General features: G+C 71.3%; 51 protein-coding genes. 23 read left to right on the plus strand and 28 right to left on the minus strand.

Annotation, left to right across the window (positions count from 1 at the left end; translation table 11 throughout):
* Positions 1 to 125: 125 nt before the first annotated feature.
* A complete protein-coding gene (locus JAO81_RS14135) occupies positions 126 to 956 on the minus strand; it encodes a DeoR/GlpR family DNA-binding transcription regulator (RefSeq protein ID WP_199548183.1) in 831 nt (276 codons plus the stop codon).
* A gap of 299 nt (positions 957 to 1,255) precedes the next feature.
* Here JAO81_RS14135 and JAO81_RS14140 point away from each other — a divergent pair, with 299 nt between their 5' ends.
* Entirely contained in the window at positions 1,256 to 3,538 is a 2,283-nt protein-coding gene (locus JAO81_RS14140) for a hypothetical protein (RefSeq protein WP_233415353.1), read from the plus strand.
* Here the strand turns inward: JAO81_RS14140 and JAO81_RS14145 are convergent.
* The 3 genes from JAO81_RS14145 to JAO81_RS14155 all read right to left on the minus strand — a co-directional run bounded on the left by JAO81_RS14145 (position 3,508) and on the right by JAO81_RS14155 (position 7,786).
* A complete protein-coding gene (locus JAO81_RS14145; RefSeq protein ID WP_199548185.1) occupies positions 3,508 to 5,901 on the minus strand; it encodes a right-handed parallel beta-helix repeat-containing protein in 2,394 nt (797 codons plus the stop codon). The two genes, JAO81_RS14140 and JAO81_RS14145, sit on opposite strands and share 31 nt — an antisense overlap.
* A gap of 138 nt (positions 5,902 to 6,039) precedes the next feature.
* Positions 6,040 to 6,639, minus strand: a complete 600-nt coding sequence (locus JAO81_RS14150) for a hypothetical protein (protein WP_199548186.1) — start codon at positions 6,637 to 6,639, stop codon at positions 6,040 to 6,042.
* Positions 6,640 to 6,829: 190 nt separating this feature from the next.
* The gene (locus JAO81_RS14155; RefSeq protein WP_199548187.1) at positions 6,830 to 7,786 is read right to left on the minus strand and encodes a LysR family transcriptional regulator; all 957 of its coding nucleotides are present in this window, start codon (positions 7,784 to 7,786) and stop codon (positions 6,830 to 6,832) included.
* 72 nt (positions 7,787 to 7,858) lie between these two features.
* Between JAO81_RS14155 and JAO81_RS14160 the strand changes: the two genes are divergently transcribed.
* Positions 7,859 to 8,248: a RidA family protein gene (locus tag JAO81_RS14160; RefSeq protein WP_199548188.1), complete on the plus strand. Its 390-nt coding sequence runs from the start codon at positions 7,859 to 7,861 to the stop codon at positions 8,246 to 8,248.
* A gap of 333 nt (positions 8,249 to 8,581) precedes the next feature.
* Here JAO81_RS14160 and JAO81_RS14165 read toward each other — a convergent pair whose 3' ends face one another.
* From JAO81_RS14165 to JAO81_RS14175, 3 genes are all read right to left on the minus strand, one after another.
* Positions 8,582 to 9,418, minus strand: a complete 837-nt coding sequence (locus JAO81_RS14165; RefSeq protein WP_199548189.1) for an MOSC domain-containing protein — start codon at positions 9,416 to 9,418, stop codon at positions 8,582 to 8,584.
* A gap of 46 nt (positions 9,419 to 9,464) precedes the next feature.
* Entirely contained in the window at positions 9,465 to 9,923 is a 459-nt protein-coding gene (locus tag JAO81_RS14170) for a DUF6643 family protein (protein ID WP_199548190.1), read from the minus strand.
* Between the two features lie 453 nt (positions 9,924 to 10,376).
* Complete coding sequence (locus JAO81_RS14175) at positions 10,377 to 11,375, minus strand: class I SAM-dependent methyltransferase (RefSeq protein WP_199548191.1); 999 nt, start codon at positions 11,373 to 11,375, stop codon at positions 10,377 to 10,379.
* A gap of 351 nt (positions 11,376 to 11,726) precedes the next feature.
* Here JAO81_RS14175 and JAO81_RS14180 point away from each other — a divergent pair, with 351 nt between their 5' ends.
* Positions 11,727 to 13,016 (plus strand): TerD family protein, encoded by a 1,290-nt coding sequence (locus JAO81_RS14180; RefSeq protein WP_233415354.1) that lies wholly within the window; start codon positions 11,727 to 11,729, stop codon positions 13,014 to 13,016.
* A gap of 10 nt (positions 13,017 to 13,026) precedes the next feature.
* Here the strand turns inward: JAO81_RS14180 and JAO81_RS14185 are convergent, their stop codons facing one another.
* Entirely contained in the window at positions 13,027 to 14,211 is a 1,185-nt protein-coding gene (locus tag JAO81_RS14185; protein WP_199548193.1) for a glycosyltransferase, read from the minus strand.
* A gap of 58 nt (positions 14,212 to 14,269) precedes the next feature.
* Here JAO81_RS14185 and JAO81_RS14190 point away from each other — a divergent pair, with 58 nt between their 5' ends.
* From JAO81_RS14190 to lnt, 3 genes are all read left to right on the plus strand, one after another.
* Positions 14,270 to 15,055, plus strand: a complete 786-nt coding sequence (locus JAO81_RS14190; RefSeq protein ID WP_199548194.1) for a glutamate racemase — start codon at positions 14,270 to 14,272, stop codon at positions 15,053 to 15,055.
* A gap of 140 nt (positions 15,056 to 15,195) precedes the next feature.
* Entirely contained in the window at positions 15,196 to 15,750 is a 555-nt protein-coding gene (locus tag JAO81_RS14195) for a hypothetical protein (protein ID WP_199548195.1), read from the plus strand.
* Positions 15,751 to 15,842: 92 nt separating this feature from the next.
* Positions 15,843 to 17,447, plus strand: coding sequence for an apolipoprotein N-acyltransferase (gene lnt, locus JAO81_RS14200; RefSeq protein ID WP_199548196.1), 1,605 nt, complete (start codon positions 15,843 to 15,845; stop codon positions 17,445 to 17,447).
* Here lnt and JAO81_RS14205 read toward each other — a convergent pair.
* Positions 17,404 to 18,660 carry an MFS transporter gene (locus JAO81_RS14205; RefSeq protein ID WP_374194289.1) on the minus strand — a complete coding sequence of 419 codons (1,257 nt, stop codon included), beginning with the start codon at positions 18,658 to 18,660 and terminating at the stop codon, positions 17,404 to 17,406. The genes lnt and JAO81_RS14205 overlap by 44 nt on opposite strands.
* On the minus strand, positions 18,654 to 20,006 hold the full coding sequence (locus JAO81_RS14210; protein WP_199548198.1) for an NAD(P)-binding domain-containing protein: 1,353 nt from the start codon (positions 20,004 to 20,006) through the stop codon (positions 18,654 to 18,656). The genes JAO81_RS14205 and JAO81_RS14210 overlap by 7 nt, the downstream gene beginning before the upstream one ends.
* 112 nt (positions 20,007 to 20,118) lie before the next feature.
* On the opposite strand from JAO81_RS14210, the gene JAO81_RS14215 reads away from it, so the two are divergent.
* A complete protein-coding gene (locus JAO81_RS14215) occupies positions 20,119 to 20,490 on the plus strand; it encodes a helix-turn-helix transcriptional regulator (RefSeq protein ID WP_199548199.1) in 372 nt (123 codons plus the stop codon).
* Positions 20,491 to 20,496: 6 nt separating this feature from the next.
* Here the strand turns inward: JAO81_RS14215 and JAO81_RS14220 are convergent, their stop codons facing one another.
* The 3 genes from JAO81_RS14220 to JAO81_RS14230 are packed head-to-tail and all read right to left on the minus strand — an operon-like array spanning position 20,497 to position 22,969.
* Positions 20,497 to 21,555, minus strand: coding sequence for an ArsO family NAD(P)H-dependent flavin-containing monooxygenase (locus tag JAO81_RS14220; protein ID WP_199548200.1), 1,059 nt, complete (start codon positions 21,553 to 21,555; stop codon positions 20,497 to 20,499).
* Entirely contained in the window at positions 21,552 to 22,658 is a 1,107-nt protein-coding gene (gene arsB, locus JAO81_RS14225) for an ACR3 family arsenite efflux transporter (RefSeq protein WP_199548201.1), read from the minus strand. The genes JAO81_RS14220 and arsB overlap by 4 nt, the downstream gene beginning before the upstream one ends.
* Positions 22,658 to 22,969 carry a helix-turn-helix transcriptional regulator gene (locus tag JAO81_RS14230; RefSeq protein ID WP_199548202.1) on the minus strand — a complete coding sequence of 104 codons (312 nt, stop codon included), beginning with the start codon at positions 22,967 to 22,969 and terminating at the stop codon, positions 22,658 to 22,660. Before JAO81_RS14230 ends, arsB begins: the two co-directional genes overlap by 1 nt.
* A gap of 184 nt (positions 22,970 to 23,153) precedes the next feature.
* Here JAO81_RS14230 and JAO81_RS14235 point away from each other — a divergent pair, with 184 nt between their 5' ends.
* Complete coding sequence (locus JAO81_RS14235; protein WP_199548203.1) at positions 23,154 to 23,567, plus strand: arsenate reductase ArsC; 414 nt, start codon at positions 23,154 to 23,156, stop codon at positions 23,565 to 23,567.
* Positions 23,564 to 24,559 (plus strand): thioredoxin-disulfide reductase, encoded by a 996-nt coding sequence (gene trxB, locus JAO81_RS14240; RefSeq protein WP_199548204.1) that lies wholly within the window; start codon positions 23,564 to 23,566, stop codon positions 24,557 to 24,559. Before JAO81_RS14235 ends, trxB begins: the two co-directional genes overlap by 4 nt.
* Before the next feature lie 154 nt (positions 24,560 to 24,713).
* Here the strand turns inward: trxB and arsM are convergent, their stop codons facing one another.
* Positions 24,714 to 25,523, minus strand: coding sequence for an arsenite methyltransferase (arsM, locus tag JAO81_RS14245; RefSeq protein ID WP_374194290.1), 810 nt, complete (start codon positions 25,521 to 25,523; stop codon positions 24,714 to 24,716).
* 141 nt (positions 25,524 to 25,664) lie between these two features.
* On the opposite strand from arsM, the gene JAO81_RS14250 reads away from it, so the two are divergent.
* From JAO81_RS14250 to JAO81_RS14260, 3 genes are all read left to right on the plus strand, one after another.
* Entirely contained in the window at positions 25,665 to 25,985 is a 321-nt protein-coding gene (locus JAO81_RS14250) for a helix-turn-helix transcriptional regulator (protein ID WP_199548206.1), read from the plus strand.
* Positions 25,982 to 26,473: a GNAT family N-acetyltransferase gene (locus JAO81_RS14255; protein WP_199548207.1), complete on the plus strand. Its 492-nt coding sequence runs from the start codon at positions 25,982 to 25,984 to the stop codon at positions 26,471 to 26,473. The genes JAO81_RS14250 and JAO81_RS14255 overlap by 4 nt, the downstream gene beginning before the upstream one ends.
* Positions 26,474 to 26,542: 69 nt before the next feature.
* Positions 26,543 to 27,016, plus strand: a complete 474-nt coding sequence (locus JAO81_RS14260; protein WP_199548208.1) for an NUDIX domain-containing protein — start codon at positions 26,543 to 26,545, stop codon at positions 27,014 to 27,016.
* 7 nt (positions 27,017 to 27,023) lie between these two features.
* On the opposite strand, the gene JAO81_RS14265 is transcribed toward JAO81_RS14260, so the two are convergent.
* The gene (locus JAO81_RS14265; protein WP_199548209.1) at positions 27,024 to 27,389 is read right to left on the minus strand and encodes a DoxX family protein; all 366 of its coding nucleotides are present in this window, start codon (positions 27,387 to 27,389) and stop codon (positions 27,024 to 27,026) included.
* A gap of 108 nt (positions 27,390 to 27,497) precedes the next feature.
* Between JAO81_RS14265 and JAO81_RS14270 the strand changes: the two genes are divergently transcribed.
* A complete protein-coding gene (locus tag JAO81_RS14270) occupies positions 27,498 to 27,914 on the plus strand; it encodes a helix-turn-helix domain-containing protein (protein WP_199548210.1) in 417 nt (138 codons plus the stop codon).
* A gap of 98 nt (positions 27,915 to 28,012) precedes the next feature.
* Positions 28,013 to 28,723 (plus strand): GNAT family N-acetyltransferase, encoded by a 711-nt coding sequence (locus JAO81_RS14275; protein WP_199548211.1) that lies wholly within the window; start codon positions 28,013 to 28,015, stop codon positions 28,721 to 28,723.
* A gap of 9 nt (positions 28,724 to 28,732) precedes the next feature.
* On the opposite strand, the gene JAO81_RS14280 is transcribed toward JAO81_RS14275, so the two are convergent.
* The 4 genes from JAO81_RS14280 to JAO81_RS14295 form a co-directional block, all read right to left on the minus strand.
* A complete protein-coding gene (locus tag JAO81_RS14280) occupies positions 28,733 to 29,143 on the minus strand; it encodes a PTS-dependent dihydroxyacetone kinase phosphotransferase subunit DhaM (protein ID WP_199548212.1) in 411 nt (136 codons plus the stop codon).
* Entirely contained in the window at positions 29,140 to 29,754 is a 615-nt protein-coding gene (gene dhaL, locus JAO81_RS14285; RefSeq protein ID WP_199548213.1) for a dihydroxyacetone kinase subunit DhaL, read from the minus strand. Before dhaL ends, JAO81_RS14280 begins: the two co-directional genes overlap by 4 nt.
* 49 nt (positions 29,755 to 29,803) lie before the next feature.
* Positions 29,804 to 30,796, minus strand: a complete 993-nt coding sequence (dhaK, locus tag JAO81_RS14290) for a dihydroxyacetone kinase subunit DhaK (protein ID WP_199548214.1) — start codon at positions 30,794 to 30,796, stop codon at positions 29,804 to 29,806.
* 173 nt (positions 30,797 to 30,969) lie between these two features.
* Entirely contained in the window at positions 30,970 to 31,200 is a 231-nt protein-coding gene (locus tag JAO81_RS14295) for a hypothetical protein (protein WP_187816383.1), read from the minus strand.
* A gap of 225 nt (positions 31,201 to 31,425) precedes the next feature.
* Here JAO81_RS14295 and JAO81_RS14300 point away from each other — a divergent pair, with 225 nt between their 5' ends.
* The 4 genes from JAO81_RS14300 (at position 31,426) to JAO81_RS14315 (ending at position 36,334) form a co-directional block, all read left to right on the plus strand.
* A complete protein-coding gene (locus JAO81_RS14300) occupies positions 31,426 to 32,013 on the plus strand; it encodes a Type-2Aa cytolytic delta-endotoxin (protein ID WP_199548215.1) in 588 nt (195 codons plus the stop codon).
* 97 nt (positions 32,014 to 32,110) lie between these two features.
* Positions 32,111 to 32,902 (plus strand): 3-hydroxybutyrate dehydrogenase, encoded by a 792-nt coding sequence (locus tag JAO81_RS14305; RefSeq protein ID WP_199548216.1) that lies wholly within the window; start codon positions 32,111 to 32,113, stop codon positions 32,900 to 32,902.
* Positions 32,903 to 32,986: 84 nt separating this feature from the next.
* On the plus strand, positions 32,987 to 34,357 hold the full coding sequence (locus tag JAO81_RS14310) for an MFS transporter (RefSeq protein ID WP_199548217.1): 1,371 nt from the start codon (positions 32,987 to 32,989) through the stop codon (positions 34,355 to 34,357).
* 84 nt (positions 34,358 to 34,441) lie between these two features.
* The gene (locus JAO81_RS14315) at positions 34,442 to 36,334 is read left to right on the plus strand and encodes a GAF domain-containing protein (RefSeq protein ID WP_199548218.1); all 1,893 of its coding nucleotides are present in this window, start codon (positions 34,442 to 34,444) and stop codon (positions 36,332 to 36,334) included.
* Between the two features lie 8 nt (positions 36,335 to 36,342).
* On the opposite strand, the gene JAO81_RS14320 is transcribed toward JAO81_RS14315, so the two are convergent.
* The 8 genes from JAO81_RS14320 to JAO81_RS14355 all read right to left on the minus strand — a co-directional run bounded on the left by JAO81_RS14320 (position 36,343) and on the right by JAO81_RS14355 (position 43,559).
* A complete protein-coding gene (locus JAO81_RS14320) occupies positions 36,343 to 37,077 on the minus strand; it encodes a phosphotransferase family protein (protein WP_199548219.1) in 735 nt (244 codons plus the stop codon).
* 37 nt (positions 37,078 to 37,114) lie between these two features.
* The gene (locus tag JAO81_RS14325; RefSeq protein ID WP_199548220.1) at positions 37,115 to 38,221 is read right to left on the minus strand and encodes an alpha/beta fold hydrolase; all 1,107 of its coding nucleotides are present in this window, start codon (positions 38,219 to 38,221) and stop codon (positions 37,115 to 37,117) included.
* Complete coding sequence (pcaB, locus tag JAO81_RS14330; RefSeq protein ID WP_307813356.1) at positions 38,218 to 39,540, minus strand: 3-carboxy-cis,cis-muconate cycloisomerase; 1,323 nt, start codon at positions 39,538 to 39,540, stop codon at positions 38,218 to 38,220. The genes JAO81_RS14325 and pcaB overlap by 4 nt, the downstream gene beginning before the upstream one ends.
* Positions 39,537 to 40,091: a protocatechuate 3,4-dioxygenase subunit alpha gene (gene pcaG, locus JAO81_RS14335; RefSeq protein ID WP_199548221.1), complete on the minus strand. Its 555-nt coding sequence runs from the start codon at positions 40,089 to 40,091 to the stop codon at positions 39,537 to 39,539. The genes pcaB and pcaG overlap by 4 nt, the downstream gene beginning before the upstream one ends.
* Positions 40,091 to 40,858, minus strand: a complete 768-nt coding sequence (gene pcaH, locus JAO81_RS14340) for a protocatechuate 3,4-dioxygenase subunit beta (protein WP_199548222.1) — start codon at positions 40,856 to 40,858, stop codon at positions 40,091 to 40,093. Before pcaH ends, pcaG begins: the two co-directional genes overlap by 1 nt.
* Positions 40,859 to 40,924: 66 nt before the next feature.
* Positions 40,925 to 42,133, minus strand: a complete 1,209-nt coding sequence (locus JAO81_RS14345) for a thiolase family protein (RefSeq protein WP_199548223.1) — start codon at positions 42,131 to 42,133, stop codon at positions 40,925 to 40,927.
* Positions 42,130 to 42,783 carry a CoA transferase subunit B gene (locus JAO81_RS14350; RefSeq protein ID WP_199548224.1) on the minus strand — a complete coding sequence of 218 codons (654 nt, stop codon included), beginning with the start codon at positions 42,781 to 42,783 and terminating at the stop codon, positions 42,130 to 42,132. Before JAO81_RS14350 ends, JAO81_RS14345 begins: the two co-directional genes overlap by 4 nt.
* Complete coding sequence (locus tag JAO81_RS14355; RefSeq protein WP_199548225.1) at positions 42,780 to 43,559, minus strand: CoA transferase subunit A; 780 nt, start codon at positions 43,557 to 43,559, stop codon at positions 42,780 to 42,782. The genes JAO81_RS14350 and JAO81_RS14355 overlap by 4 nt, the downstream gene beginning before the upstream one ends.
* A 222-nt stretch (positions 43,560 to 43,781) precedes the next feature.
* On the opposite strand from JAO81_RS14355, the gene JAO81_RS14360 reads away from it, so the two are divergent.
* The 4 genes from JAO81_RS14360 to JAO81_RS14375 all read left to right on the plus strand — a co-directional run bounded on the left by JAO81_RS14360 (position 43,782) and on the right by JAO81_RS14375 (position 47,008).
* Positions 43,782 to 44,243, plus strand: coding sequence for a MarR family winged helix-turn-helix transcriptional regulator (locus JAO81_RS14360; protein WP_199548226.1), 462 nt, complete (start codon positions 43,782 to 43,784; stop codon positions 44,241 to 44,243).
* A 180-nt stretch (positions 44,244 to 44,423) separates the two neighbouring features.
* Positions 44,424 to 45,329, plus strand: coding sequence for an NADP-dependent oxidoreductase (locus JAO81_RS14365; RefSeq protein WP_199548227.1), 906 nt, complete (start codon positions 44,424 to 44,426; stop codon positions 45,327 to 45,329).
* A gap of 129 nt (positions 45,330 to 45,458) precedes the next feature.
* Positions 45,459 to 46,520, plus strand: a complete 1,062-nt coding sequence (locus JAO81_RS14370) for an alkene reductase (RefSeq protein ID WP_199548228.1) — start codon at positions 45,459 to 45,461, stop codon at positions 46,518 to 46,520.
* 20 nt (positions 46,521 to 46,540) lie between these two features.
* The gene (locus tag JAO81_RS14375; protein WP_199548229.1) at positions 46,541 to 47,008 is read left to right on the plus strand and encodes a MarR family winged helix-turn-helix transcriptional regulator; all 468 of its coding nucleotides are present in this window, start codon (positions 46,541 to 46,543) and stop codon (positions 47,006 to 47,008) included.
* Between the two features lie 14 nt (positions 47,009 to 47,022).
* Here JAO81_RS14375 and JAO81_RS14380 read toward each other — a convergent pair whose 3' ends face one another.
* Positions 47,023 to 48,675: an IclR family transcriptional regulator C-terminal domain-containing protein gene (locus JAO81_RS14380; RefSeq protein WP_307813357.1), complete on the minus strand. Its 1,653-nt coding sequence runs from the start codon at positions 48,673 to 48,675 to the stop codon at positions 47,023 to 47,025.
* 206 nt (positions 48,676 to 48,881) lie between these two features.
* Here JAO81_RS14380 and JAO81_RS14385 point away from each other — a divergent pair.
* A partial coding sequence (locus JAO81_RS14385) for a 4-hydroxybenzoate 3-monooxygenase (protein ID WP_199548231.1) occupies positions 48,882 to 49,809 on the plus strand: 928 nt, incomplete at its 3' end.

Genomic DNA, 49,809 nt, shown 5'->3' on the forward strand with positions numbered 1-49,809 from the left:
CAGCACCCGTCGGCCGGGCCCGGTCACCATAGCTGAGGGTGCGTCAGATGTGGAAGGACCGCAGTCGCAGGCCGGCCGACCAGGTGCGTTTCACGGACGGCAACTTCCGCGTCCCGCCGGGTCGTTCAGCTCTGCGCCGCTTCGGTGTCCTTGCCCGCGACCACGAGCTGCTGCACCCGGTCCGCGATCTCCTCGCGCACCTCACCGGGCAGACCCGCATCCGTCACCCAGGTGTCCACCTGCTCCAGCCGCGCGAAGGAACTCAGGCCCACCGTGCCCCACTTGGTGTGGTCCGCGACCACCACGACACGGCGCGCGGACTGCACCAGACGGCGGTTGGTCTCGGCCTCGGCGAGGTTCGGCGTGGACAGCCCCGCCTCGACGGAGAGGCCGTGCACGCCGAGGAAGAGGAGATCGAAGTGGAGCGTGCCGATCGCCTGGTCCGCGACCGGCCCCACCAGCGAGTCCGACGGAGTGCGTACGCCACCGGTCAGCACCACGGTCGCCGCGCCCTGCGCCTGGCCCCCGCTGCGCTGCGCCGCGTGGAACACATCGGCCACCCGCACCGAGTTGGTGACCACGGTCAGATCCGGGACGTCGAGAAGGCGGTGCGCCAGCGCGAAGGTGGTCGTACCGCCGGACAGGGCGATCGCGCTGCCGGGCGTCACGAGTTCGGCGGCCGAGCGCGCGATGTCCTCCTTGGCGCTGAGTTCGAGCCCCGATTTGGCCTCGAACCCGGGCTCGTGCGTGGACGCCTCGACCACCGGCACCGCGCCGCCGTGCACCTTTTCCAGGACACCCTGACGGGCCAGCGCGTCCAGGTCACGGCGCACCGTCATGTCCGAGACACCGAGCTTGCGCGTCAGTTCATTGACGCGCACCCCGCCGCGGCGCCTGACCTCGTCGAGGATCAGGGCGCGGCGCTGTTCCGCGAGGAGGTTCTGGTTCTCGCTCACGCCCGCTCCCACTCCTGTTGCCGTCGCGTCGCCCTTCGGCGAAAGAGCCCTCATCTTTGCACGTGACACCGCGTTCCCGTCCCTGCGGTCCCAGGGAGGGAACGGAACCGTACACGGCGAGGAGATTCCGTGACGAGGGGTGCACACGGGCCGGTGGTGGCGGGATCCTGATCTCGCACACGTTCACTCAGTACGTAGGTGACTCACGGGGGAGCTGCTGACCGGTGCAGCGTGCCACGGCGGAGAAGACCGCTCTTGAACTGCTCGTCCACGGCGTGGGCGGGGCCACACCCGAGAAGATGCTCGGTGATCCACGCACCGTACGGATCACCGGCGACGACACCGCGGCCATCTACCGCCGCACCGATGACGCGGACGCCGAACAGCGCCCCGAGGACTACCGGGACAAACCCGTCGCCGAGGCCTACGTCTGGTGCGGCCTGACCTCCGGCAACGGCGCCCGCGCCCTGTGGCTGCTCCTGCTGCCCTTCATGGTGGCCAACCTCGCGCACTGGATGCGCCCGAGCTCGCGCGGGCGCAGGCGCACCATCCGCGTGTACGGGGTCCTGGTCCGGCTGCTCGGCCTCACCCTGACCGTGCTCCTGGTCGCCGCGGCCTGCGAGGTCGCGCTCGATCTGACGGCCTGGCAGTGCGCGGGCACCCCGTCCTGCGCCGACGACCGCGCATGGCTGGGATTCCTCTCACCCGAGGTGTCGGGCGGCGGCTGGTGGAGCCAGCCCGGACGCCGGCTCGCGCTCGCCGCGCTCGTGCCCGCCGCGCTCACCGGACTGCTCTGGTATCTCTCGCATCGCACCTGGAGCGCGTACGAGTCGGCGCAGCCGTATCCGCAGCAGCAGGAACAGGAGGAGGACACGCACCGCAGCGCGCTCTCCCGGCCCGGCTTCTGGTACGGCCGCCCCTTCGTGGCCCGGCTGCGCGCCGCGCACACCGCGGCCGGACTGCTCACGGTCGCCGCTGCGGTCGCCACCTCCGCGGCCCGCCACGACCGTGCGGCCGGCGGACTCGCGCTGCTCGACGGCGCGGGCCGGGTGCTCGAAGGCGTCCTGATCGCAGGCGGTCTGATCGTCGTCTATGTGCTGTGCCGCCGAGGCCGCAAGGACACGACCGTCGACGCGCATCTGGACCGCATGGTCGTCACCGTCCTGCCGCTCGCCTCCCTCGCCGTCCTCGCGCTCTGTCTCCTGTATGCGGGGTGGGACCGCCCCGACTGGGTCTCGTCGGGCCGCCTTCCCGGCGACCAGACCTTCGGCGGGATCACGCTGGTGCAGGGGCTCCTTGTGCTGGCGCTCGCCGTCGCCGCGACCGTTCTGTACCGCAGCGATCCGTTGTCCGGCACGGCCCTGCGCGGACTCGGCGGCCCCTGTGTCGCGATGCTGGCCTGCGCGCTCGGCGGAGTGATGTCGGGCGGTGTGGCCCAGCGCGTCGGCGACTGGCTGGACGGTTCGGCCACACCGGGCGACACCGACGCCCCGCTGCCGGGCCCGCCCGTTCTGCTGTCCTGGCAGGCCGCCATGATTCCGCTGCTTCTCGTCGTGGTGCTGCTGCTCGTCCTGCTCTTCGGCGTCCGTACGCTGCGTCGCCGCCGTCTCGAACAGGCCCGGGTGGAGCGGGAGTACCCGGGGGAGCGGCCGCATGAGTCCCGTACCCGGAAGATCGCCCGGGTGCGTGCGACCGCCGCCCTCACCGACAGCGCACCGGTGCTCATCGGCTGCGTCGCGGCCATAACGCTGTTGCTCGGTGCCGGCGCTCTGACCGGGGCGTGGATGACCGGTGAGGTGCCCGGAGTGGCGGCGGCCGGCGCGCCCGGCTTCATCGGCGGGGCCGCCCAGACCGCGCAGGCGCTCGGATCCTGGCTGATCGGCTTCGGGTTCATACTGTTCGTCACCTGGGGCCGGCGCGCCTACCGTGATGCCTCCGCGCGGCGCACCATCGGCATCCTGTGGGACGTCGGCACGTTCTGGCCGCGTGCCGCCCATCCGTTCGCGCCGCCCTGCTACGCGGAGCGCGCGGTGCCGGATCTGACCTGGCGCATGGCCACCTGGACGCAGAAGACCGAAGGACGTCTGATCATCTCCGGGCATTCCCAGGGCAGCGTCCTCGCGGCCGCGGCCGCCTGGCAGTTGAGCCCCGCGGTCCGCAAGGGCGTGGGGTTGCTGACCTACGGCTCACCGCTGCAAAGGCTCTACGGGCGCTGGTTCCCCGCCCACTTCGGACCCGCCGCGCTCACCGCGCTGCACCGCGAAGTCGACTGCTGGCGCAATCTGCACCGGCCCACCGATCCGATCGGCGGACCGATCGGGCTCGAAGGCGAGTGCGGTCCGGCCGTCGACCATCCGCCGCTCAAGGACCCCTTGGCGTACGGGCGTACGCAGACCCATCCGCTGCCCGCGCCGATCCTCGGCCATTCCGAATACCAGGCCGACCCGGCCTTCGACGAGGAGCGCGAAGAGCTGCTCCAGCGGTTGCGGCCCGCCGTGACCCGGGGACTCGGCGCGGTCCCGTCACAGCCCGGGCCCGACTCCGAGGGATCTCAGGGAAGTTCGGGCAGGTCCTCGGGGTAGAGCAGAGTCAGGTCGTCCGTGTTCACCTCGGCGAGCTGGGCGACCCGGCCCGCATGCCGTTCCACCATCGCCTCGAAGGTCTGGCGCGCGGTACGGCCGTTGCCGAAAGCCGGACCCTTCGGCAGCACCGTGAAGTACTTGAGCAGCGCCTCACCCGTGTGGGGCGCGAGCCGGTACTCGTGCTCCTCGGCCTGCTGCTCCACGATGCTGAGCAGCTCCTCGGGCGAGTAGTCGCCGAAGGTGATGGTGCGCGAAAAGCGCGACGCCACACCGGGGTTGACGGACAGGAAGCGCTCCATCTCGGCCGTGTAGCCCGCGACGATCACGACGACCGCCTCGCGGTGGTCCTCCATCAGCTTCACCAAGGTGTCGATCGCTTCGCGGCCGAAGTCGCGTCCCGAGTCCTCGGGGGACAGGGCGTAGGCCTCGTCGATGAACAGCACACCTCCGCGGGCCTTCTCGAAGGCCTCCTGGGTGCGGATCGCGGTCGAACCGATGTGTTCGCCGACCAGATCGACCCGGGACACCTCGACGAGATGTCCCTTGTCCAGGACTCCCAGGGCGGCCAGGATCTCCCCGTACAACCGCGCGACCGTGGTCTTTCCGGTGCCGGGGGAGCCCGTGAATACCAGATGCCTGCGCGCGGAAGCCGCCTTGAGTCCGGCCTGCTGGCGCTTGCGGCCGATCTCGATCATGTCGGTGAGCGCCCGCACTTCCCGTTTGACGCTGTCCAGGCCCACCAGCTTGTCGAGTTCACCGAGCACGGCGTTCGACGTGCGTACCGGCGCCGGCGACGGTTCGTGCTCCGTGCTGCGCTGCCCCGGGATCGACCCGAGCAGTCCGGGGGTCTGCGTCGCCGTCTGCACTGCCGCCTCCTGGACGACGGGGCGCGTGACCGTGCTCTCGTCACTGGTGCAGTCCTCGACCTGCGGACCGTCCTCGGCGAACTCGTAACCGCCGCGCGCGCATCGCTCCGTACGGCATTTGCGCAGCGTGGTGCGGCAGCCGTCGAGGACATGGAAGCCGTAGCCGCCACTGCCCGTCACACGGCAGCCGTGGAACGAACCGCGGCCCTCGGCCGACACATAGAAGCCCGCCTCCGCGGGCGAGGTCACCGTGCAGCGTTCGATGGAGGGATCGGCTCCCTTGGTGACGATCACGCCGGTCTGCGACGCGTCGATGGTGCAGCCGGACAGCGTGCCGCCGCTGCCGTGGTCACGGAACCAGGCGCCGGTCGCCGCTTCCCGGATCCGGCAGTCGTCGAGCTGGGCGGTCGCGCCGTCGCTCACCGACACGGCGGTGTTGCGTACTTGGGAGAGATCGGAGTCCACCACGTCGACGCGCGAGCCGCGGTCCAGGACGAACAAGGCATCCGGCACATCGTGTACACGGCAGGCATTGAGCACCGCCGTCGCGCCGTCGCTGACCCAGACGGCCGGATAGTCGCCCGTACTGTCATGGATCTCACACTGGTTGGCGTCCACGCGGGTGCCCGGATCCCACACCGAGAGACCGTTGCGCCCGAAGCGGCTCACCGTGGAGCGCGTGAGGGTCAGCACCGAACGCGAGCGAAGGTCCACCGCGTTCTCCGGGATGTCGTGCAACCGGCAGTCGGAGAGGGTCAGTACCGCGTCCGTGTCGAGCGTGACGCCGTCGGCGGTGGTGCGGTGCACATCGCAGTCCGTGAGATGCGCGGTGGCCCGCGAGGTGATCTGGACGCCCGCGCCCTTGATCTCGTACACCTCACAACCCAGCGCCTCGAGCGCCGAGTTCTCCCCGGTGACGCTCAGGCCCGCGCCCGAGGCGTGGTGCACGCGGCAGCGCTCCAGCCGCGGGTGCGCACCGCCGCGCACGACGACACCGGTCTGACCGGCGGCCACGACCTCGCACTCCTCGAACACCCCGCCGCCGCCGTCGAGTACGGCGATGCCGATGCCGGCCGGATTGTCGACGGTGCAGCGCCGCACGGTGGGCCGTGCGCCCCCGCGCACTTCGAGGCCGCTGGCCGAGCGCGTCACGATCCGCAGATCCGCGAGCTGGGGCGCCCCGTCCTCCACGAGCAGCGCGGGCGCCGCCGCATCCTGCCCTTCGAGCTGCAGATCCTGTACGACGGCGGAGGCCCGTACCGTCAACGGCACCCCGTCCACGGGCGCGAGCCGCACCGAACCGGGCGAGCCCTCGGGCCCGCGCAGGGTCACGGCCCGCAGCACCACCAGGTTCTCGCGATACGTGCCGGGGGCGACGGTCAGGACATCGCCGTCGCCCGCCGCCTCCCGTGCGGCGGGGGGGGAGGCGGATTCGCCGGTGCGGGGCCGCCACCCCGCCCGGCCGGTGTGCGTCACCTGGACCGTGCCCTGAGCCATGGCGCTGCTTAGCCCCCACCTCTGCGTATTCGTCGCGTCTGACGCACCACCGTAGCGTGCGCGCGACGACCGCATTGACCGGTCGGCCAGGTCGTCACCGTGACGAGGAACGCACACCGCCGGGCGTGAGCGGTGGCCTCAACTGCCGGTACCGGTACGCCCCCAGTCGGGACCCGCCTTCGCCCACTCGGTGTCCCACCGGTCGTAGCGCCGGCGCAGGATCGACCAGACGGCGAGCCGGCGCAGCCCCTCGATCAGACCGGCCGTGAGACCGGCCGCACCGATTCCGGCGAGCGCGGCATGGACACCGGCGGTGCCTGTGGCCATGGGCGGTGCGACGGGCCTGCCCTGGTCGTCGACCCAGAGGGTGAACGTGTCGCCCACCTGCGGGTGGGCCCTGCCGCTGGCCACGGAGCCGTGCTGCCATGTGCCGTCCGGGGCCTGCCAGTCGGCCTGGACGCGGGCACCGGTGTCCCGATTGCTCGAGGTCTCGGGGTCGGGATCGACGCGGTACTGCCCGGAGATTTTGTCTACCGTCGCCTGTACACGATGCCGGGAGTCATGCTGAACTTGTACCGCACGGTTGAGCGCCGTACTGCTCGATGCCCCGACCGCGGCGCCGACGAGTGGTGCCACAAGGAGCATGGCGAGCAAGGCGGACAGTGCGACCCAGGCCTCCAGGGCGTCGGTCGCGCGGCGCAGCGGATTGCCCCGCCAGCGCCACAGTCCTGTGATCATTTGCAACACTGCGCACCCCTTCCGTGTCCGCGGTGACGGCACGGCACGGTTCAGTACAACAGGTGCCCATAACGGACGGCGTCATCCCTGCGATGGCGCCCCTTTTGATCGCCCCGGGCCCGCCACGGCCGCGGGGCATTCGCGCTGCCTGTGATTCTCTCCCGTGCCCTCGCGATTTCCCAGAGCGGGGTCAGGTTTCGCGGCCCCCTGTGGTGGGCGCAGCGGCTCGTCGTCCGGGCCTGGGCCCGTCCGACGGATCCTGGCTGACGGTCTCCAACAGGTGGGTGACCAGCGGATTGTCGTCGTTCAGGCGCCAGGCGACGGCCACGTGTGTACGGGCGGTGCCGGGTGCGAGCCCGCGGAACGCGACGCCCTTGAGGCGGATGCGCCGGATGCTCGCGGGCGCCAGGCAGACGCCGAGACCGGTCTCCACGAGCGCGCATACGGTCTGCCACTCCACCGCGTGCTGGACCACTTCGGGGGTGAATCCTGCCGCGGTGCACAGACCGATGATCCGGTCGTGCAGGGCCGGTCCGACGGTGCGGGGCAGGAGTACGAACGGCGAGTCCGCCAACTGCTCGACTCGTACGGTCCGTTGGGCGGCCAGTGGATGGGTGGACGGCAGCACGGCCACGAAGGGTTCGCTGAGCACCGTCCTGAAGCCGAGCTCCGGCTCGTCGGTCGGGGGTTCGCGCACCAGACCGACGTCGATGCTCCCTTCGTGCAGGGCGGCGAGCTGCGGTGCGGTGGTCATCTCGTGAATGTCCAGCCGCACGCCGGGGAATTGGTCGCGATACGTGCGCAGCAGGCCGGGCAGGACGGTCAGGGCGAGGGAGGCGGCGAAGCCGATCCGCAGCCGGCCGGCCCGGCCGCTGCCGACATCCCTCGCCGCGGAGAGTCCGTAGGCGAGGGCGGCGAGTGACTGCCGTGCGGCGGGCAGGAGTTCGCGGCCGGCCGGGGTCAGGCCGACACCGCCGGAAGCGCGGGTGAACAGCGCGTGGCCGACTTTGTCCTCGAGGCGGCGGATCTGCTGGCTCAGCGGCGGCTGGGCGATGCCGAGCCGGGCGGCCGCGTGGCCGAAGTGGAGTTCCTCCGCGAGGACGACGAAGGCGTGCAGCTGGGCCAGGGGGAGTTCGGGGCGCTCCATACGCCCAGAGATATCAGAGCATCCACGCAGACGTATTAGACGTATCGGTTTGGGCCGCTTAGCGTTCGGCGCATGACAGAGAGACGTGCGATCCTCAGCGGTTCGGCCTTCGAGGAACAGATCGGCTATGCCCGTGCCGTGGTCGATGGCGACTGGGTGCACGTGTCCGGGACGACCGGATTCGACTACGCGACGATGACGATCTCCGACGACGTGGTGGAGCAGGCCGAGCAGTGCCTGCGCAACGTCGAGGCCGCGCTGACCGAGGCCGGGTGCACGTTCGCCGACGTGGTGCGGGTGCGCTATCTGCTGCCCGACCGCGAGGACTTCGAGCCCTGCTGGCCGGTCCTGCGCCGCTGCTTCGGCGAGATCCGGCCGGCCGCCACGATGCTGATGTGCGGCCTCGCCGACCCCAGGATGAAGATCGAGATCGAGGTGTACGCACGCCGGAGGACCGGCTGACCTGCCTGCCCCGGCGGGTGTGAGTGATCAGTCTCCCTGAGACCAAGCGGCTCTCGGCAGCGACAGGTAGACGCCGAAATCGACGAGTCCGGTGGCTGCGTGGATGCCCCGGGTTGCAGCTTGCCGTCATAGGGCTCCTCGGGGCACTCCACAGCCAGGGACACCAGGTGCGGTAGTACGTCGCCGAGTTCACGCAGGCGGGGCTCGGGCACCGTGGGCGCATAGGTCACTTCGACGAGCGGCATCCTCGACACCCTGGTCGGAGACCGGGCCCAGCCGGCGGGCGGCAGGACCACGCATCCCCGACGAGGGGTGAAGCGACGACGCACGGGCTCAGCCGAGCACCCGCACCGCATCCCCGACACGGATCGTGCCGGTGGTCTCGGGGATCAGGTTCTGGCCGAAGACGAGTTGGTCGTCGAAGCGGCGGTGGCGGGCCAGCGTGCGCAGCGGCTCCTTGCCGCGCTCGGCGGTCGTCTGGTTCGTGGTCGTCACGACGCAGCGCCCGCAGGGCTTCACGACCCGGAAGACAGCCTCCCCGATCGCGACCCGCCGGAAGTCGTCCTCCGCCCACGGGGCGGTGCCCGCGATGACCACATTGGGGCGGAAACGATTCATCGGCAGCGGACCCTCATCGGCATGATCGCCTTGCGCGATCAGTGAGTTGAGGGCGTCGAGCGAGGCGAGCGTGGTGAGCAGCAGCGGATAGCCATCCGCGAACGACACCGTCTCACCGGGCTCGGCGTACTCGGGGTCGATGGGCCGCCGGGTGGCCGGATCGTCGAGATGGACCAGCCGGACGTCGGTCTGCAGATAGTCGCTGAACCAGGCGTGCGCCTCATCATCCGCGAGCACGGCCTCGATCTTGTCCTGCCACACCCCCACCGTCACGGTCTCGTCGGACTCGGGGACGGTGACCGGCAGCGCAGCGCGTCCGGGCGCCGTGAATGTCACGCCGTGGGTCGTCAATTCCGGCTCCACCAGAGCCAGGTGACGCTGCCCGCGCTGCGTGACCAGCCGACCGTCGGAGTCGACCAGGAGCCAGCGCCGGTCACCGGCGAGACCCCAGGGTTCGACCACAGCTGAAGGGGGGGCGGAAGCCCCCCCCGCCCTCCACCGGGGGACCAGGATCCGATGGAGTGGCACCGGAAGCGATGTCGCGGTCGGCATGACACCCATCCTGCCAGTCCGCTCCCCGGCCCCCGCAGCCGGTCGATCAGTAACCGCGGCCGCCAGGATGCTGGCGGTAGTACGGGTCCTCGTACGGCGCGGGCGCCGGTGCGGGCCGCGGGGCGGCGGGCCGCATGGCCTCGTAGCCGGACCCCGCCACCGGGCGCTGCGGCTGCGGCATCGGCTGCGCACCGGCGTAGCCGCCGCGCTGCACCGAAGGCTGCTGCGGGATGTACGGGGCAGGCGCGTGCTGCAGGGGCGCCTGCTGCTGGCCGTAGGAGTACGAGTGCTGCGCGGGCCCTGGCGAAGGGGCGGCCGGCAGTGCGGGAAGCGCGGCCGGCAGGGCGGGCAGATAGCTGCTCGACGTGTCGTACGCGGAAGGCACCCGGATCGGGGCGATCTGCGGCGTACCCCGCTCGGCCACGAGGGAGTCGTAGATCGGGGTGTCCGGGAAGGACGGCGCGGAGTAGTAACCGCCGCCGTAGGTGGAGCGGGGGGAGGTCATGGCACATAAGTTAAGCCCACGATGTGCTGGTTGGATAGCCCTGACATCGGTGGGGCTTGTGTGGAAATCATCAGGACTTGACGCACCCGTTTCGCTTTGCGAGCCATGAGCTCAACTCGGCGGCCCCGAAGTCGCATACGAACGGTCAAAATGTCGCTCAATTGTCCAGTTTGGTTTCGCGGAACCGGCCATGGGAGAGGCACGGCCCGCGCAACCTCGGACTCGGGCGGCGCGGGCCGCGGAACCAAGCGCCGCGGCGAAGGCCCGGATCCGTTCGACTCGGCGGCCTCGAGGAGCAGGAGCCCGGCGCATGCAGGGGGCGCACGACGGGTGGCCGGCTGCCCCCCTTCGGCGCCCTGAGAAGTTCACCCGGGACGGTGAGCGGAACTGCCGCCGTGACCAGGGAAACCGGATCCGGCTGACGGCCGTAGGGCCTGCCTTGTGGATCAGGCCCTAGCGCAGCCCGACCTTGCGGGCGAGCCGGCCCAGACGCCGCCGCACCGTGGAACGCCGGACGGCGGGGGCCGGCGCGGGCAGTTCGGCCTTGATCTGGCGGAAGTGATCGGCGCGGGTCCGGGCGAGATACGCGTCGTCGGTCAGCGGCTCCGCGATCTTCCAGGCCCGTCGGTGATCACCCTCGTAATGCAGCACGAAGGCCTTGGCGAGTTCCAGTACGGACCGGAAAGGGATGCCGCCCGTGTGATCGCGGTCGACTCGTTCCTGCACGGCGGAGATCAGATCGATCTTCTTCTCGATGCTGAAGTCGTCCTCGGCGATGGCCCGGAAGACCTCGTCCGGAATGCGCTCGGTGACCTCGAAGGCCAGGGTCGAGCGGATCGGCGGGCCCGCGAGCTCGATGTAGGGGAGCAGCGCACCGGTGCTGTAGTGCAGCCAGGGCAGCCGCGGACCGGCGAAGTCCTGGTGCAGCAGCACCGATCCGGGCCGAAGGCGCGGCAGAAAGCGCTCGGCCACACAGGTCCACACCCGGGCCGTCTTGGCGATGTCGACATGGAGGAACTCGATGGGCCGCTTCTCCTGCGGGTCGGAGGTCTCCCAGATGTCGCCGGCGTGTATCTCGACGAAGTCGAGGAAGGGTCCGAGGACTTCTTGGAAGTCCTCGAGGAAGGAACTCTGCCCGTCCGGCGCCTTCCCGCCCGCGAAGAACTTCTCGGTGGCGAACGTGCCCTTTCCGACGCGGAAGAAGTCGTACGCGTGCAGCTTCGCCGAACTCCTGTCGAACTCGGGGTTCTCGCTCAGACCCAGTGCGGCGGCGTAAGTGGAACCCCCGCCGCCCGAGCCCAGTTCGATCAGGTCCCCCTGCGCGCCGGTCAGCCGGTGCTTGCCGAGCAGATAGAGAAAGCGCAGCTCGAAGGCGCTGCATTGGGTGTACGGAAGGTTCTCGGGCAGCTGGACGGAATCGAGCTGCGGGTAGAGCTGGCCGAGGGTCGGCATGGTGACCTCATGTCTCGCGCGGAACCGGTGAACGTCGAACGGCGGAGCCAAGTGGTGGGGGGAGAAAGGCACTTGTGGGTGTCGCAGGCTCGCGCGCCCGGATGGATGCGCCATGACGACCCGGCGTACGTGCCATGAACGCCGCATCGCCGTACGACGGTGAATGCCGCGGGACAGCCACCGGCCGGCCAGGAATTTGCCGTGAAGAGCGGAGGCGCCGGACCCGGCGGTCGGGCTAAGTTGTGCGGGAACATCCGGGGTCCCACCGGCGGCGATGCCCGGTGGCCCCGCCGGTGGGGACCTTGTCGACGCGACGACGCGCTAGTGGGGGCACGAATGTCCATGCAGTCCATGCCTAAGGGCTCGAACGTTGCGGTGCCCGCGCCCGCCGTTCGGATCGAGATCGGCTGGCAGTCCGGGCCCGGTGTGCCCGACGCCGACGCCTCGGCGCTGCTGCTCGCCGGCGGCAAGGTGCGCAGCGACGCGGACTTCGTCTTCTACAACCAGGCCGCGCACACGTCGGGTGCGGTGCGGTACGAGGGCAAGCGCGCCGAGGGCGGGCAGACCGTCGACGGCCTGAGCGTGGACCTCGGGCGCGTGGAGCCGGCCATCGAGACGATCGTGATCGCCGCCTCGGCCGACGGCGGCACCTTCGGACAGGTGCCGGGACTGCACATCCGCGTGGTGGACGCGTCGGGCGGGGCGCAGATCGCGCGGTACGACAGCGCGGACGCCTCGGTCGAGACGGCCTTCGTCCTGGGTGAGCTCTACCGGCGCCAGGGCGCGTGGAAGTTCCGCGCGGTGGGCCAGGGATACAGCAGCGGACTCGAGGGCCTGGCGACCGACTTCGGGATCACCGTCGACGAACCCCAGCAGGCGGCGCCCGCCCCGGCGCCGGCCCCTGCACCCGCCCCGGCCCCGCACGTCACGCCACCGCCGGCGGCCTACGTCCCGGCAGCGGCTCCGCCGCCCCCGGCCGCCCCGCCGGCCGCGCCCGCTCCCCTCCCGCTCACCAAGGTGACGCTGGCCAAGAACGCGCCCCCCGTCTCCCTCCCCCAGCAGGGCGGCACCTCGGGCGGGATGCGCATCAACCTCAACTGGGAGGTGCGCAAGCAGTTCAAGGGCTGGGGCGCCAAGCTCGGCCGCGCCGTCGCCATGCACTCGGACCTCGACCTCGACCTGTGCGCGCTCTACGAACTGTCCGACGGCCGCAAGGGCGTGATCCAGGCGCTCGGCAACGCCTTCGGAGCGCTCGACCGCCCGCCGTTCATCCACCTCGACGGCGACGACCGCACGGGCGCCAACGCCTCGGGCGAGAACATGTCGATCAACCTCGACCACAAGAACGCCTTCCGGCGCATCCTGATCTTCGTCACCATCTACGAGGGCGCCCGCAGCTTCGCCGACCTCAACGCGACGGTGACGCTGACCCCGCAGCACGGCGCGTCGATCGACTTCTCGCTCGACGAGTGCACGGTCCCTTCGACGGTCTGCGCCCTGGCCCTGCTCACCAATGAGCACGGCGACCTGCTCGTCCGCCGCGAGTCCCGCTTCCTGGTCCCCGAGCGCGGCGTCAGCCCGCAGCGCACCGTCGACTACGCGTACGGCTGGGGCCTCGACTGGACCCCGGGCCGCAAGTGACGCCGCGGCTTCACTGATCGGGGGCGGGTTCCGTGCGGTCGGGCCGCGCATAGGTGCGGCCCTTCCACGCGGCTCCGCGCCCCCGGTAGTGCTGCACGGCCGAGTCCACGGTCATCAGCAGATACAGCACCGCCGTCGCCGGCAGCAGCGGCGCGAGCCGGAGCGGCTGCCGGTAGTAGCGGAGCATCGGGATGTACGTGGCCGTCATCACCAGCCACGCCAGACCGGCCGCCCATGCGGCCGTTCCGTCCCCGGTGGCGAGCGCCAGGACCAGACCGGCCGGCGGCACCACGTACACGAGCAGCAGCCCCGCGACCGTGCCGAGCAGCAGCAGCGGCTGGTGGCGCAACTGCGCGTACGCGCTGCGCGAGACCATCCGCCACAGATCACCGAGCCGCGGATACGGGCGGATGCTGTCGACCTTGTCGGCGAGCCCCAGCCAGATCCGGCCGCCCGTCGACTTCACCGCCCGTGCAAGGGCCACGTCGTCGATCACCGCGTGCCGGATGGACTCCGGCACCCGCGCCCGGGCGGCCGCCTCGTCGCGCAGCAGCACGCACCCGCCCGCCGCGGCCGCCGTCCGCGGTCCGTCCACGGCGATCCCGCGGAACGGATACAGCTGCGCGAAGAAGGAGACGAACGCCGGAACGATCAGCCGCTCCCAGACGCTCGCGGCCCGCAGCCGCGCCATCTGCGAGACGAGATCGAACCCGGAGCCATGCGCGGCCGCCACCAACTCCCGCAGGCTGTCCGGCTCATGGGCGATATCGGCATCGGTCAGGAGCAGGTAATCGGGCTGTTGAGCGCTGCGAGCCTCGGCGATCCCGTGCCGCACCGCCCACAGCTTCCCCGTCCAGCCGGCCGGCGGTTCGCCCGGCGTCGTCACGGTCAGCGGCAGCCCGCCGTGCTGACCGGCGAGCGCACGGGCCAGCTCCCCGGTGCCGTCCGAGCTGGAATCGTCCACGAGGAAGATCCGCGCCTCACCGGGGTAGTCCTGCTTGAGCAGTGAAGGAAGGCTCAGCGGGAGTACCGCGGCCTCGTCCCTGGCCGGTACGACCAAGGCCACCGAGGGCCAGGACGCCGGCGTGCGGCGGGCGGGCAGCCTGATGTCCGTACGCCAGAAGAAGCCCTGCGCGAGCAGCAGCCACAGCCAGGCGGCGAGCGACGATACGGCGGTCCAAGCGAGTGCGCTCATCCTGGGGATGATGCCCCACGCCACGGCCGCGAGGGCGCAATCATCTATGGTGGGCCGGGTGAAGATCGCGCTCCTGGACTCCGGAATCGGCCTGCTCCCCGCCGCCGCCGCGGTACGGCGCCTGCGGCCGGACGCCGATCTCGTGCTCACCTGCGACCCCGAGGGAATGCCCTGGGGCCTGCGCACCCACGAAGACCTCACCGGCCGCGCGCTGGCCTGCGCCGAGGCCGCCGCGGCCCGCCGGCCCGACGCCCTGATCGTCGGCTGCAACACGGCCTCCGTGCACGCGCTGCCCGCCCTGCGCGCCCGTCTCGAACCGCAGATCCCCGTGATCGGGACCGTCCCCGCCATCAAGCCCGCCGCCGCGGGCGGCGGACCCGTCGCGATCTGGGCCACGCCCGCCACCACCGGCAGCCCGTACCAGCGGGGCCTGATCGGCGAGTTCGCGGCCGGAGTCGACGTCACCGAAGTGCCCTGCCCCGGCCTGGCCGACGCCGTCGAGCACGCCGACGAAGCGGCCATCGACCGGGCGATCGCCGCGGCCGCCGCCCTCACGCCGAAGAACGTGCGCGCCGTCGTCCTCGGCTGCACCCACTACGAGCTGGTCGCGGAGCGTATCCGCGCCGCCGTGCAGCAGCCCGGCGAAGCACCCCTCGTCCTGCACGGCAGCGCCGGCGCCGTCGCCGCCCAGGCCCTGCGCCGCATCCACCTCGAGCCCGCACCCGACGTCCCCGCCACGGGGTCGCTGACCGTGCTGCTCACCGGCCGGGAGGGCGACCTCCCCGCGGCCGCGCTCGCCTACGCGGAAGGCCGCCGGCTCAGGGTCTCCAGCGCCGCCCACTGAGTCCGCAGGACCCGTGGGACGCATTGGGCAGGACCCGTGGGACACCTGGGCAGGACCCGTGGGATACATGGGTCGCACAACTGAATGTCACGCTCCGCGATCCCGTGCCTTCGCAGCGGAACACTAGTAGCCTTCACGCCATGAAGGACCCCCACGAAGAGCGGGGCGTACAGCCCCAGCCGGAGATCTGGACCGGCCGTGCCACGAACCGTGTGCAGTGGCTGCTCGCCAGCTTCGGCGCGGCCTGCATGGCGCTCGGTATCGAGCTGGCCGTCGACTCGCCCTGGACCTCGGGGCTCGCGCCCCTGGTGATGGCGGTGGTCGGCTGCGTCACGGCGGGACTGCTGATGCTCTTCGGCACCCTGGCCTTCGTTCATGTGGCGGTACGGGTGGACACCGAAGCCCTCGAAGTGCGCTGCGGACACATGGGTCTGCCCAGGCGCCGCATCCTGCTCGACAATGTCGTCGCCGCCGAGTTCGCCCCGCGGATCACGCCGCAGCAGTGGGGCGGCTGGGGCTGCCGCTGGCGTCCCGAGAAGGGCACCGCCGTGGTCGTACGGCGTGGTGAGGGACTGGTCCTGAACCTGGGCGACGGACGGAAGTTCACCGTCACCGTCGACGACGCCGAAGCGGCGGTGCACTTCATCCGCGAACGCCTCAGGCTGCCCACCGCCGGTCCCGCGCAGGGCGCCTGACGTCCGCTCTGCGCCAGGGCGCGGGGCGCCTGGCCTCCGGTTCGTCGGAGGCCCTTGGCCTGGTCACAGCCGCGCGCCGTAGACTCCGCGGCGTGACAGCCACCATCGCCCCGACCGGCGAGCAGACCCTGCCCGCACCCGAGCCGCGCGGCCGACGGCTGCTGCGCGGGCTCGTTCCCGCCGCGGCGGCCGCGCTGAGCGGGGTGCTCCTCTATGTGAGCTTCCCGCCGCGCACCCTGTGGTGGCTGGCGCTGCCCGCGTTCGCGGGGCTCGCGTGGTGTCTGCGCGGCCGCGGCTGGAAGAGTGCGCTCGGCCGCGGTTACCTCTTCGGCCTCGGTTTTCTGCTGCCGCTGCTCGTGTGGACGGGTGTGGAGGTCGGCCCTGGTCCGTGGCTCGCGCTGGTCGCGATCGAGGCGCTGTTCGTCGCGGTCACCTCGGTCGGCATCGCCGCCGTGTCCAAGCTCCCGGGCTGGCCGCTGTGGGCGGCCGCCGTGTGGACGCTGGGCGAGGCGGCCCGGGCACGGGCGCCGTTCGGCGGTTTCCCCTGGGGGAAGGTCGCGTTCGGGCAGGCCGACGGGGTGTTCCTGCCGCTGGCCGCGCTGGGCGGCACTCCGGTGCTCGGTTTCGCCGTGGTGCTCTGCGGGTTCGGTCTCTTCGAGGCGGTACGGGTGTTCCTCGCGTACCGCCGTACCCGCACCCTGCACCGGGGCACGGCGGCCGTGGCGCTCGCCGCCGTCGCCGTGCCGCTCGTCGGTGCCGTCGCCTCGCTGCCCCTGGTCTCCGACGCGGCCGAGAACGGCACCGCCACGGTCGCCGTCATCCAGGGCAACGTTCCGCGGGCGGGACTCGACTTCAACGCCCAGCGCAAGGAGGTCCTGAACCACCATGTGAAGGAGACGCTGCGGCTCGCCGAGCGGGTCCGTGAAGGCAAGGCGAAGAAGCCCGACTTCGTGCTCTGGCCGGAGAACTCCTCCGATATCGACCCCTTCCGCAACCCCGACGCGTACGCCGACATCGACGCCGCCGCCAAGGCCGTGGGCGCGCCCATCTCCGTCGGCGGTGTGGTCGAGGCCGACGACGGCCGGCTGCTCAACGAGCAGATTCTCTGGGATCCCGTGAAGGGGCCCACCGAGACGTATGACAAACGGCAGATCCAGCCGTTCGGCGAGTTCCTGCCGCTGCGCTCAGTGGTCGACATGATCAACCCCGAGTGGGGGTCCATGGTCCGCAAGGACTTCAGCCGGGGCAGCAAGCCCGGAGTGTTCACCATGGGCGGCGCCGAGGTGGGGCTCGCGACCTGTTACGAGGCGGCGTTCGACTGGGCCGTGCGCGACACGGTCACCCATGGCGCCCAGTTGATCTCCGTGCCCAGCAACAACGCCACCTTCGACCGCAGCGAGATGACCTACCAGCAGCTCGCCATGTCGCGGGTCCGCGCGGTCGAGCACAGCCGCACCGTCACCGTTCCGGTCACCAGCGGGGTCAGCGCCGTGATCATGCCGGACGGCGAGATCGTGCAGCGCACCACCTGGTTCACCGCGGACACCCTGGTCGCCGAGGTGCCGCTGCGCTCCTCGCAGACACCGGCCACCAAGCTCGGCATCGCGCCCGAACTTGCCTTGGTCGCCGTGGCCTTCGGCGGGATCGGCTGGGTCATCGCACGGCGGGTGCGGGCCCGGGGCGACGCCGCGAAGTGACGGCGGCGGCCGCGAGCAGCGCCGCGGCGGCCGAAGCTCCGGCGAGCAGCACGAAGAGCGCGGCATGGCCGCCCAGGGCGGCGGCGAGGCTCGCGCCCGCCCAGGGTGCGAGCGCTGCCGCGACGGTGGCCGGTGCGGCAAGGAGCGCCGAGAGGCGGCCGTAGGAGCCGGTGCCCCAGCGGGCGGCGACCGCCGTCGCCTGCAGGAGGGTCAGGTTGCCGCGGGCCATGCCGGCCGCGACGGCCAGGAGGATCAGGGGCGGGACGGGACCGGGTACGAGCCCCGGGGCGCCGGTGGTGGCGCCGCCCGCGGCGATCAGGGTGACGGTGCGGGTGGTGACGCCGGTGCGTCCGGCGAGCGTGGAGTACAGGGCGCGGCCCAGGGTTTGGCCCGCGCCGCCGAGGCCGAGAGCCCAGGCGGCCGCGGTGGGGCTCGCACCTCGTTCGGTCATGAGCGGGACGATGCCGATCACGACCGCGTACACCGCGAATCCGGAGAGGGTGAACGCGGTGGCCAGCAGGACGAAGGGGCGGCTGCGGGCAACCGATCCGTTCCTGCCGTTCTGTCGGGCCGGAACCACGGGGGCCGGTGGCCACGTGGCACGCAGGGCGAGTGCGTGGGCGGGGATCGTGACGGCGGCCAGGATGACGGCGAGGACGGCGTAGGTGCTGCGCCAGCTGAGGTGCGTGACGAGTGCGGCGGTCAGTGGGGCGAAGAGGGTGGAGGCGAGGCCGCCGGCGAGCGTGATGACGGTCAGGGCACGGACGCGGTCCGGCCCCCACCAGCGTGTCACGGCGGCGAAGGCGGGCTGGTAGAAGGTCGCGGCCATGGCCGCGCCGCCGAGTGCCCAACCGGCGAAGAACAACGGCAGGCTGGGGGCGCTCGCGACCATCAGGACGGCGACGGTGGCGAGGACGGAGCCGCTGGTCATGACGGCACGCGGACCGTGCCGGTCGAGGACGCGGCCGACGGGGATGCCGACAGCCGCCGAGATCAGCAGAGCCAGGGAGAAGGCGGCGGTGGCCGTGCCGGTGGACCAGCCGGTGTCGGCGGTGATGCGGGGGAGCAGGACGGGGAACGCGTAGTAGACGACTCCCCAGCCGGTGATCTGGGTGGCGCACAGCGCGGGCAGGACGGCGCGGGGCCGCGACCGGTGGTGGTGCGTACCGGTCGCGGCCCCGTCGGTGCGGGCCTTGGGCACGTTGCTCAGCAACCGCCGGAAGCGGGGGCGCCGAGCGGGACGAGGGCGGGGGCGCCGCAGCAGCCCGCGTCGGCCTGGGTCTCCTGTGCGGCGGCCTCGTCGAAGAGGCCCGCACCGCCGCATACGCCCGTCTCCGGCAGGGTCAACTCGACGCGCTCCGCGGCATCCTGGTCGCCGGCGAGCGCGGCGGCGATGGAGCGGACCTGCTCGTATCCGGTCATCGCGAGGAAGGTGGGGGCGCGGCCGTAGGACTTCATGCCCGCCAGGTAGACGTCCTGCTCGGGGTGGGAGAGCTCCTTGACGCCGTGCGGGTAGACGGTGCCGCAGGAGTGGACGTTCGGGTCGATCAGCGGGGCCAGCTCGACCGGGGCCTGCAGCCGCTCGTCGAGGGCGAGGCGCAGCTCGTCGACGAAGGAGAGGTCGGGGCGGAAGCCGGTCAGGCCGATGACCTCGTCGACCGGGTCGAGCCGGCGGCCGTCCTCGCCCGCCAGTACCAACTGTCCTTGCTGGGCGGCGATTTCGTATGTACGGAAGCCGGTCACGGCTGTGGCGTACCCGTTGTCCACCGCAGCCTTGGCCGCGAGGCCCAGCGCACCGCGTGCGGGGAGCTGGTCGGACGCGCCGCCGCCGAAGGTGCTGCCGCTGATGCCGCGGCGCAGGACCCACACCGCATGGGTACCGGGCTCCTCTTTCGCCAGCTCGGCGAGGGCGGCCAAGGCGGTGAAGGCCGAGGCGCCGGAGCCGACGATCGCGGTGCGCTTGCCCGCGTAACGGGCCCGTACGGCGGGGTCCTTGAGGTCGGGGACGCGGTACGAGATCCGGCCGGCGGCGGCTCGCTCACCGAGAGCGGGCAGACCGTCGCCGCCGGGCGGGCTGGGGGTGGACCAGGTGCCGGAGGCGTCGATGACGGCGCGGGCGAGGATGCGCTCCTCGCGCCCGTCCGCGTAGGTGACGTGGACGGTGAAGGGCTGCTCCTCGCGGTCGGCGTCGACCACGCGGTCGCGGCCGGTACGGGAGACACCGGTGACGGTGGCGCCGAAGCGGACCTGGTCGCCCAGTACCTCCGCGAGGGGCTGCAGGTACTGCTCGGCCCAGTCGCCACCGGTCGGGTAGGCGGCGCCGTCCGGCTTGACCCAGCCGGTGGGCGCGAGCAGCTTCTCGGCGGCCGGGTCGACGACCTCGGCCCAGGTGGAGAAGAGGCGGACGTGCGACCAGTCGCGGACCGCGCTGCCCGCCGAGGGACCGGACTCGAGGACCAGGGGTTCCAGACCGCGTGCGGTGAGCTGGGCGGCGGCGGCCAGGCCGATGGGGCCGGCTCCGATGACCAGGACGGGCAGGGTGGTGGTGGGCGTACTCACGGCAGGGTCCCCTTTGTTTCGACGTTTGTCGATGACTTCGGCGTCAGCATGGCACCTGATTCGATAGACGTCAACATAGATGTTTGTCGAATACCTGGGTAGGGTTGACGGTATGCCCACCACGAAGAGCCTGCCGCTGCTGGAACCGGAGACCGCCGAGACCGCGACGCCCTGCTGCCCGCCTCTGACGGAGCGCACGTTCACCGCCGAGGAGGCCGAGCGGACCGCGAAGATGTTCAAGGCTCTCGGTGATCCGGTACGCCTGCGCCTGTTCTCCGCGGTCGCCTCGCATCCGGGCGGCGAGGCATGCGTATGCGACATCTCCGACGTCGGCGTCTCCCAGCCGACGGTCTCCCACCACCTCAAGAAGCTCAAGGAGGCGGGCCTGCTCTCCTCCGAGCGGCGCGGCACCTGGGTGTACTACCGGGTGGAGCCGTCCGTGGTGACGGCGATGGGCAACCTGCTGGCGCCTGCGGGGAATTGACCGCCCTTACGAGCGCAGGGACTCGGCGATCGCGCGTGCCGCGTCGCGCGCCGGGCGGCCCACTCCGATGAGGGTCGCGGTGGCCGGGCCGGTCCAGTCGCCGTATCCCAGCAGGTGCAGCCGCGGTTCGTCCGCGGCACGCGTGCCGATGGTGCGGATACGGCCTCGCGCGCCGCGGAGCCCGAGCGGCGTCAGATGTGACAGGGCGGGGCGGAAGCCGGTGCACCAGATGACGGCATCGGCTGCTGCCCGGGTGCCGTCGGCCCACTCCACACCGTCACGGGTCAGCCGTACGACCATGGGCGAGGCCTTGAGCAGGCCCGCATCCCGCGCCTCGCGCACCGGCGGCACGGCGACGATGTCGCCAAGCGAGGCGACGCCTGCGGTGTCCCTCTGCCCGTTCTCCAGGGCGCGGCGGCGTGCGGTGGCCGCGTCGAACAGGGCGCGCCCGTCGATGTCGTCGGCCAGGAAGCGCGGAGGCCGCTGGGTGACCCAGGTCAGTTCGCTCCCGTACGCGAGATCGGCCGCGATCTGTGCGCCGGAGTTGCCGCCGCCGACCACCACGACGCGTCGTCCGGCGAAGTCGGCCGGGCTGCGGTACTCGACGGTGTGCAGCTGCGTCCCGCCGAACTCGGCACGCCCTGGGACGGCCGGGATGAACGGGCGCCACCAGGTGCCGGTCGCGCTGATGACGGCGCGCGCCCGCCAGGTCCCGGAGTCGCTCTCGACACCGAGGAACTCCCCGTCGCGGTGGACGCCTCGGACGTGTACGGGCCGTAGCACCGGCAGTTCGTAGCGCCGCTCGTAGTCGCTCAGGTAGCGGACGACATGCGCCGCGTCCGGATACACCTCGCCGGGCTGCCCGGGCATGGGCCGTCCCGGCAGAGACGAATAGGCCGCGGGGGAGAACAGATGCAGCGAGTCCCAGGTGTGCTGCCAGGCGCCGCCCGCCGCGGCCCGGGCGTCGAGGATGACGAAGTCCAGGCCGAGGCGGCGCAGGTGGTAACCGGCGGCCAGCCCTGCCTGGCCGCCGCCCGTCACCACCCCCTCGGGCTGCCCCGTCACGGCGTGGGCTCGGCCGGGGCGAACCTCTTGCGCCCGGCCAGCGCCACGTAGACGAGCGCGATCAGGACCGGCACCTCGATCAGCGGTCCGACGACACCCGACAATGCCTGCCCGGACGTCACACCGAAGGTGGCGATGGCGACCGCGATGGCCAGCTCGAAGTTGTTGCCGGCCGCCGTGAACGCGAGCGTCGTGGTGCGGTCGTACGCGAGCCCGATCGCCTTGCCCAGCGCGAATGTGCCGAAGAACATGATCGCGAAGTAGACGAGCAGCGGCAGTGCGATGCGGGCCACGTCGAGCGGCTGCGAGGTGATGGTCTTGCCCTGCAGGGCGAAGAGGATGACGATCGTGAAGAGCAGGCCGTACAGCGCCCAAGGCCCGATCTTCGGAAGGAACTTGGACTCGTACGACTCGCGACCGAGCTTCTTCTCGCCGATGCGGCGCGTCAGGAAGCCGGCGAGCAGCGGGACACCGAGGAAGATGACGACGTTCAGCGCGATCTTCCACATCGAGATGTCGAGCCGCTCGCCCTCGCCGAGGCCCAGCCAGCCGGGCAGCAGATCGAGGTAGAACCAGCCGAGCAGGCCGAACGCCAGCACCTGGAAAACCGAGTTGAGCGCCACGAGTACGGCGGCCGCCTCGCGGTCGCCGCAGGCCAGGTCGTTCCAGATGATGACCATGGCGATGCAGCGGGCGAGCCCGACGATGATCAACCCCGTGCGGTACTCGGGCAGATCGGCCAGGAAGACCCAGGCCAGCGCGAACATCACCGCGGGGCCGACGATCCAGTTGATGACCAGCGACGACACCATGAGCTTGCGGTCGCCGGTGACCGCGTCGAGCTTGTCGTAGCGGACCTTGGCGAGGACCGGGTACATCATGATCAGCAGGCCGAGGGCGATGGGCAGCGAGATCCCGCCGATCTCGACCTTGGCGAGTGCGTCGTCGAGGCCCGGGATCACGCGGCCCAGGCCGAGTCCTATGGCCATGGCGAGCAGGATCCACACCGCCAGGAACCGGTCGAGCGTGGAGAGCTTGGCGACGATCGAGGCGTCCTCGCCGCCCTTCGGCGGTGAGGCGGTGCCGGGTTCGGTCGCGGTCATCAGCAGGCTCGCTTTCGGTTCGTCTCGATCGTCGTACGCGCGGTGGCGGCCAGCTCGCCGAAGGACGCGGCAAGCGCCTCGATGACCTCGGGCTTCAGCTTGTAGTACGTGAATCGGCCGCAGGGCTCCGTCTCCACCACGCCCGCTTCGCGCAGCACGCGCAGATGGTTGGAGAGGTTCGTCTGCCGGGCACCGGTCTCCTCCACGAGGTGGGTGGTGCACAGGGTCTCGTGGGCGAGCAGGGTCACGATCTGAAGCCTGAGCGGATCGGCGATGATCCGGATCAGATCAGTGGTGGCTGACGTCATCATGGACTGATACTGTCACATCAGTGGTCGCTGACACCACTCGGCGCTGATCCGATCCCCGATCGTCGATCCGTGAAGGGGGATCCACGAAGGTGGATCCCGTGATCGTGGATCCGTGATGGTTGGTCGGATCCACGATCGATCGCCCCGCGCGCCGCAATCAACGCGAGACAAGAGAGACCCCGCGATGTCCGAGAAGCCGTCCGTTCTTTTCGTGTGCGTCCACAACGCCGGCCGTTCCCAGATGGCGGCCGCCTGGCTGACCCACCTCGCGGGCGACCGGATCGAGGTCCGCTCGGCCGGCTCCAACCCCGGCGACGCCGTGAACCCCGCCGCCGTCGAGGCCATGGCCGAGGTCGGCATCGACATCTCCGCCGAGACTCCGAAGCTGCTCACCGTGGACGCGGTCAAGGAGTCCGACGTCTGCATCACGATGGGCTGCGGCGACACCTGCCCCGTCTTCCCCGGCAAGCGGTACCTGGACTGGGAGCTGGAGGACCCGGCGGGCCAGGGCGTTGCGGCCGTGCGTCCCATCCGCGACGAGATCAAGGTCCTGGTCGAGGGTCTGATCGCCGAGATCGCGCCGGAGAAGTCCGTATGAGTACGGAGAGCGGCACGACGGGCGGGATACGCAACGTCATCATCATCGGCTCGGGCCCCGCGGGCTACACCGCAGCCCTCTACACGGCCCGCGCCGGCCTCGGGCCGCTGGTCTTCGGCGGCGCCGTCTTCGTCGGCGGCGCACTGACCACCACGACCGAGGTGGAGAACTTCCCCGGCTTCCCGCAGGGCATCGACGGTCCCGACCTGATGGACAACATGCGGGCCCAGGCCGAGAAGTTCGGCGCCGAGATGATCGACGACGACATCGTGTCGGTCGATCTGACCGGCGACATCAAGGAAGTCACCGACTCCGCCGGCACGGTCCACCGCGCCAAGGCCGTGATCGTCGCGACCGGGTCAAGCCATCGCAAGCTCGGCCTGCCGCACGAGGACGAACTCTCCGGCCGAGGCGTGTCCTGGTGCGCCACCTGCGACGGGTTCTTCTTCCGGGACCGCGACATCGTCGTCGTGGGCGGCGGCGACACCGCGATGGAGGAGGCCACCTTCCTCACCCGCTTCGCCAGGTCCGTCACCATCGTCCACCGCCGCTCCTCGCTGCGTGCCTCCCAGGTGATGCGGAACCGGGCCTTCGCCGACGAGAAGATCTCCTTCGCGTACGACAGTGAGATCGCCGAACTCCATGAGTCGGGCGGCATGCTGGCCGGCGTGACCGTGCGCGACAGCCGCACCGGCGCAACCCGCCGCCTGGACGCGACCGGCCTGTTCATCGCCATCGGTCATGACCCGCGCACCGAACTCTTCTCGGGCCAACTGGCGTTGGACGACGCCGGCTACCTCAAGACCGAGGCACCCTCGACCCGCACGAACATCCCCGGCGTCTTCGGCGCCGGCGACGTGGTCGACTCCACCTACCCGCAGGCCATCACCGCGGCGGGCACCGGCTGCGCGGCCGCATTGGACGCCGAGCGCTACCTGGCCACCCTCGCCGACGCCGAACTCACCGCCCAGCCGGTCGCGATCGCTGTCTGACCCGGACATCTGCGGTCACTGTCTGACCTGGACATCTGAGGGGCGAAGGGGGAGGAGCCCGCCCGGGTTCCGGCCCCCTCCTCCCCCCCGCGGACCCCCCGGCGCCAGAGGCCGGAACCCGCCTGGGTTCCGGCCCCTTCGTCCCTCAGCGGCATCAACTGCAGCAGGAGCTCCCGCTCTGCGCCGGTGCGGCCACCGGTTTCACGGTGGCGGCGAGCGGCTTGGTGGCGCGGACGATCGCGGAGTGCATGCCGTCGGCCACCTGGTGGGTCGGGGTGACCTCGACGTCCGTGAACCCGGCCTCCTCCAGGCCCTGGCGGTACTCGGCGAAGGAGAGCGCGCCCGCGATGCAGCCCACATAGTTGCCGCGCTCGGCCCGTTGCGCGGGAGTGAGCGCATCGTCGGCCACCACATCGGAGATGCCGATCCGGCCGCCGGGTGCGAGCACACGGAACATCTCGGCGAAGACAGCGGGCTTGTCGACGGACAGATTGATCACGCAGTTGGAGATCACGACGTCGACGGTGTGCGCGGGCAGGGGCACCGACTCGATCGTCCCCTTGAGGAACTCGACGTTCGTCGCACCGGCCTTCTCCTTGTTGGCCAGGGCCAGGGCCAGCATCTCCTCGGTCATGTCCAGGCCGTACGCCTTGCCGCTCGCACCCACACGGCGAGCGGACAGGAGGACGTCGATGCCGCCGCCCGAGCCGAGATCCAACACCCGCTCGCCCTCGCGGAGTTCCGCCACGGCCAGGGGGTTGCCGCAGCCGAGCGAGGCGGCGACGGCCTCGGCGGGCAGGGCTTCGCGGTCGGTGGCCTCGTAGAGTCCGGACCCGAAGTTCTCGTCGATCTCGACGCCCTCCGAGCCGCAACAGGCCGCACCTGCCCCGGTCACCTTCAAGGCGGCGGCCGCGTATCCGGCACGGACGGTTTCCAGCAGTTCGGACTGCTCGTTCTTGCTCACGTCGGCTCCTCGGTGATCCATTGCTTCGATGTCTATGGAATCAAGGCTGCCTGTTGATTCGATGAGAGTCAACATAGAGGGGCTTCGAAACAGCGAGGAGGGGATGTGGCCGCAGCTTTAATCGACTATCGTCGATTATCGATGAATGAGACCGAGTGTGAGCCGGGCGCGCTGAGCCACGAGGACGCCGCCACCTATGCCGCGTGGTTCAAGGCGCTGGCCGACCCCATGCGCGTACGTCTGCTGAACCTGCTCGCCGCCGAGCGGCGGGCGATGACGGTCGGCGAGATCGTCGAGCGTCTGCCGATCGGCCAGTCGACCGTTTCGCACCATCTCCGGATTCTGGCGGAGGTCCGCTTCGTGCTCGCCGAGCGGCAGGGAACCTCGACCCGCCATGAGGTCAACGGCGCCTGCCTGGAGTGCTTCCCCGCCGCAGTGCGCGCCATCATGGGGCAGGCATGATCATTACGGCACTTACGGCGGCCCACGCGGAACAGGTCCTGGGTATCTACCAGTTGGGCATCGACGAAGGAGACGCCACCTTCGAGACCGAAGCCCCGGACTGGCGCGCGTTCGATGCCGCCAGGATGCTCGAGCACCGGTTCGTCGCGTTGGGCGCCGACGGCGGGAAAGTCCTCGGCTGGGTCGCGGCGACGCGTGTCTCCGACCGATGCGCCTACGCCGGTGTCGTGGAGCACTCGGTCTACGTCCACCCCGAGGCGCGTGGCCAAGGTGTCGCCCGCGGATTGCTCGGTGCCCTCGTGGCCTCGACCGAGGCCGCCGGCATCTGGACGATCCAGTCGGGCATCTTCCCCGAGAACACGGCGAGCCTCCGGCTGCATCAGGGCCTCGGCTTCCGGCGTATCGGCACGCGCGAGCGCATCGGCCGCCGGCACGGCCGGTGGCGCGACGTGGTCCTTGTCGAACGCCGCAGCCCTGCCATCAGTTGAACCCCGCCCGGCCCCGGCACACCGCGGGCGGGGGCGGACCGTAGATCAGCCGCGCGTTAGGGTCGGGGCATGGGTACTCCCGACTTCATCCGCGAGATCCGGGCCAGCGCGGGCCATCAACTCCTCTTCCTGCCGGGCATCACCGCGCTCGTCTTCGACGACGAGGGCAGAGTGCTGCTCGGCCGCCGCGCGGACACGGGCAAATGGTCCGTGATCGGCGGCATTCCCGACCCCGGTGAGCAGCCCGCCGCCTGCGCCGTACGAGAGGTCTACGAGGAGACGGGCGTCCACTGCGTACCCGAGCGGGTCGTCCTGGTGCAGACGCTCGACCCGACGATGTACCCCAACGGCGACCACTGCCAGTTCATGGACATCACGATCCGCTGCCGCGCCGTCGGCGGCGAGGCGCGGGTGAACGACGAGGAGTCGCTCGAGGTGGGCTGGTTCTCCGTGGACGCGCTGCCGCCGCTGCACGAGTTCGGTCTGTTCCGTATCAAGCAGGCGCTGCTCGACGAACCCACGTGGTTCGACCCCACCGTCTGAACCGGTCTCAGACCCACACGGTCCCGAGCCACACGGCCGCCGCCCCGAGCGCGATCAGGGCGATGTTCAGCCCTGTCTCGCGCACCTCGCCGCGGGACAGATGCAGCCGCATCGCCCCGAGCTGCAGCAGCACGAGACCGGCGGCGGCCGCTATGGCCAGCCACGGTGCGATGCCGGTCAGGGGCGGCAGCAACAGGCCCAGCGCGCCGAGGACTTCGACGACCCCCAGCGCTCTGAGCGCCGGCAGCGGGACCGTGTCGACCCAGGCCATCATCGGCTTGAGCTGCTCAGGGCTCCGCACGGCTTTGATGCCGCCCGAGTAGAGGTAGAACAGGCCGAGCAGTACGGCGACGATCCAATAGGCAACGGTCATGACAGCCCCCTGGAAGCTGGGTCACGGGCGGGAAGTGGCCTCATGATGAGTCAGCGTCGAGGCGCTTACAAAAGGCACACGGATGTGCCTGACGCACAGGGAGCTGTCATGTCGCAGGCGCAGCCGGGCACGCCGTACGAGCACACCTGCATGATCCGCGGGGACGGCGGTCAGTCGATCCGCGCCGTACTCGACCGGATCTGCGACAAGTGGACGCTCCTGATCGTGGCCACCCTCGACGAGAAGCGGATGCGCTTCGGCGAACTGCAGCAGCACATTCCGGGTATCTCGCAGCGGATGCTGACGCTGACCCTGCGCCACCTCACCCGGGACGGACTCGTGTCCCGTACGGCCTTCGCGGAGGTGCCGCCGCGTGTCGAGTACGCGCTGACTCCGCTCGGCAAGAGCCTGATCCCGCCGGCATTGGCGCTGGCCGGATGGGCCATGGAGAACAATGCGCGGATCATGGAGAGCCGGGCCGCGCACGACACGGCCGACGGCCGTCCGGTCCCGCCCGCGGAATGATCCGGGGCCGATTCCGCTTGATCCTCTGTCGTGCTTTACGATTGCCGTCTTTGTTTGCGTCCGCACAGAGCTGACGGCAGGACCGAGGAGCAAGCCCCATGACCGCCGCACCGCCGGTGACCCAGCACGTTTTGGACAACCCGGCGTACGCCGCGCTCCTGGGTCCGCACGCCCACTTCGCCGAGCGCTACGGCCGTGCACTGAGCTACCCCTCGGACGTGACGCTGTGGCAGGGCCTCCCCGATGAGCCCGACGCCCAGGACTGGGCCGACCTCGCCGCGCTCCGCGGCCCCGGGACCGAGGTCGCGCTGCCCGGCCTGCGGACCCTGCCGCCCGCGGACTGGAAGATCACCTTCGAGGGCCAGGGTGTCCAGCTCGTCGACGAGTCGGTCGACGCCCGCCCGGACCCCGAAGCCGTACGGCTCGGCCCCGCGGACGCCCCCGAGATGCTCGACCTCGTCGCCCGGACGCAGCCCGGCCCGTTCCTGCCGCGGACCGTGGAGCTCGGCACCTATCTCGGCATACGGCGCGAAGGCCGCCTCGTCGCGATGGCGGGGGAGCGGATGCACCCGCCCGGCTACACCGAGATCAGCGCCGTCTGTACCGACGTGGACTTCCGCGGGCAGGGCTTCGGCACCCGTCTCGTCCGCGCGGTGGCGGCCGGTATCCGCGAGCGTGGCGAGATCCCCTTCCTGCACGCGTCGACGGAGAACGAAGGCGCGATACGCCTGTACGAGTCGCTCGGTTTCCGCCGCCGGGGCATCACTCAGTTCGTCGGCGCGAAGGTGCCCTACCCGACGGCGTTCTGAGCGCCGTACTCACTCCTTGCGGTACGTGTAAGCCTCCCGGGCCGCTGCCTCCACCGCATCCAGATCCGCCCCCGCCGAAGCCGTCACCACCGCGGCCACCGCGCCCTCGACGAAGGGGGCGTCCACCAGGCGTGATCCGGGCGGCAGTTCGTCGTCCTCGGCCAGCAGCGCCTTCACCGTGAGCACGGCGCTGCCCAGGTCGACAAGGAGCGCGACACCGGCGCCGCGGTCCACCGAGCGGGCCGCGGCGGCGATCAGGTCGGCGCTGGTACCGAGGCCGCCGTCGGGCGTGCCGCCGGCGGCGGCGACCGGGGCCAGGGGCTTCCCGCCGGCCAGGCCGGACGCGAGGTCCGCGACAGCGGTCGCCACCGGGCCGCTGTGGGAGACGAGGACGATGCCGACCAGCGGGGACTCGGTCATGCGCCCGCCCCGTCCTCGCCCGCCGCCTCGGCGAGCGCCGCGAACAGCAGCGCCGAGGACGTGGCCCCCGGATCCTGATGCCCGATGCTGCGTTCACCGAGGTAACTCGCCCTGCCCTTACGGGCGATGAGCGGCACCGTCGCCTCGGCGCCGTCCGCCGCGGCCCCGGCGGCTGGCCGGGACGACATGGCCCGCGCCGCTGCCGCCGGGTCGGGGGGGGCCAGCATCCTCTTGGCGCCGGGGACGGCGCCGCCGAGCTTGGCCACCGCCTCCACGCCGGCGCGCAGCGCGGCCGCCAGCTGCTCCGCGGACACCTCGGGTGCGTCGCCCAGTTCCTTGCCGGTACGGCGCAGCAACGTTCCGTACAGCGGGCCGGACGCCCCACCTACCGTGGAGATCAACTGCCGTCCGGCCAGGACCAGGACGGCCCCTGGCGTGCCCGGTGTCTCCTTCTCCAGGACGGTCGCGACAGCGGTGAACCCGCGGCGCAGATTGCTGCCGTGGTCCGCGTCGCCGATGGGCGAGTCCAGTTCGGTCAGCCGCGTCGCCTCACGGTCGACGGCGGCAGCGGTCGCCGTCATCCAGCGGCGGAAGAACTCGGCGTCGAGCACAGGGTCTCCTGTCAGGGCCGGTGAGTGGGGTGCGGTGGGGTGCGGACGGTCAGATGCCCCAGCGCAATGCGGGCGTACGGACCGGTGCGTCCCACAGCCTCAGCAGTTCCTCGTCGATCTGGCACAGGGTCACCGAGGCGCCGGCCATGTCGAGCGAGGTCACGTAGTTGCCCACCAGGACGCGGGCGACGGCGATATCGCGTGCGGCGAGCACCCGTGTGACCTCCGCGTGGAAGCCGTACAGCTCGAGGAGCGGTGTCGCCCCCATGCCGTTGACGAGCAGCAGCACCGGATTGGTGGGGCGCATGTCGTCGAGAATCGCGTCCACGGCGAATTCCGCGATCTCACCGGAGGTCATCATGGGACGCCGCTCACGGCCGGGCTCGCCGTGGATCCCGATGCCCAACTCCAGCTGACCGGCGGGCAGATCGAAGGTGGGGCTGCCCTTGGCAGGGGTCGAACAGGCGCTGAGGGCGACGCCGAAGCTGCGGGAGTTCTCGTTCACCTGGCGCGCGATCGCCTCGACCCGCTCGAGGGGCATGCCCTCCTCGGCGGCCGCACCAGCGAGCTTCTCCACGAACAGGGTCGCGCCCGTGCCGCGCCGGCCGGCCGTGTACAGGCTGTCGGTGACCGCCACGTCGTCGTTGACGAGGACCTTGGCGACCTGGATGCCCTCGTCCTCGGCGAGTTCGGCCGCCATGTCGAAGTTCATGACGTCGCCGGTGTAGTTTTTCACGATGAACAGCACGCCCTTGCCGCTGTCCACCGCCGCCGCGGCCCGCACCATCTGATCCGGCACGGGGCTCGTGAACACCTCGCCCGGGCAGGCGGCCGAGAGCATGCCGCGGCCCACGAACCCGCCGTGCAACGGCTCATGACCGCTGCCGCCGCCGGAGACCAGACCCACCTTGTCGGCGACCGGTGCGTCCCGCCGTACGATCACCCGGTTCTCGACGTCCACCGTCAACTCCGGGTGGGCGGCGGCCATACCGCGCAGCGCGTCCGCGACCACCGTCTCCGCCACATTGATGAGCATTTTCATTTTGGCCGCCTTCGGTAGGTCGGGTGTCCCTCGCGTCCGCTCTGTGCCCAGTATTGGCCAGCGGCCCGGCGAGGTCACGGGTGCGGAGCGGGTGCGGCACGGCGAATCACGCCCGATGCACCGTCAAGTGTCCACCGCCGACCCGGCCACCCCGCCCGCGGCCCGTGTCCCACCTAGGCCGGCGTATCCACCGGCAACCGCGGGCACACCTGATGCACCAGCTCGAACAACCGGCGCTCATTGCCCGCGAGTCCGGCCGCGGCAAGGGCCTGGTCCGCTTCGGCCATGGGCGGGGTGAGGACGGTGATGGCCATGGGCGCGCTGCGCGGGTCCTCGAGCGCGGCGCGTGCCGTCTGGAGGAGGCGGATGTAGGCCTGCGCTGCGACAAGTTCGAGCTCGGTCATGTCAACTGCCCTTTCGTGCAAGGTCACGGGCCTTCCCCCTGAAGGCCTCGGACCGACCAGTCTTGCGTACGGCACTGACAACGCCCCGCGACCTGCGCAGTTGCCGCTCTGTCCGGCACCCGGGCGGCCGATCCCCGCCCCATGGGGGCCCGTCATACTGAGCGCTCCCGAAGATCACTCGGGTGGGCGCGACAGGGAACAGGCACACGTGACTAGGAGCGAGCGATGAGCGAGCAGAACGGCACCCACGCCGAGGCCGGGTACAGGACGGTGCACGAGACACAGCCCGCAAGTGCCGTGCCCCTCAAGGAGATCGAGGCGCGCTTCGCCGAGGCCCTTGCCGCGCCCCGGGCCGAGGTGTTCGGCCGGACACAGCGGGCGGCGCGCGCCCTGCCCGGCAGCCGCGTGGTGCGGGTGATCCCCGGATTCGGCGTGCACGAGACCGCGCCCGTCCAGGTCATGGTCCTCACCCTGAAGGAAGGGGTGCGCCAGGCACTCGTCGACACCTTCACCAACGAGACGTTCTGGGCAGGTGTCGAGAGCGTACTCGAGGAGTGCGTCACCGGACTCGGCTCCCAGGAGGGCGCCGCCCATCTGCGGTTCCTCGACAGCGGGCCGGACTCCACCGCGTACACCTGCGATCTGCTGTTCGCGCTGCAGGACGAGGAGACCCAGGGCGCGCTGTACGCGGTCTCCTTCTGCGTACGGATCGAGGTGGCCCTGCCCAAGGAGCGGGTGCTCGCGCTGACGCTCCAGGACACGGCCCAGTTCGCGGTCCGGCTGGACGCCGTGAGCGTGCGCCAGGAGATCTGAGCACGTCGGCGGTAGCGCCAGCCCACATCCGGAGCCCCGAATATATGGACGCGCGACACATGGGCCGATGGACGGTGTGTCTCTAGCGTTTCCCGCCATGACGAGCCAACTTTCCGGGCGGCCCGGCCCTGCCGCTGCCGCCGCCGTGGACCTCTCGGGGCGCAGTGCCCTGGTGACCGGCGGCGGCAGCGGCATCGGCCGGGCCTGTGCCCTGGCCCTGGCCGAGGCCGGCGCCCACGTCCATGTCGTGGACCTGGACGCCGAGTCGGCCAAGGAGACCGCCACCGAGGCCGGCGGGATCGCGCATGCCGTGAACCTCGCCGACCCCACCGCACTGCGGGCGCTGCCCCGCGAGATCGACATCCTGGTCAACTGCGCCGGCCTGCAGCACGTCGCGCCGATCGAGGAGTTCCCGCCCGAGCGCTTCGAACTGCTGCAGAAGGTCATGGTCACCGCGCCGTTCCTGATGATCCAGCGGTGTCTGCCGCATATGTACGCACAGGGCTGGGGCCGGCTCGTGCACATCTCGAGCATGCACGGCCTGCGCGCGAGTGCTTATAAATCCGCGTACGTGACGGCCAAGCACGGGCTCGAAGGCCTCAGCAAGGTCGCCGCGCTCGAAGGGGCCCCGCACGGCGTCACGAGCAACTGCGTGAACCCCGGATATGTCCGCACCCCGCTCGTCGAGGGCCAGATCGCCGCACAGGCCGAAGCCCACGGCATCGACCCCGAGGCAGTGGTCGGTGAGGTGCTCCTGGAGCGCTCGGCGATCAAGCGCCTGATCGAACCCGAGGAAGTGGCCGCGGCCGTGCTCTGGCTCTGCGGCCCGCACACCGGTTTCGTCACGGGCACCTCCCTCCCCGTGGACGGCGGCTGGGGCGCCAACTAGGCACCCCGCCCCCGTCCGGCCCGCACCCCCCGTTCAGCCCGCACACCCCGTCCCCGCACAGCCGACCGAAACGGTGGCCTCACCATGACCAGCGTCAGCTCCGCACCGCCCACCCCCGGCGGAATCCGCCGGATCGTCGCCGCGAGCCTCGTCGGCACCACCATCGAGTGGTACGACTTCTTCCTCTACGGATCCGCCGCGGCCCTGGTGTTCAACACCCTGTTCTTCCCGGACAGCGACCCGCTCGTCGGAACCCTGCTCTCCTTCCTCACCTACGCGGTCGGCTTCGCGGCCCGCCCCCTCGGCGGCGTGGTCTTCGGGCACTACGGCGACAAGATCGGCCGCAAGAAGCTCCTGGTCATCAGCCTGATGATGATGGGCGGCGCGACCTTCGCGATGGGCTTGCTGCCCACGCACGCCACCATCGGCGTCGGCGCGCCCATCCTGCTCACCCTGCTCCGGCTGATCCAAGGCTTCGCGCTCGGCGGCGAGTGGGGCGGCGCGGTCCTGATCGTGTCCGAACACGGCGGCGCCAAGCAGCGCGGCTTCTGGGCCTCCTGGCCGCAGGCCGGCGCACCAGGCGGCAACCTGCTCGCCACCGGTGTGCTCGCGCTGCTCGCCGCGGTGCAGTCGGACGCCGCATTCCAGGCCTGGGGCTGGCGCATCCCGTTCCTGCTGTCCGGGGTCCTGGTCGTGATCGGTCTGTGGATCCGTATCTCCGTCTCCGAATCGCCCGTCTTCCTCGAAGCACAGGAGAAGGCCGCGGCCCGCGCCGAGCAGGGCGTCAAGGACGAGGCGCCGGTCGTCGAGGTGTTCCGGCGCAGCTGGCGCGAGGTGCTCACCGCGATCGGCACCCGCTTCGGCGAGAACATCTCGTACTACATCCTGACGGCGTTCCTGCTCGTCTACGTCACCGTCCACCTGGAGCTGCCCAAGAGCACCGCCCTGAACGCGGTACTGATCGGCTCCGCCGTGCACTTCGTGACCATCCCGCTGTGGGGCGCGCTGTCCGACCGCATCGGGCGCCGGCCGGTGACCCTGATCGGCGCGGTGGGGATGGCGGTGTGGGCGTTCGCGTTCTTCGCGCTCCTGGACACCGAGTCCTTCCCGGTGATGGCCCTGGCCGTGACGGTCGGACTGCTGTTCCACGGGGCGATGTACGGGCCGCAGGCCGCGTTCATCTCCGAGATGTTCGACACGAAGGTCCGCTACTCCGGTGCGTCCATGGGCTCCCAGCTGGCGTCGATCATCGGCGGCGCGCTCGCCCCGATCATCGCCGTCGAACTGCTCAAGGACTACGGGAACTCCACCCCCGTCACCCTCTACCTGGCGTTCGCGGCCCTGGTCACCGCGGTGACGGTGTGGATCGCCAAGGAGACCCTCGGCCGGGACCTCGCCAAGGACGGCGCGAGCGCCGAGAGCGACGCGAAGGTCCCCGCCTCGGTGAACGGCTGATCGCCCCGGGCCCGCCGTGCGGCCGGCGTACCCGCCCTGGCACCGCGGGCCCCCCCCCCCGACCGGGAACGGTTGCTCACCCCCATGGGAGGTCTCGGCGACAACCCCCTGACCTGCGGCGCCGCCCTGCGCCGCCTCCTCGACCTGCTCGCCTCGGGGGCCGGTGCCGAGGAGTTCGCCCGGCCTGCCGCCGAGGCACGCGAGGCCGGGGCGAACCCCGCCGAACTGGGCGAGATCTCCGCGGCCACCGAGGTGGCCCTGCGGATCCGGCGCACCCTGAGCCAGCACCGCCGGCGCGAGACCGAGCTGACCGCCCTGTTCGACACGGCCAGCGATCTCGCCGCGCTGCGCAACCTGGACGCCGTCCTGCGCGCGATCGTGCACCGGGCACGCCTGCTGCTCGGCACCGACGTCGCCTATATGTCCCTCAACGACGACACCGTGGGCGACACCTATATGCGCGTCACGGACGGCTCGGTGTCCGCCGCGTTCCAGCAGCTGCGCCTCGGGATGGGGGAAGGGCTCGGCGGGCTCGTCGCGCACACCGCCCGCCCGTACGCGACCGGCGACTATCAGGACGACCCGCGCTTCAAGCACACGTTCACCATCGACAGTGCGGTGGCCGAGGAAGGGCTGCACGCGATCCTCGGCGTACCGCTGATGCTCGGTCCGAAGGTGATCGGAGTCCTGTACGCCTCCGACCGCTCCCCGCGCACGTTCTCGCCGCAGGAGGTCAACCTCCTGTCCTCGCTGGCCGATCACGCCGCGATCGCCATCGACAGTGCGCGCCTGCTGGAGGAGACCCGGGCCGCGCTCGACGACCTGAACGCCGCCTCCGCCACCATCAGCGCGCACAGCGCCGCGATGCGCCGCGCCGAAGAGGCCCACGACCAGCTGACCGACCTGGTGCTGCGGGGCGGTGGCGCCGACGAGGTGGCCGCGGCGCTGGCCGACCTGCTCGACGGCGGCATCGTCCTGCATGACGCCGACGGCGCGGAACTCGCCGCCACCGGGGGCCAGTCGGGCACCCTGTCCGCACCTGACGTGACGGCCTCCCGCAGCAGCGGCCGCGCCGTCGAACGCGACGGCACCTGGGTCTGCGCGGTACTCGCAGGACCCGAACTCCTCGGCTCGCTCGCCCTCACCGGCCGCGCGGACCTCTCCGACGCGGACCGGCTCCTGTTCGAACGGGCCGCCGTGGTCACCGCGCTGCTGCTTCTGCTGCGCCGCTCGGTGGCCGAGGCGGAGGAGCGGGTACGCGGCGAACTCCTCAGCGATCTGCTCTCCTCGACCGGCGACCCCGCGGCGCTGACCGTCCGGGCCCGCCGGCTCGGCGTGACACTGACCCGGCCGCACGCGGTGTTCGTGCTGCACGCCGAGGGCGCGCCCCGCCACCGGCTGCTCGCCTGCGGTGCGCGGATCGCCCGGGGCGGGCTCGCCGGGATCCATCACGAGCAGGTGGTGCTTGTCATGCCCAGTGATCAACCGGGCTCGCGGGCCGAGTCGCTGGCGGAGCAGCTGGCGCAGTCCCTGGGCACCCCGGTGACGGTCGGCGCCGCCGGTCCCGCACCGGGCCCCGCGGCGCTCGCCGCCGCGCACGCGGAGGCAGCCCGCTGTCTGTCCGCGCTGCGCGCGCTCGGCCATACGGGCCAGGGCGCGGCCCTTGCGGACCTCGGCTTCCTCGGCGTACTGCTCGGGGACCAGGCCGACTTGAAGGGGTACGTCGACCGGACGCTCGGCCCGCTCCTCGACTACGACGACCAGCGGGGCACCGCCCTGGTCGCCACGCTCGACGCGTACTTCACTCAGGGCGCCAGCCTCACCCGCACCAAGGACGCGCTGCATGTCCATGTGAACACGGTGGTACAGCGCCTGGAGCGGATCGGCCGCCTCGTCGGCGAGGACTGGAACAGTCCCGCTCGCGCCCTGGAGTTCCAACTGGCCCTGCGACTGCACCGGTTGAGCCGGGCCGCTTGAGGGCGCGGTCAGTTCCCCCGGCCCAACGCGCTGCGGTGGGCCGACACCCACGCGTAAGCGGCCCGTACCTCTTCGACGACGCCTCGGTCGCGCAGCCGCACCATGGCCGGATCCCCCTGTGAGGCCCCCGCCTCGATGCCCCGCCCACAGCGGTCCTGCCACCACAGGACCGCGTCCACGACCTGGTCGGGGTCGATGTGACCGTACGCATCGCAGACCAGTCCGATCCGCCGAGCGGCATCCGGCACATCCACGATGCCCGGGCCGAGATCCAGGTACTGCCAGCAGAGGTGTGCGACATCGTGCACTCGGGCGCCGGGGGCGGCGAGATCCCAGTCGATGAACGCGAGGGGCCGCCAGTCCTCGCCGTCGACCGCGTAGACGGTGTTCTTCGGCGCCAGATCGTTGTGGCAGATCACCTCGTCGGCGCCGGACAGTGGCGAGCCGCTGGTCAGGTCATGGAACTCACGGACGAGCCCGGCCACCCGCACCAGGCTCGCATCCGAGCCGGCCGCCCGCCGCCGGTCCGGACTCCAGGCCGCCTCGCCGTCGATGTGGCTGAGGATCTCGCGCCCCTGCTCGTCCCGGCCGAGGAAGCGGGGCGCGCCGGACCAACCATGGTTTTCCAGCAGGGCCAGCAGTTCATGGACGAAGTCGGATCGGGTCGAAGGCGGCCGACGCACCGTCGCACCGATTCGGACCACGGCGTTGATGAGGCCACCGGGCAGAGCTGACTCGTCCATCGGGCCACCCTGTCACCCCACACCCGGCATCAGGCGCTCAGGCCTCGTCCAGCACCCGCTGCGCCACGCCGAACGCCGCGTTCGCCGCCGGTACCCCGACGTATACGGAGCACTGCAGCAGCACCGCACCGATCTCGTCCGCGGTGAGTCCGTTGCGGCGGGCGGCGCGGACGTGCATGGCCAGCTCGTCGAGGTGGCCGCCCGCGACCAGTGCGGTGAGGGTGACGATGCTGTGCTCGCGGCGGCTGAGCGTGTCGTCGGTCCAGATCTCGCCCCAGGCGTAGCGCGTGATGAAGTCCTGGAAGCGCGCGGTGAACGCGGTCTGGCGCTGCTGTGCGCGGTCCACATGCGCGTCGCCGAGGACCGCGCGGCGTACGGCCATCCCGCTGTCGGCGGGACCGTCGAAGTGGGCGCGCAGCGCCGCGAGCGCGGGCAGCCGGGCCTCGGCGACCGCGAGGTGCGAGGCACCGGGGATCTCCACCAGCGTCGAGCCGCCGATGGTGTCCGCGAGTTCGCGCAGGTGGGCGGGCGGAGTGGCCGGGTCCTCGCGGCCCGCCAGCAGGAGTGTCGGCGCGGTGATCGAGGCCAGCCGGTCGCGGAGGTCGTACGAGGCGAGCGCGTCGCAGCACGCGGCGTACGCCCCCGGGTCCGCGGTGCGGTGATCGTCGAGCAGCCGTGCCGAGCTGAAGCCGGGCGTGAACCAGCGCTCGGGCGCGCTCTTCGCCACCGACTCGAGGCCGTCGCGCCGTACGAGCGCGGCCCGATCCAGCCAGCGCTGCGGATCGCCGAAGTGCGCCGAGGAGCAAAGGACCGCCAGGCGGTCCACCCGTGAGGGGTGCCAGGCCGCCAACTGGAGCCCGATCGCCCCGCCGATCGAGACACCCGCGTACGAGAAGCGCTCGATGCCCAGCGAGTCCGCGAGGCCGACGACCAGGTCGGCGAGGTCACCGATGCTCGCGCCCGCGTCGATGAGCGAGGCGGGGGAGCGGCCGTGCCCCGGCAGGTCGAAGCGGATCACCCGGTGGGTGGCGGAGAGTTCGGGCGCGACACCGTCCCACAGCGCGGTGGAGGTGCCGAGGGAGGGGCCGAGGAGCAGCGGGGGAGCGCTGGACGCCCCCTCCGTCGTGTGGTGCAGGGAGGTCAACGTCGCTCCAGTGCGCGGTCGGTGAGGACGCCGGCCGCGCCCGTGTAGCGGGCCGGGTCCGTCAGGGCGTCGAGGTCCAGGTGCTTGAACTGGGGCTGTTCGGCGAGGAGTTGTCCCAGTGTTCCCTCGCCCTTGCGCACGCGTGCGGCGAGGGAGGCGAGTACTTCCTTGGCGCGGGCCCGCCCCACGAGGGCGCCGAGCTCGGCGGTGAGGCGTTCGGAGACGATCAGCCCGTCGGTCAGGTCGAGATGGCGGCGCATGGCGTCGGTGTCCACACGCAGATCGCGCACGAGCACGGCGGCGTTCTCGGCGGCGCCCCCGACGGTCCGCAATAGTTCCCGCAGCGGCTGCCACTCGGCATGCCAGGCGCCCGGCGGGCGTTCGTCCTCGGCGACCAGCGATCCGTACAGCGCCGAGGCGAGCGCAGGCGCCTGCCGGGCTCCCGCCGCGATCAGCGTGGCCCGCACCGGATTGGCCTTGTGCGGCATCGCGGACGACCCGCCGCCGGCGCCCTCGGCCAGCTCGGCGATCTCGGTGCGGGACAACGTCAGAACGTCCACGGCGAGTTTGCCGAGAGCGCCCGCCGTGAACGCCAGGGCACCGGCGAGATCGGCGACGGGGGTGCGCAGGGTGTGCCACGGCAGCGCGGGTTCCGCCAGCCCGGTCTCCCGGGCGAAAGCCGTCACGGCCCACGGTGCGCCGAGCGCCGCCAACGTCCCTGCCGCGCCCCCGAGTTGAGCAGGGAGTGAATCCCGTACGGACCGCACCCGGTCCCGTGCGTCCAGGACCAGCGACCGCCACCCCGCCGCCTTCAGACCGAACGTCGTCGGCACCGCGTGCTGCGTCAGTGTGCGCCCCGCCATCACCGTGCCCCGATGCGCGGCGGCCGACGTCGCCAGCGACGCTTCGGTGCGCGATAGATCCTCGAGTACGAGGTCCAGCGCCCGTGCCGCGACCAGCATCGTCGCCGTGTCCACGATGTCCTGGCTGGTCGCCCCGCGGTGCACGAACTCCCGGTGCCGCTCAGGCACCGCGGCCTTCAGATCGGACACCAGCGCCAGCACCGGATTGCCCGCCGCACGTGCGCGCAGCGCCAGCGAGCGCGCATCGAACGCCTCGGCCCGTGCCGCCTCGGTCACCGCCGCGGCCGCATCGGCGGGCACCTCACCGAGCGCGGCCTGCGCCCGCGTCAGGGCGGACTCCGCGTCCAACAGCGCCTGTACGTACGCGCGATCGCCCACCGCGGCCTCGACCCGCGACCCGGCCCAGCCCGGCGAGAGCAGCCCGCCGTCCACATAAAGCCCCTCGTCGCCACTCACCGGAACTCCAGAAAGACCGTCTCACCCGCACCCTGCAGCCGGATGTCGAAGCGATACGTCCCCGGCCGCTCCTCGGCCGCGAGCAGCGTGCCGCGCCGATCGGCCGGCAGCGCGGCGAGCAGGGCGTCGTCGGGGTCCGGCCGCAGGTAGGCGCGGGTGTACAGGTGATGCAGCAGTCCCCGCGCGAAGACCAGCACGGAGAGGTACGGGACACCGCCCGGCGGCAGCGTCCGCACCGCATAGTGCCCGTCCGCGGCCGTGGCGATCCGTCCGAATCCGGTGAAGCCGACACCGTCGCGCCCGATGACCCGGCCCGTCACCGGATCGTGCCGCAGCGAACCGGGCGCCCCTGTCCGTGAACCGTCCGGGGCGGGCTGCCAGGTCTCCAACAGGGCGTCCGGTACCGGCTGTCCGGCGCCGTCGTACACGTAACCGTGGACCGTGATCAGGTCGGGATGCCCGACGGGCGCGACCTCCGGGCCGCCCGTGAACGGCAGCGCATACCCGTAAAAGGGTCCGACGGTCTGCGACGGGGTGGGGATCGCGGACATCACTGGTCCTCCTCGAAGAGCGTGGCGGACGGACCGTCGAGCACGATGTCCCAGCGGTAGCCGAGCGACCACTCGGGCACCGAGAGACCGTGGTCGTACGCGGCGATGAGCCGTTCGCGGGCCGCCAGATCGGTCACCGACTGCAGCACCGGGTCGTAGGCGAAGAGCGGATCGCCGGGGAAGTACATCTGCGTCACCAGACGCTGTGTGAACGCGGTGCCGAACACGGAGAAGTGGATGTGCGCGGGCCGCCACGCGTTGACGTGATTGCGCCACGGATAGGCGCCCGGCTTGATGGTCGTGAAGGAGTAGGACCCGTCGTCATCGGTGAGACAGCGCCCGAAGCCCGTGAAGTTGGGGTCGAGGGGCGCGGGGTGCTGGTCCAGCTGGTGGGCGTAGCGGCCGGATGCGTTGGCCTGCCACAGTTCCACCAACTGGCCGCGTACCGGGCGTCCCTGACGGTCGGTCACCCGGCCGCTGACCGTGATGCGTTCGCCGAGCGGTTCGCCCAGGTGCTGCCGGGTGAGGTCGCGGTCGAGCGCGGTCACATCGGTGACGCCGAAGGCGGGCCCGGACAGTTCGACGGCCTCGGGGTCACGCAGGGGGATCAGCGGCTGACGCGGGTGACGCAGCGTACTGCTGCGATACGGCGGGAAGTCCCGGGGCGGGTGCACCCCGCCGTCCGCGTCGGCCTGCACCTTGGCGACCTCGGCGTCTATTTGTTCCTGGGAGAGCCCGTCGGGCAGGGCCACGGGAAGCTCGGTCATGGGTTGCTCCGATGACGGGGTGGACGTAAGCAGACGGGGGCCGGGGCCGACCCGGCCCCCGTGCGGTCAGCGTTCGAGGACCAGGGCGAGGCCTTGGCCGACTCCGATGCACAGCGTCGCCACGCCGACTCCGCTGCCGCGGCGGGCCAGTTGATGGGCCACGGTGCCGGCCAGGCGTGCACCGGAGGCGCCGAGCGGATGGCCGAGCGCGATGGCGCCGCCCTGCGGGTTGAGGACCGCCGGGTCGAACTCGGGCCACTCGGCCACGCACCCGAGCACCTGAGCGGCGAAGGCCTCGTTCAGTTCGAGGGTGTCGACATCGGCGAAGGACTTGCCCACCTTGGCCAGCGCCCGCTCCACGGCGGGGACCGGTGCGAGCCCGAAGTACTGCGGGTCGACCGCCGCGACCCCGGTCGCCGAGATCCGCGCGAGCGGCTCGCGTCCGATGGCCCGCAGACCCTCCTCGTCGGTGAGCAGCAGCGCCGCCGCACCGTCGTTGAGCGGCGAGGCGTTGCCCGCGGTGACCGTCCCCCCGTCCTTGCGGAACGACGGCTTCAGCTTCGCCATCGCCTCGATCGACGCGTTCTCGCGTACGCACTCGTCACGCCCGTACGCGACCGGCTCGCCCTTGCGCTGAGGCACCGGCACGGGCGCCACCTCGGCGTCGAACAGGCCGTTCTTCCAGGCCGCCGCGGCCTTCTCGTGCGAGGCGAGGGCGAAGGCGTCCTGCTGCTCGCGGGTGATGCGGTGCTTGTCCGCGATCAGCTCCGCGGACTCGCCGAGCGCAATGGTCCACTCGGGAGCCATTCGCGGGTTCACCATGCGCCAGCCGAGCGTGGTGGAGAACATCTCGGTGTGTCCGGCGGGGAAGGCCCGGTCGCTCTTCGGCAGGACATACGGGGCGCGGGTCATCGACTCGACGCCGCCCGCGAGCGCGATCGACGCGTCGCCCAGTGCGATGGCGCGCGCGGCCTGGATCACGGCCTCGAGACCCGAGGCGCACAGCCGGTTGACCGTCACTCCGGGCACCGACGTCGGCAGGCCGGCGAGCAGCCCGGCCATCCGGGCCACGTTGCGGTTCTCCTCGCCGGCGCCGTTGGCGTTGCCGAAGTACACGTCGTCGATACGGGAGGGGTCCAACTCTGGGGAGCGGCCGATCAGTTCCCGTACCGCGTGCGCGGCCAGATCGTCGGGCCGTACGCTCGCGAGCGCCCCGTTGTAGCGGCCGATCGGCGTCCGGACGGCGTCCACGATGTACACATCGCGCGTGTTCATGCCTTGCTCCCCACAGTGTCAGCGATGGCCAGCGGGGCACCGGTCGCGGCAACCACCTCGTCCACGGAGACCCCCGGCGCAGTCTCCACCAGGAGCAGCCCGTCCGGCACTACGTCGAGTACGCCGAGATCGGTGATGATCCGGTCGACGCAGCCGCGGCCGGTCAGCGGGAGCGAGCACTCGTCCACGATCTTCGGGGTGCCGTCCTTGGCGGTGTGCGTCATCACGACGATCACGCGGCGGGCGCCGTGCACCAGGTCCATCGCCCCGCCGATCCCCGTGATCAGCTTGCCGGGCACCGCCCAGTTGGCGAGGTCCCCGCGGGCCGAGACCTGCATGGCCCCGAGGACCGCGGCGTCGATGTGTCCGCCGCGGATCATGCCGAAGGACAGCGCGGAGTCGAAGAACGAGGCGCCCGGCAGGACGGTGACCGTCTCTTTGCCGGCGTTGATGAGGTCCGGATCGACCTCGTCTTCGAGCGGATACGGACCGGTCCCGAGGATCCCGTTCTCGGACTCCAGGATCACCTCGACGCCCGGCGGCAGATGATTCGGGATCAGTGTCGGCAGCCCGATCCCGAGGTTCACATAGCTGCCGTCCTCGAGTTCGTGTGCGGCACGCGCCGCGATCTGTTCCCGTGACCAGCTCATCGAGTCTCCTCGGCCTGCGCGGGCACGGTGACCGTGCGCTGCTCGATGCCCTTGTCGGCGGCCTGCTCCGGGGTCAGGGCGAGCACGCGCTGCACGAAGATCCCGGGCAGATGCACATGATCGGGATCGATCCCGCCGGGCTCGACCAGCTCCTCGACCTCGGCGATGGTGATCCGGCCGGCCATCGCGGCCAGGGGGTTGAAGTTGCGGCTCGACTTGTTGAAGACGAGATTCCCGTGCCGGTCGCCCCGGGCCGCGCGCACCAGCGCGAAGTCGGTGCGGATGCCGCGCTCCAAGACGTACTCGACGCCGTCGAACTCCCGTACCTCCTTGGGCGGGGAGGCGAGTGCGACACCGCCCTCCCCGTCGTACCGCCACGGCAGTCCGCCGTCGGCGACCTGGGTGCCCACTCCGGCCGGGGTGTAGAACGCGGGGATGCCGGCACCGCCCGCCCGCAGCCGCTCGGCCAGCGTGCCCTGCGGGATCAGCTCGAGCTCCAGCTCGCCGCCGAGGTACTGGCGGGCGAACTCCTTGTTCCCGCCGATGTAGGACCCCGTGGCCCGCGCGGTCCGGCCCGCGGGCAGCAGTACCCCGAGCCCTGAGTCCATCGCGCCGCCGGTGTTGGAGACGACTCCGAGTTCGCCGACCCCGCGCTCGTAGAGCGCCTGGATCAACACGTTCGGCACGCCGCTCAGCCCGAACCCGCCGACGGCGAATGTGGCTCCGTCGGTCGCGTCGGCCACTGCCTCCTGGGCGGTGGCGACCACCTTGTCCATGACGAGAACCCTCCTGCCGGCCGCCTGTCCCAGCGGCGGTCCCGACCGAATTACTCAGTGCACTGACTAATATCTTCTGGGCGGTCATGCTGGCACTCGAGGTGGATGGCGTCAAGAAGTCCAGGAACCGTCAGGTCAATTGAAGGGGGCGACTCCGCCCCTGAGTGTGCTGTGCGTGAGTATTGTTCAGTGCACCAACGAACAACCGTCGGGAGTTGACTGATGGCGGCCGTGGATCTGACCACCCACCCGGGGCATCTGGCCCGCCGGCTCCAGCAGGCTCACTATCTGCTGTGGACCACGATGGTCTCGGAGGAGACCACCTCCCCTCAGTACGGAGTCCTCAACGCGCTGATGGCCGAACCGGGCCTCGATCAGCGCACGGTGGGGGAGCGGGTGGGCCTGGACCGCTCCACCGTCGCCGAAGTGGTCAGCCGGCTCGGCCGGCGGGGTCTGATCGAGAAGGTGCGCGACGCGCAGGACGGGCGCCGCTATCTGCTCCGGCTCACCGGCGAGGGTGCCACCCTGCACCGCAAGCTCACGGTCCGCACCGCCCGGATGAACCACGTCTTCCTCTCACCGCTGTCGGACGCGGAACAGACCGTGTTCCTCGACATGCTGCAGCGCGTCTCGGACGCGGCGGAGGAACTGCGCAGCCCGGAACGGGCGGCCGTGCGGGCCTGACGCGGGCGGCTTTGCGGACGTGACGCGGAGGCGGCCGTGCGGGCCTGACGCAGGTGCGGCCTTGTGTGTCCGACGCCGCCCGGTTCGGCCCGCGGGAATTACTTGGCTAGCCACATGGTTCCTGTTACGTTGAATATGTGGCCAGCCACGTATGTGGCGGCAGAGAGGCTGTGAGTCATCGTGAAGGCAATTGTTTTCGACCGGTTCGGCGGCCCGGAAGTCCTGCACCAAACGGACGTCGAGGTGCCGAGCCCCGGCCCCGGGCAGGTCCGGGTCCGCGTGAAAGCTGCCGGGGTCAACGCCCTGGACGGCAAGAAGCGCTCGGGAATGCTGGAGGCGCTCTACCCGACGACCTTCCCGGCCGTTCCGGGTGGCGAGCTGGCCGGCGTGGTGGACGCGCTGGGTGAGGGCGTGACCGACGTGCGGGTCGGCGACGAAGTGCTCGGCTGGTCTGACACCGGCGCCTACGCCGAATACGCCCTTGCCACCCTCGTGGCCCCCAAGCCCGCCGGCCTGGCGTGGCAGGATGCGGCCGCGCTGCCGGTGGCCAGTGAGACGGCCGGGCGGGTCCTGGATCTGCTCGGTCTCGCCGCGGGAGAAACCGTGCTGATGCACGGCGCCTCCGGTGCGGTCGGCACCCTGGCGGTTCAGCTCGCCACGGCGCGCGGGGCACGCGTGATCGCCACCGCGAGCCCCTCCAACCAGGACTACCTCATCTCGCTCGGCGCCACCGCGACCGTGTACGGCGAGGGCCTGGTCGAGCGGGTGCGGGCGCTGGCCCCCGAGGGCGTGGACGCGGTGTTCGACCTGGCCGGCAAGGGTGCCCTCGAGGACTCACTCACTTTGCGGGGCGGCACCGAACGCATCGTCACCATCGCCGACTTCCGCGCGCCCCAGCTCGGCATCACCTTCTCCCAAGGCCCTCCGCAGGCCTCGCGCGCAAGCCTGGCCGCCGTGGCCCAGGACGCCGCTGCCGGCAGGCTCTCCACCGCCGTCACCGCCTACCCGCTCGACCAGGCGGCCAAGGCCCAGCAGGTCAGCGACGCCGGCCACGTGCGCGGCAAGCTCGTCCTGACCGTCGGCTGAGCACACCCGCCCCCTTTTCTCATTTGTGCTGAGCGCGCCCGCCCCCTTTCCCATGTGGGCTGAGCGCACCTGCCCCCTTTCTCCGTTGTGCGGTGGCCGGCCGGTCGCCGCCGTATCGAAGGATCACGCATGCTGAATTCCCTGTGGACGCCCACCGCCCTCGGCGGAATGTCCCTGCCCCACCGTCTCGTCATGGCCCCCATGACCCGTGACCGCTCCACGCCGGAAGGCGTGCCGACGGAGCTGAACGCCGAGTACTACGCTCAGCGGGCCTCGCACGCGCTGATCATCACCGAGGGGACCCAGCCCTCGGCCGACGGCCAGGGCTACCTCCTGACGCCCGGCCTCCACGACGAGGCGCAGATCGCCGGGTGGCGCAAGGTCACCGACGTCGTGCACGCGGCCGGCGGCCGGGTCGTCATCCAGCTGATGCACGTCGGACGGATCTCCCACCCGGACAACACCCCGCACGGCCGTCAGCCGGTCGCACCCTCCGCCATCCGCCCGGCGGGCCGGATGTTCACCGCGACCGGTCCCCAGGAGATGCCCGAACCCCGTGCCCTGTCGACACAGGAAGTCGCGGAGACAGTCCGGGACTTCCGGCGCGCCGCGGCGGCCGCCATCGAGGCGGGCGCGGACGGGGTGGAGATCCACGGCGCCAACGGCTACCTGGTGCACCAGTTCCTGTCCGACCACACCAACCGGCGCACCGACGGCTACGGCGGTTCGATCGAGGGCCGTATCCGCTTCGCCGTCGAGGTCGCCGCCGCAGTGGCCGACGAGATCGGCCCGGAGCGCACCGGTTTCCGCATCTCTCCCGGCAACACGTACAACGACATGGAGGAGTCCGACACCGCCGAGCTGTATGCCGCGCTCCTGGAGGCACTGCGCCCGCTGGACCTGGCCTACCTCCACGTGTTGCACCTGGGGGACGAGGCGCACCTCGACACCGTGCGCGCACAGTGGCCGGGCACACTGGTCCTGAACCGTGCCGGGGCCGATGTACCCACCCGCGCCAAGGACATCGACAATGGCACGGCCGACCTGGTCGCCGTCGGCGCCCTCGCGCTCGCCAACCCGGACCTGGTCCAACGGCTCCGCGCCGGCGCGCCGCTGAACACTCCGGACCCGGCTACCTTCTACGGCGGCGGGGTGGCCGGCTACACCGACTACCCCGCGTACACCGGCTGACGAACTGAAGGACCGCCCCGATGCCCGACCTGCCCGACATCCCCTCGACGGCCCGCGGCGGTCCGATGAGCTACGCGATCTTCCAGCTCGCCCGTGCCCACCGCGCCCGAGCCGCCGTCCTGCTGAGGGAGATGGACCTGCATCCCGGACAGGAACTGCTGTTGATGCAGTTGCTGGACCGGGACGGCCGGAGTCAGTCCGAGCTGCTGGAATGTGTCGGCCTCGACCACTCCACCGTCTCCAAGTCCCTGCGCCGGATGCAGGACGCGGGACTGCTTGTCCGTGAGCCGGCCCCACACGACCGGCGGGTGATGGTCGTGCACCTCACCGACAAGGGGCGCGCCCTGCGCGCACCGATCGCGGCCCTGTGGCAGACCCTGGAGGAGTCCTCCGCGCGGGATCTGTCGGCGCGGCAGGCGGAGGACTTCGTGCGTACGGCCCACGTCATCACCGAGGCGATCGCCGGCGGGGCGCCGCAGTCCGACTGACTCCGGACGCGGCCTCAGGCCACCGGAATCCGCGCGAACCGTCCGGCGATGTGCAGCTCCGCCTCGATCCGCCGCGCCGTCTCCCGCAGCAGCGGCAGTACGTCGGTGCGGCACTGGGTGACCGTGCGCCGCGAGCTGTGCATCGCCACGTTCACCGCGGCCACCGTGCGGCCCGCTCCGTCGCGTACCGGTACCGCGATGGAGCGGAGCCCCTCCTCCAACTCCTCGTCCACCAGGGCGTAACCACGGCGCGCGGTCCGGTCGAGTACGTCGCCCAGCCGTGTGCGGTCCGTGACCGTGCGCGGGGTGAGCGCCTCGGGTGTGATCCGCTCCAGGCGTGCGGTGCGCTCGCCTTGGGGGAGATCCGCCAGGAGCACCCGCCCCATCGAGGTCGCATACGCGGGGAAACGCGTCCCCACCGTGATGTTGACGCTCATGATGCGGCTGGTCGCGATGCGCGCCACGTACTGGATGTCCTCGCCCGCGAACACCGCGAGCGAGGCCGAATCGTGCACCTGCTTGGCGAGCGCGGCCAGATGGGTCTTGGCGATCTCGGGCAGCGAGGTGCGCGACAGGAGCGGGAAGCCGAGCCCGAGGACCCGCGGCGTCAGGCGGAACGTGCGCTCGTACGACGTCACGTAGCCCAGGTGCTCCAGGGTGATCAGTGCCCTTCGCGCGGTGGCCCGCGCAAGACCGGTGGCCTCGGCGACCGCGCTGAGCGTCGGCTCGGGCCGCGTCGCGCCGAAGGCGGTCAGGACGGTCAGTCCGCGCGCGAGCGACTCGATGAACTCCCGGCCCAGCTCCTGCTTGGACGCACCCGTCCAGGCCGCGAGCGCGGCGGGTCGCGGCGGTCCGTCCGGGGGGACCGCGGCGCGGAGTTCGCCCTCCATCGCGGCCACGGCCTTCCGCAGGCGCGGCAGCATCTCCTTGCGCAGGGATCGCGCGCTGTGCCGGCTGGTGTGGCTCACCACGCTCACCACACAGGCCGGGACCCCTGCAGCGTCCCGCACGGGCATGGCGAGCGCGACGAGGCCGGGCTCGATCAGCTGATCGTCCAGCGCGTACCCGTTCCTCCGTGCGCTCTGCGTGGCGCGTACGAACTCCTCATCGCCCACCGGCACTTCACGTGACGGGAGCGCGGTGAAGCCGCCGTCGCCCGGATCGGACGCCCGGCGAGCCCGCCACCGCGCCCAGTCCGCCTCGGACCAGTCAGCGGCGAACAGCGGTCCCGGCGCGGTGCGTTCCGCGGGCACCAGATCGCCGATACGGAAGCTCAGCGACATAGCCCGCCGCCGCGTCGCCTGGTGGATGAAACGGATCCCGTCCTCGTCGCGCACCGCGAGCGACACCGACTCGTCGAGCTCGTCGGCCAGCCGGTCGGCGAACGTCCCGAGCAGGTCGGGCAGTTGCAGCGCCCCCAGATACGCGTTGCCCAGTTCCATCAGGCGCGGGGCGAGCGTGACGGTGCGCCCGTCGAGCCGTACGTACGCCATACGCGCGAGCGTTGCCGCGATCCGGTCCACCGTCGACCGCGCCAGACCCGTCGCACGCTCCAGGTCGCTCAGGGTGAGCGGACCATGGGCGTCGGTCAGCGCCCGCAGTACGGCGATCCCGCGGATCAGGGGTGTGACGGCCTCCGCGGGCGGGGCTGTGGTGAGGGGTGGCACGGACTCTCCTGGCCTGTCTCGCGTAACTCGTCTGTCGCATCTGTCTCGCGTGCTGCGCAAGGTCGCCACGGCCGTTGACATGCCACGACAAGGCGCGCAGACTCAGGCCGACGCTTGAGTGAAAGAACCTTCACTATACGAACAATGGGGGCGGGGGTCCACCGCTCGGCATCAAGCGGGACCGCTCTCGAAGACGAGGAGACGCTGTGCACACCACCGTCGGCATCATCGGCGGCGGCCCCTCCGGCCTGCTGCTCGCCCGTCTGCTGCACCAGGCGGGCATCGCCAGTGTCGTCCTGGAGAGCCGGGACCGCGCCTATGTCGAGCAGCGCCAACGGGCCGGGATCCTCGAACAGTCGACGGTCGATGCGCTGCGCGCCTGCGGTGCGGGCAAGCGCCTGGACGCCGAGGGGCTGGTGCACGACGGCATCGAGCTCCGCTTCGCCGGCCGCGGTCACCGCGTGGACTTCCCGGGGCTGACCGGCGGACGGCGCGTCACGGTGTACGCGCAGACCGAGGTGGTCAAGGACCTCATAGCCCTCCAGCTCGCGGAAGGCGGTCCGCTGCACTTCGAGGCCGAGGTGCACGCCGTGGAAGGCATCGACGGCGACCGTCCCGTCATCCGCTACACCCACGAGGGCCGCGAACAGACCCTCACCTGTGACTACGTGGTGGGCTGCGACGGCTTCCACGGAGTGTCACGGCACGCGGTCCCGGACGGGGCGGCCACCACGTACGAACGCGTCTATCCGTACTCCTGGCTGGGTATCCTGGCCGACGCGGCGCCCGACTACGACGAGTTGATTTACGCGCACTCGGACCGGGGCTTCGCTCTGGCGAGCATGCGCTCGCCGCAGGTCAGCAGGCTGTATCTCCAGGTGCCCAACGGAACGGACCCCGCGAGCTGGTCCGACGAGCGCATCTGGGACGAGCTCGACCACCGCTTCGGACGCGGCACCCCGCTGGTCCGCGGGCCCGTCACACAGAAGTCGGTGCTGCCGATGCGCAGTTCGGTCACCGAGCCGATGCGCTTCGGCCGGCTGTTCCTGGCCGGCGGCGCCGCGCACATCGTGCCGCCGACCGGCGCCAAAGGCCTCAACCTCGCCGCGGCAGACGGGGGGGTCCTCGCCTGGG

It is taken from the genome of Streptomyces sp. N35 (assembly GCF_016464295.1).
In the GTDB taxonomy this organism is placed as follows: Bacteria; Actinomycetota; Actinomycetes; order Streptomycetales; family Streptomycetaceae; genus Streptomyces.

What these genes read in the sequence shown, in the direction of transcription:
- JAO81_RS14170 (WP_199548190.1), bottom strand. Translation starts at nt 9,923, where the DNA reads ATGACCTCCCCCCGCTCCACCTACGGCGGCGGTTACTACTCCGCGCCG.
- JAO81_RS14185 (WP_199548193.1), bottom strand. Translation starts at nt 14,211, where the DNA reads ATGAGCGCACTCGCTTGGACCGCCGTATCGTCGCTCGCCGCCTGGCTG.
- JAO81_RS14180 (WP_233415354.1), top strand. Translation starts at nt 11,727, where the DNA reads ATGCCTAAGGGCTCGAACGTTGCGGTGCCCGCGCCCGCCGTTCGGATC.
- JAO81_RS14295 (WP_187816383.1), bottom strand. Translation starts at nt 31,200, where the DNA reads ATGACCGAGCTCGAACTTGTCGCAGCGCAGGCCTACATCCGCCTCCTC.
- JAO81_RS14160 (WP_199548188.1), top strand. Translation starts at nt 7,859, where the DNA reads ATGACAGAGAGACGTGCGATCCTCAGCGGTTCGGCCTTCGAGGAACAG.
- JAO81_RS14155 (WP_199548187.1), bottom strand. Translation starts at nt 7,786, where the DNA reads ATGGAGCGCCCCGAACTCCCCCTGGCCCAGCTGCACGCCTTCGTCGTC.
- JAO81_RS14195 (WP_199548195.1), top strand. Translation starts at nt 15,196, where the DNA reads ATGAAGGACCCCCACGAAGAGCGGGGCGTACAGCCCCAGCCGGAGATC.
- JAO81_RS14250 (WP_199548206.1), top strand. Translation starts at nt 25,665, where the DNA reads ATGAATGAGACCGAGTGTGAGCCGGGCGCGCTGAGCCACGAGGACGCC.
- JAO81_RS14255 (WP_199548207.1), top strand. Translation starts at nt 25,982, where the DNA reads ATGATCATTACGGCACTTACGGCGGCCCACGCGGAACAGGTCCTGGGT.
- JAO81_RS14260 (WP_199548208.1), top strand. Translation starts at nt 26,543, where the DNA reads ATGGGTACTCCCGACTTCATCCGCGAGATCCGGGCCAGCGCGGGCCAT.
- JAO81_RS14140 (WP_233415353.1), top strand. Translation starts at nt 1,256, where the DNA reads ATGCTCGGTGATCCACGCACCGTACGGATCACCGGCGACGACACCGCG.
- JAO81_RS14215 (WP_199548199.1), top strand. Translation starts at nt 20,119, where the DNA reads ATGCCCACCACGAAGAGCCTGCCGCTGCTGGAACCGGAGACCGCCGAG.
- pcaH (WP_199548222.1), bottom strand. Translation starts at nt 40,858, where the DNA reads ATGACCGAGCTTCCCGTGGCCCTGCCCGACGGGCTCTCCCAGGAACAA.
- JAO81_RS14175 (WP_199548191.1), bottom strand. Translation starts at nt 11,375, where the DNA reads ATGCCGACCCTCGGCCAGCTCTACCCGCAGCTCGATTCCGTCCAGCTG.
- JAO81_RS14165 (WP_199548189.1), bottom strand. Translation starts at nt 9,418, where the DNA reads ATGCCGACCGCGACATCGCTTCCGGTGCCACTCCATCGGATCCTGGTC.
- JAO81_RS14375 (WP_199548229.1), top strand. Translation starts at nt 46,541, where the DNA reads ATGCCCGACCTGCCCGACATCCCCTCGACGGCCCGCGGCGGTCCGATG.
- JAO81_RS14275 (WP_199548211.1), top strand. Translation starts at nt 28,013, where the DNA reads ATGACCGCCGCACCGCCGGTGACCCAGCACGTTTTGGACAACCCGGCG.
- JAO81_RS14345 (WP_199548223.1), bottom strand. Translation starts at nt 42,133, where the DNA reads ATGAACACGCGCGATGTGTACATCGTGGACGCCGTCCGGACGCCGATC.
- JAO81_RS14370 (WP_199548228.1), top strand. Translation starts at nt 45,459, where the DNA reads ATGCTGAATTCCCTGTGGACGCCCACCGCCCTCGGCGGAATGTCCCTG.
- JAO81_RS14355 (WP_199548225.1), bottom strand. Translation starts at nt 43,559, where the DNA reads ATGGACAAGGTGGTCGCCACCGCCCAGGAGGCAGTGGCCGACGCGACC.
- JAO81_RS14145 (WP_199548185.1), bottom strand. Translation starts at nt 5,901, where the DNA reads ATGGCTCAGGGCACGGTCCAGGTGACGCACACCGGCCGGGCGGGGTGG.
- pcaG (WP_199548221.1), bottom strand. Translation starts at nt 40,091, where the DNA reads ATGTCCGCGATCCCCACCCCGTCGCAGACCGTCGGACCCTTTTACGGG.
- JAO81_RS14300 (WP_199548215.1), top strand. Translation starts at nt 31,426, where the DNA reads ATGAGCGAGCAGAACGGCACCCACGCCGAGGCCGGGTACAGGACGGTG.
- JAO81_RS14305 (WP_199548216.1), top strand. Translation starts at nt 32,111, where the DNA reads ATGACGAGCCAACTTTCCGGGCGGCCCGGCCCTGCCGCTGCCGCCGCC.
- arsB (WP_199548201.1), bottom strand. Translation starts at nt 22,658, where the DNA reads ATGACCGCGACCGAACCCGGCACCGCCTCACCGCCGAAGGGCGGCGAG.
- dhaK (WP_199548214.1), bottom strand. Translation starts at nt 30,796, where the DNA reads ATGAAAATGCTCATCAATGTGGCGGAGACGGTGGTCGCGGACGCGCTG.
- JAO81_RS14230 (WP_199548202.1), bottom strand. Translation starts at nt 22,969, where the DNA reads ATGATGACGTCAGCCACCACTGATCTGATCCGGATCATCGCCGATCCG.
- JAO81_RS14310 (WP_199548217.1), top strand. Translation starts at nt 32,987, where the DNA reads ATGACCAGCGTCAGCTCCGCACCGCCCACCCCCGGCGGAATCCGCCGG.
- JAO81_RS14235 (WP_199548203.1), top strand. Translation starts at nt 23,154, where the DNA reads ATGTCCGAGAAGCCGTCCGTTCTTTTCGTGTGCGTCCACAACGCCGGC.
- JAO81_RS14280 (WP_199548212.1), bottom strand. Translation starts at nt 29,143, where the DNA reads ATGACCGAGTCCCCGCTGGTCGGCATCGTCCTCGTCTCCCACAGCGGC.
- JAO81_RS14360 (WP_199548226.1), top strand. Translation starts at nt 43,782, where the DNA reads ATGGCGGCCGTGGATCTGACCACCCACCCGGGGCATCTGGCCCGCCGG.
- JAO81_RS14320 (WP_199548219.1), bottom strand. Translation starts at nt 37,077, where the DNA reads ATGGACGAGTCAGCTCTGCCCGGTGGCCTCATCAACGCCGTGGTCCGA.
- JAO81_RS14315 (WP_199548218.1), top strand. Translation starts at nt 34,442, where the DNA reads ATGGGAGGTCTCGGCGACAACCCCCTGACCTGCGGCGCCGCCCTGCGC.
- trxB (WP_199548204.1), top strand. Translation starts at nt 23,564, where the DNA reads ATGAGTACGGAGAGCGGCACGACGGGCGGGATACGCAACGTCATCATC.
- JAO81_RS14350 (WP_199548224.1), bottom strand. Translation starts at nt 42,783, where the DNA reads ATGAGCTGGTCACGGGAACAGATCGCGGCGCGTGCCGCACACGAACTC.
- JAO81_RS14270 (WP_199548210.1), top strand. Translation starts at nt 27,498, where the DNA reads ATGTCGCAGGCGCAGCCGGGCACGCCGTACGAGCACACCTGCATGATC.
- JAO81_RS14265 (WP_199548209.1), bottom strand. Translation starts at nt 27,389, where the DNA reads ATGACCGTTGCCTATTGGATCGTCGCCGTACTGCTCGGCCTGTTCTAC.
- JAO81_RS14150 (WP_199548186.1), bottom strand. Translation starts at nt 6,639, where the DNA reads ATGATCACAGGACTGTGGCGCTGGCGGGGCAATCCGCTGCGCCGCGCG.